At 60.0% G+C, this 42,478-nt stretch carries 35 protein-coding genes; 26 read left to right on the top strand and 9 right to left on the bottom strand.

Annotated features, from left to right (window positions below):
• The 4 genes from VL547_RS12125 to cysC form a co-directional block, all read left to right on the top strand.
• Positions 1-207, top strand: a 207-nt coding sequence (locus VL547_RS12125) for an energy transducer TonB (RefSeq protein ID WP_325578056.1), incomplete at its 5' end; no start/stop codon positions are given.
• Positions 208-293: 86 nt separating this feature from the next.
• The gene (locus VL547_RS12130; protein ID WP_325578058.1) at positions 294-1,283 is read left to right on the top strand and encodes a sensor histidine kinase; all 990 of its coding nucleotides are present in this window, start codon (positions 294-296) and stop codon (positions 1,281-1,283) included.
• Entirely contained in the window at positions 1,280-1,981 is a 702-nt protein-coding gene (locus VL547_RS12135) for a LytTR family DNA-binding domain-containing protein (protein WP_325578061.1), read from the top strand. The genes VL547_RS12130 and VL547_RS12135 overlap by 4 nt, the downstream gene beginning before the upstream one ends.
• A 2-nt stretch (positions 1,982-1,983) precedes the next feature.
• On the top strand, positions 1,984-2,508 hold the full coding sequence (gene cysC / locus VL547_RS12140) for an adenylyl-sulfate kinase (RefSeq protein WP_325578063.1): 525 nt from the start codon (positions 1,984-1,986) through the stop codon (positions 2,506-2,508).
• Between the two features lie 3 nt (positions 2,509-2,511).
• On the opposite strand, the gene VL547_RS12145 is transcribed toward cysC, so the two are convergent.
• Positions 2,512-2,799, bottom strand: a complete 288-nt coding sequence (locus VL547_RS12145) for a hypothetical protein (RefSeq protein WP_325578065.1) — start codon at positions 2,797-2,799, stop codon at positions 2,512-2,514.
• Between the two features lie 52 nt (positions 2,800-2,851).
• Here VL547_RS12145 and VL547_RS12150 point away from each other — a divergent pair, with 52 nt between their 5' ends.
• The 4 genes from VL547_RS12150 to VL547_RS12165 all read left to right on the top strand — a co-directional run bounded on the left by VL547_RS12150 (position 2,852) and on the right by VL547_RS12165 (position 6,941).
• Complete coding sequence (locus VL547_RS12150) at positions 2,852-3,328, top strand: GNAT family N-acetyltransferase (RefSeq protein ID WP_325578068.1); 477 nt, start codon at positions 2,852-2,854, stop codon at positions 3,326-3,328.
• 13 nt (positions 3,329-3,341) lie between these two features.
• A complete protein-coding gene (locus VL547_RS12155; protein ID WP_325578069.1) occupies positions 3,342-3,881 on the top strand; it encodes a carboxymuconolactone decarboxylase family protein in 540 nt (179 codons plus the stop codon).
• A 97-nt stretch (positions 3,882-3,978) separates the two neighbouring features.
• Positions 3,979-6,321, top strand: coding sequence for a S9 family peptidase (locus VL547_RS12160; RefSeq protein ID WP_325578071.1), 2,343 nt, complete (start codon positions 3,979-3,981; stop codon positions 6,319-6,321).
• A gap of 29 nt (positions 6,322-6,350) precedes the next feature.
• A complete protein-coding gene (locus VL547_RS12165) occupies positions 6,351-6,941 on the top strand; it encodes a hypothetical protein (RefSeq protein WP_325578073.1) in 591 nt (196 codons plus the stop codon).
• Here the strand turns inward: VL547_RS12165 and VL547_RS12170 are convergent.
• From VL547_RS12170 to VL547_RS12185, 4 genes are all read right to left on the bottom strand, one after another.
• A complete protein-coding gene (locus VL547_RS12170) occupies positions 6,931-8,079 on the bottom strand; it encodes an alpha-hydroxy acid oxidase (RefSeq protein WP_325578075.1) in 1,149 nt (382 codons plus the stop codon). The two genes, VL547_RS12165 and VL547_RS12170, sit on opposite strands and share 11 nt — an antisense overlap.
• Positions 8,080-8,209: 130 nt before the next feature.
• Positions 8,210-8,632 carry an OsmC family protein gene (locus tag VL547_RS12175; RefSeq protein WP_325578077.1) on the bottom strand — a complete coding sequence of 141 codons (423 nt, stop codon included), beginning with the start codon at positions 8,630-8,632 and terminating at the stop codon, positions 8,210-8,212.
• A gap of 66 nt (positions 8,633-8,698) precedes the next feature.
• Positions 8,699-10,741 (bottom strand): gamma-glutamyltransferase family protein, encoded by a 2,043-nt coding sequence (locus VL547_RS12180; protein WP_325578079.1) that lies wholly within the window; start codon positions 10,739-10,741, stop codon positions 8,699-8,701.
• 118 nt (positions 10,742-10,859) lie between these two features.
• Positions 10,860-13,001 (bottom strand): hypothetical protein, encoded by a 2,142-nt coding sequence (locus tag VL547_RS12185; protein ID WP_325578081.1) that lies wholly within the window; start codon positions 12,999-13,001, stop codon positions 10,860-10,862.
• A gap of 162 nt (positions 13,002-13,163) precedes the next feature.
• On the opposite strand from VL547_RS12185, the gene VL547_RS12190 reads away from it, so the two are divergent.
• From VL547_RS12190 to VL547_RS12220, 7 genes are all read left to right on the top strand, one after another.
• Positions 13,164-14,606: an inorganic phosphate transporter gene (locus VL547_RS12190; protein ID WP_325578083.1), complete on the top strand. Its 1,443-nt coding sequence runs from the start codon at positions 13,164-13,166 to the stop codon at positions 14,604-14,606.
• Positions 14,607-14,617: 11 nt separating this feature from the next.
• Positions 14,618-15,442 (top strand): universal stress protein, encoded by an 825-nt coding sequence (locus VL547_RS12195; RefSeq protein ID WP_325578084.1) that lies wholly within the window; start codon positions 14,618-14,620, stop codon positions 15,440-15,442.
• Positions 15,443-15,814: 372 nt separating this feature from the next.
• The gene (locus VL547_RS12200) at positions 15,815-18,946 is read left to right on the top strand and encodes a TonB-dependent receptor (protein WP_325578086.1); all 3,132 of its coding nucleotides are present in this window, start codon (positions 15,815-15,817) and stop codon (positions 18,944-18,946) included.
• A 10-nt stretch (positions 18,947-18,956) separates the two neighbouring features.
• The gene (locus tag VL547_RS12205) at positions 18,957-20,474 is read left to right on the top strand and encodes a RagB/SusD family nutrient uptake outer membrane protein (RefSeq protein WP_325578088.1); all 1,518 of its coding nucleotides are present in this window, start codon (positions 18,957-18,959) and stop codon (positions 20,472-20,474) included.
• Between the two features lies 1 nt (position 20,475).
• Positions 20,476-22,311 carry an arylsulfatase gene (locus tag VL547_RS12210; protein WP_325578090.1) on the top strand — a complete coding sequence of 612 codons (1,836 nt, stop codon included), beginning with the start codon at positions 20,476-20,478 and terminating at the stop codon, positions 22,309-22,311.
• A gap of 114 nt (positions 22,312-22,425) precedes the next feature.
• On the top strand, positions 22,426-23,427 hold the full coding sequence (locus VL547_RS12215; protein ID WP_325578092.1) for a sterol desaturase family protein: 1,002 nt from the start codon (positions 22,426-22,428) through the stop codon (positions 23,425-23,427).
• A 238-nt stretch (positions 23,428-23,665) separates the two neighbouring features.
• Complete coding sequence (locus VL547_RS12220) at positions 23,666-26,560, top strand: M43 family zinc metalloprotease (protein WP_325578095.1); 2,895 nt, start codon at positions 23,666-23,668, stop codon at positions 26,558-26,560.
• On the opposite strand, the gene VL547_RS12225 is transcribed toward VL547_RS12220, so the two are convergent.
• Positions 26,550-27,323: a hypothetical protein gene (locus tag VL547_RS12225; protein ID WP_325578098.1), complete on the bottom strand. Its 774-nt coding sequence runs from the start codon at positions 27,321-27,323 to the stop codon at positions 26,550-26,552. The genes VL547_RS12220 and VL547_RS12225 overlap by 11 nt on opposite strands.
• A gap of 37 nt (positions 27,324-27,360) precedes the next feature.
• Here VL547_RS12225 and pxpB point away from each other — a divergent pair, with 37 nt between their 5' ends.
• From pxpB to VL547_RS12245, 4 genes are read left to right on the top strand one after another with little or no spacing between them, the layout of a single operon-like run.
• Positions 27,361-28,065 (top strand): 5-oxoprolinase subunit PxpB, encoded by a 705-nt coding sequence (pxpB, locus tag VL547_RS12230; RefSeq protein ID WP_325578100.1) that lies wholly within the window; start codon positions 27,361-27,363, stop codon positions 28,063-28,065.
• The gene (locus VL547_RS12235) at positions 28,046-29,059 is read left to right on the top strand and encodes a biotin-dependent carboxyltransferase family protein (protein WP_325578102.1); all 1,014 of its coding nucleotides are present in this window, start codon (positions 28,046-28,048) and stop codon (positions 29,057-29,059) included. Before pxpB ends, VL547_RS12235 begins: the two co-directional genes overlap by 20 nt.
• A complete protein-coding gene (locus VL547_RS12240; RefSeq protein WP_325578104.1) occupies positions 29,034-29,777 on the top strand; it encodes a 5-oxoprolinase subunit PxpA in 744 nt (247 codons plus the stop codon). Before VL547_RS12235 ends, VL547_RS12240 begins: the two co-directional genes overlap by 26 nt.
• Positions 29,746-30,936 carry an NRAMP family divalent metal transporter gene (locus tag VL547_RS12245; protein ID WP_325578106.1) on the top strand — a complete coding sequence of 397 codons (1,191 nt, stop codon included), beginning with the start codon at positions 29,746-29,748 and terminating at the stop codon, positions 30,934-30,936. The genes VL547_RS12240 and VL547_RS12245 overlap by 32 nt, the downstream gene beginning before the upstream one ends.
• 169 nt (positions 30,937-31,105) lie before the next feature.
• Here the strand turns inward: VL547_RS12245 and VL547_RS12250 are convergent, their stop codons facing one another.
• The 3 genes from VL547_RS12250 to VL547_RS12260 form a co-directional block, all read right to left on the bottom strand.
• On the bottom strand, positions 31,106-31,987 hold the full coding sequence (locus VL547_RS12250; RefSeq protein WP_325578108.1) for a hypothetical protein: 882 nt from the start codon (positions 31,985-31,987) through the stop codon (positions 31,106-31,108).
• Between the two features lie 73 nt (positions 31,988-32,060).
• Entirely contained in the window at positions 32,061-32,396 is a 336-nt protein-coding gene (locus VL547_RS12255) for a hypothetical protein (RefSeq protein ID WP_325578110.1), read from the bottom strand.
• 137 nt (positions 32,397-32,533) lie between these two features.
• Positions 32,534-33,415, bottom strand: a complete 882-nt coding sequence (locus tag VL547_RS12260; RefSeq protein WP_325578112.1) for an AraC family transcriptional regulator — start codon at positions 33,413-33,415, stop codon at positions 32,534-32,536.
• 106 nt (positions 33,416-33,521) lie between these two features.
• Between VL547_RS12260 and VL547_RS12265 the strand changes: the two genes are divergently transcribed.
• The 7 genes from VL547_RS12265 to VL547_RS12295 all read left to right on the top strand — a co-directional run.
• Complete coding sequence (locus VL547_RS12265) at positions 33,522-35,009, top strand: alpha-amylase family glycosyl hydrolase (protein WP_325578114.1); 1,488 nt, start codon at positions 33,522-33,524, stop codon at positions 35,007-35,009.
• A 13-nt stretch (positions 35,010-35,022) separates the two neighbouring features.
• A complete protein-coding gene (locus VL547_RS12270) occupies positions 35,023-35,847 on the top strand; it encodes a phytanoyl-CoA dioxygenase family protein (RefSeq protein ID WP_325578116.1) in 825 nt (274 codons plus the stop codon).
• 6 nt (positions 35,848-35,853) lie between these two features.
• Entirely contained in the window at positions 35,854-36,690 is an 837-nt protein-coding gene (locus VL547_RS12275) for a sugar phosphate isomerase/epimerase (RefSeq protein ID WP_325578118.1), read from the top strand.
• Positions 36,672-38,624, top strand: a complete 1,953-nt coding sequence (locus VL547_RS12280) for a beta-L-arabinofuranosidase domain-containing protein (protein WP_325578120.1) — start codon at positions 36,672-36,674, stop codon at positions 38,622-38,624. Before VL547_RS12275 ends, VL547_RS12280 begins: the two co-directional genes overlap by 19 nt.
• Positions 38,625-38,634: 10 nt before the next feature.
• The gene (locus VL547_RS12285; RefSeq protein WP_325578122.1) at positions 38,635-39,972 is read left to right on the top strand and encodes an APC family permease; all 1,338 of its coding nucleotides are present in this window, start codon (positions 38,635-38,637) and stop codon (positions 39,970-39,972) included.
• Between the two features lie 3 nt (positions 39,973-39,975).
• Entirely contained in the window at positions 39,976-40,446 is a 471-nt protein-coding gene (locus VL547_RS12290; protein ID WP_325578124.1) for a heme-binding domain-containing protein, read from the top strand.
• Positions 40,443-42,478: DUF3857 domain-containing transglutaminase family protein (locus VL547_RS12295; RefSeq protein WP_325578126.1), on the top strand; the 2,036-nt coding region annotated here is incomplete at its 3' end. The genes VL547_RS12290 and VL547_RS12295, both read left to right, overlap by 4 nt.

Genomic DNA, 42,478 nt, shown 5'->3' on the forward strand with positions numbered 1-42,478 from the left:
GGTACCTGCACGGTGCAATTTATCGTCAGCAAGGATGGCGTGGTGAGCGACGTAGCCGCAATGACGATGCAGGGGACCAAGCTGGCGGAAATAGCCGTCAACGCCATAAGGAGAGGCCCCAAATGGATACCGGCCGAACAAAACGGCAGGAAAGTCAACGCTTTCAGAAGACAAAACATCCGTTTTATCCTGGCGGACCAGCCTTAAGACCGGTTTTTTACACCATCCAGGGGTTTTCCTTGATGAAGCGTTACCCCTATAGCCGCGGGGCGTGTTACCTTTGGAGGAAAAACGTGACCAGGCGGTTGGCGGTATATCATATCCTTTTCTGGGCGGCGATTTATGGTATCTGGGTAATGGTTTTCCGGAATTACTCTTTTACGCTGAGCCGGACCATGACGGTGCAGTTCTGTTATCTCGCCTTTATAACGGCGGACTATTACCTGGTGAACAACGTGCTCGTGCCCCGGTTGCTCCTGAAGCGCCGGTATGTATGGTTCGCCGCCGCGGTGATCGGGACGATCGTGGTATCCGCGGGCTTGCGTGCGCTGATCGCCCGGACGCTCTACCCGGGGAACCCGCACGTCTATATCGATTCCCTGCTGAACATTGCTTTGTGGGTATTGCTGCTGACGGGGGCCAAAATGCTCGTGGATCGCATACGTCATGAGCAACAGGTGGAACGGCTCGAAAAGGAACGGGCCCAGGGCGAGCTGGCCTATCTGAAGGCGCAGATCAACCCGCACGCCCTGTTCAATTCGCTCAATACCGTCTATGGACATATCGACAAAAGCAACGCAGTTGCCCGGGAGACGTTGTTGCAGTTTTCGGAGCTGCTACGGTATCAGCTCTACGATTGCGGAGCGGACAAGGTCAGCCTCGGTAAGGAAATAGCGTATATCAGAAACTACGTGGACTTCCAGCGGCTCCGCAAAAACGAAAGGCTGCGGGTGGACTTCGACGCCGCGGGCGCCAAGGGGGAATTGCTGATCGCGCCCCTGTTGCTGATCGTGCTCGTGGAAAACGCCTTTAAATTCGTGAGCAACTTTGCGGACAAGGAAAACCGGATCGGTATCCGCCTCCACACCAACGGCCGGTTCCTGTACTGCACCATCGTCAACACCAGGGAGCGGCTACAGGCGGTGGTCCCCCAGCGGTCGGGCGGCATCGGGATCGCCAACCTCCGGCGCCGGCTGGACCTGTTGTATGGACGGCGGTATGAATTCACCACCCGGGCGGACCAGGAGCTGTACGAGGCAAATCTAATCATCGAGCTATCATGAAATTGAAGTGTATCATCATCGACGATGAACCGGTCGCCCGGAAGGTCCTCAGGGAGTTCGCCGAGGACATCGACTTTCTGGAGCTGGCGGGCGAGGCGGAAAATCCCTTGTTGGCCATACCGCTGCTGAGCGCGGAAGACATCGACGTCATCTTCCTGGACATCGACATGCCCAAGATCAATGGGATCGACTTCGTGCGGGGGTTGACCGCGCCTCCCAGCATCATTATCACCACGGCTTATGCGGAGTACGCCGCCGAGGCCTATGGCCTGGATGTGCTCGACTATCTCGTTAAGCCGATCGCCTTCGACCGTTTTGTCAAGGCCTGTAACAAGGCGCTGGCGGTGCGGCGCTCCCCGGCCGCCACGCAGGATGACCATTTTTTCGTAAAATGCAATAACCAGATCGAAAAGGTGCTTTACAACGAGCTGGTATACGCGGAAGCCATGGCCAACTACGTGATGCTGTATACCCTATCGCGGAAGCTGATGGTGTATGTAACGATCAAGGGTCTGGAAGAACAGCTGCCGGCGGGTGATTTTATAAAGGTGCACAAGTCTTACCTCGTCAACATCCGAAAGATCAAAAGTATCGATGGGAACGTGCTGGACGTGGGGATCGCACGGGTAACCGTCAGCCAGAACCTGAGGGACAAGGTCATGCAGGAAGTGATCAAAGACAAGATGATCAAGCGATAATCATGGGAACGATCTTTTGGTTTACGGGTTTATCCGGCGCCGGCAAAACGACGCTCGCCAACGGGCTCCATCAGGCTTTGGTGGAGGGGAACCACCGGAGCGTCGTGCTCGACGGGGATGTGGTCCGCAAGGGTTTGAACCGCGACCTGGGGTTCACCCGGGAGGACCGGATGGAAAACAACCGCCGCATCGCCGAAGTGGCCAGGCTCCTCAGGGACAGTGGCCTGATCGTTTTGGTCTCGTGTATTTCACCCATGGTGGAAGACCGAAGGCGCAACCGGTCGATCTGCGGAGAGACGGCATTTTACGAGGTCTTTGTAGACTGCCCGCTGGCGGTCTGCGAAGAAAGGGACGTAAAGGGGTTGTACAAAAAGGCCCGTCTCGGGCTATTGCCCGAATTTACCGGCGTCAGTGCGCCGTATGAGCCGCCCGTTTCGCCCGATTTCGTTGTGAAGACGGGGGAATACGGCGTGTCCGCTTCCCTTGAGGCGTTGCTAAGGTTCGTGAGCGAGACGCTTACACGGTAAGCCTTATACGGTTGCCATCGCGGTGATGCCGCCCAGGAATCCCAGGAATGCGATGATCGACACGTTGAACATGATCGTCGCGCGGCGGATCATCCGGATGTCGCTGCGTTCGGTGGCCAGCGTGAGGGCGGACTTCAGGATGCTCGATCCGAGGCGCCAGCGGCTGTCGAGCAGCCCCTTTTGGAAAAGGCGCACCTGCACGTAACCCACATAGAGGTTACAGGCAATGACGATGATCCAGAAAGAAAGGAGGGTGAACCACATCAGGGTCGGATGCATGTAGAGATACATGGGATACGGATTTGAAATGAAGATAGGGTTTTTGAATTAAAAATGCACGCTTATGGGGATTTTTTTGGCTTCCGGCGACGAGATCGAATTGATTGTCAATCTTGTAAATACGGCGTACCGCGGAGAGGGCGCCGGCTGGACCAACGAGACGCACCTGCTCCAGGGGCCGCGGACGGACGCGGCCGAGGTTGGACGGCTGCTGAACGAAGGGATGATTTTGACATTCGTTGATGGCGGCCTGCTGGGCTGTGTATACTTGCAGCCACAGGCCGACGCCCTTTATATGGGATTGTTGAGCGTTCGGCCGGACCGACAGGGCGCGGGGATTGGCAAAAAGCTGATGGGCGCCGCCGTCGACTTCGCCCGGGAGCGTGGTTACGGGCGCATCCGGATCACGGTCCTGTCGCGGCGGCCGGAGCTGATCGCGTGGTATGAGCGGCATGGATATGTACGCACGGGGGAGGCGCTGCCTTTCCCCTGGGGGGACCGGTTGGAGCTGATCGTACTGGAACGTGCTATATTAGGGTAAAATCTCCTCTTCTATGTCCCTCTTTACAGTCCCCTCGTATGACGACGTTTCGCCTGAGGCAAAAGCGGTCTTCGACCAGCTGAACAAAATGCTGGGCAAGGTGCCGAACCTGTATGCGACCATAGGGTATTCGGGCAATGCACTGGCATCCTATATGGCGTATGTCCAGGCGCAGGCGAAGGGTACCTTTCATGCAAAGGAGCGCGAAGGCGTATTCCTGATCGTCTCCGAGCTCAACGGTTGCGAGTATTGTCTTGCGTCCCACACGCTGAGTGCCCTCAAGGCGCACTGGACGGAGGAAGAGACGTTGCTGCTCCGGGCGGGCAGATTACCCGATCCACGCTGGCAGGCGATCTATGCGGTGATCAGGTCGGTGATCGAGCAGCGCGGCGCCGTTTCGGAGGACATCCTGAAGGCGTTTTTTGCGGCAGGATACGACAAGACCGCGCTGATGGACCTGATGGTGTTGATCAACGTGATGAGCTTTACGAACTATGTGTTCCGCATGACGGAGATTCCTATTGACTTTCCGCCAGCAAAACCGCTGCCTTGATCGGGCTGGGCGGCATGGGATCGCTGATTGGCCGGCGGGCGACCGCTCGTGTAAATGCGGCCGGGCGGACTCCGGGTTTATAGTAAATTCAGCCCCTATGAGCAAAATCTACTGTATCATCCTTTTGTGCGGGTGGAGTGTGGCTGCCCGCGCCCAACAGGGCTTGACCGAGAGCGACTACGCCCGGGCGGAAAGCATGTTGACATATAATACAGAACCGCTGGTGGACCATGGTCAGGTGCGACCCAACTGGTTGCCCGACGGCCGGTTTTGGTTCCGGGACCTGACGGCCACGGGCAGCGGGTTTGTTTTGGTGGACCCGGTGAAGAAAACGCGCGGGGCGGCGTTCGATCACGTGAAACTCGCGGCGGCGCTTTCGTCTGCGACAGGGTCGGCTGTGGATGCATCGCAGTTACCGTTTACTACTTTTACCTATGATGGCGCCGCCATTGTCTTTCGGGCCGCCGGCAAGCGCTGGAAATACGACCCGGCATCGGGTCAATGTACCGAATCCGCCGGTCGTGACTCGGAACCGGAAGGCGGCTTTGCGGGCCGGCGCCGGGGCGGCGAATCCGTGAATTCACCCGATGGCAGCAAAACCGCTTTCATCCGGGATTATAACCTTTGGGTGCGCGACCTCAAGACCAACCAGGAGACACAGCTGACCACCGACGGCGTCAAGGATTTTGGCTATGCCACCAGCAACGCTGGTTGGCAGACCAGCGACGGGCCTGTCCTGCGCTGGTCGCCGGACTCCAAAAAGATCGCGACCTTCCAGCAGGACCAGCGCAACGCCAGCGACATGTACCTCGTGACCACCAACGTGGGCAAACCCACGCTCAAGGCGTGGAAATATGCCTTTCCCGGGGATAAGGACATCATCACCATCCAACGCGTGGTCATCGATGTGGATCAACCGAAGGTCATCCGGCTCCAGGTGGCTCCGGACCCGCATCGCGCTACGCTGAGCGACGACATCTCCAGCAGCGGGACGTTCGACGACGTCGATTGGAGCCCGGACGGTTCGCAGCTCGCTTTCGTTTCCACTTCCCGGGACCACAAGGATGAAAAGGTCCGGATCGCGGACGCGGCCACCGGCGCCGTGCGGGAGGTGTTCGAGGAGACAGTCCCCACGCAATTCGAATCCGGTCAGGGTACGATCAACTGGCGTTATCTGGCAAAGACCAACGAATTCATCTGGTATTCCGAAAGGGACAACTGGGGCCACCTTTATCTCTATGACGCGGCCACCGGCAAGGTCAAGAACCAGATCACCAAAGGCGACTGGGTCGTGACCAAATTGTTGAAGGTCGACGAGAAAAACCGGAAACTCTATTTTATCGTCGATGGCCGTCAACCCGAGAACCCTTATTTCAGCCAGTTCTACCGGATCGATTTCGATGGCAAGAACCTCACGCTCCTGACGCCGGAGCCGGGGAACCACATCGTCACCCTCTCGCCCGACGGGGAGACCTTCCTGGATACCTACTCCAAACCGGACGTTCCGGGTACGACGGTGTTGCGTTCGCTCGATGGCAAGCTGCTCGTCACCGTGGGCAAAGCTGATATTTCCCGGCTCGTCGCGACGGGCTGGAAACCCGTGACGCCGTTTAGCGTCAAAGCCCACGACGGGACCACCGACCTCTACGGGCTGCTGTTCACGCCCACGCACCTCGACCCCAACAAGAAATACCCCGTCATCGACTATATCTACCCGGGTCCCCAGGGCGGTAGCGTCGGCAGCTGGTCGTTTGCCGCCTCCCGCGGCGACAACCAGGCGCTGGCGGAATTGGGCTTTGTGGTGGTCGTCCTGGAAGGCACGAGTAACCCGCTCCGCTCCAAGAGCTTCCATGACATGAGCTATGGCAACATGGCCGAGAACACCATCCCCGATCAAATCGCGGGTATCCGACAGCTGTCCGCCCGTTTTGGATACATCGATACGGCCCGCGTCGGTATATGGGGACACTCCGGCGGCGGTTTTGCCACGGCTACGGCCATGTTCCGTTATCCCGACTTCTTCAAGGTGGGTATTTCGGAATCGGGTAACCACGACAACCGCAACTACGAGGACGACTGGGGCGAGCGTTATGACGGCCTCTTGGGTAATTCGGATTACAACGCCCAAGCCAACGAGAACTACGCGGCGAACCTGAAGGGTCACCTTATGCTTGCGCATGGATTGATGGACAATAACGTTCCGCCCCAGAATACCCTGCTGGTCGTCGAGGCCCTCGAGAAGGCGGGCAAGGATTATGACCTCGTGGTCTTTCCGAATAGTCCGCATGGCTACGGGCAATATTCACCTTACATGATGCGCCGCCGGTGGGATTACTTCGTCAAGTACCTGATGGGCGTGGCGCCGCCGCACGAGTATCAGCTGAAGGCGAAGACCGATCCGCGGAATCCGCCGGAGGGACGCGGGAGGGGTAGGGAGTGATTTCCCCTTCGCTGGTGGAAGCCCGGGATATGTTGCTTTCCGAGCTGAAGGAGCGGTACTATGGTACTTCCCGCGTGGACGTGGCGTCCACTTTTGCATTGCGAAGCCTGGCGCGCGTGCGCGCGGGGACGCCCTTCAAGGAATTCAAGCCGGGTCTTTTCACCAGCTACGCGCGCAGCTATATCGTGCCATTGGTGGTAGGGATCATCCTGGTGAGCCTTTTTACGTTGGGGCAAGTCGTATACTGGATGATCATCATCGGCGTGCTCATGATCGTGACCAGCCTCATCGCCGACAACCGGCGGGGGCACCGGCTGCACATCGACGACAAGGGTATTACGATCGAAGGGTCGACCTATTGGTGGAGCGACGTCGCCGAGACGGCCATCCTCACGGGGACGGTCCATGTCAATACCAGGGAGCAGCGGGACATCAGTTACCTGATCCTGGTTTTCCGGCAGGGAGGTTACCGGAAGTTCGACCTGGGGATGTACCACGCGTTTTGGGGGCTTAACGCCGAGCTGTCGCGGTATATCGAATACTTTAAGGCATCGGCAACGGGGCCGCCGGCGTCCAACGGGGCATCGGCGTTCGCCGGGCCGTCGGCGCCTAACGGATGAGGTGCTGCGGGAAGTCCGCGGTGCGGGCGCAGCAGATCTGTTCCATGACTTGTTGGAGTTGGGTTTTGAGAATGGCGATGGTGTGGTTGCCACCTTCGGCGCCGAGGGCGGCAACGCCGTACATGAACGAGCGGCCGAGAAAGGTAAAGGCGGCGCCGCTGGCCAGTGTGCGGGCGATGTCGGGGCCGGAGCGGAGGCCGCTGTCCATCATAATTTTTATCTTGTCGCCATATCGTTCGGCGATGGGGCCGAGGGCGTGGATCGAGGACTCGCCGGCGTCCAGCTGGCGACCGCCGTGGTTGGAGACGATGATCCCGTCGAGGCCAAGCCGGATGGCGGTCTCGGTGTCTTCCACGCTGGCGATACCTTTTACGACCAGCTTGCCCTTCCAGCGATCGCGGATGGGTTTTATTTTTTCAGGGTTGAGACGGCCGGAGAAGGTCCGGTTCATCCACAAACCCAGGTGTTTCATGTTGAGGCCTTTGGGCATGTAAGGCTTCATGGTTTCGAACGCCGGTTGTCCATGGAGCAGGGTCCGGAGCGCCCAATTGGGGTGACCCGCGATCTGGAGCATGTTACGGAAGGTCATGCGCGGCGGCATGGCCAGCCCGTTCCGGATGTCCCTGGGGCGATACCCGAAGGTGGGGACGTCGGAAAGGATGACCAGCACGGGATAACCCGAGGCCTCCGCCCGGTTGAGGATGTCGTCCCTCAGGGCGTTGTCGGCGGGGTGGTATAGCTGGAACCACGCTTTGCCCTCGGTGAGCTCGCCGATGCGTTCGATGCCGGACGTCGTGACGGTGCTCAGGATAAAGGGAATGTTGTGGCGGTGCGCCGCCCTGGCGAGGATTTCCGGGGCGTTTGGCCACATCAGACCCTGCAGACCCACCGGGGAAATACCAAAGGGCGCGTCATAGACGTGTCCGAACAACTCGGTCTTCATGTCGGAACCCGCGTGGGCATTCAGGTAGTAGGGCTTTAGCTCCACTTCCCGTATGTCGGACGTATTCCGGTGCAGGTTCACGTCTTCGTTACAACCGCCATCGAGGTATTCGAAGGCGAAGCGGGGGATGCGTTTCCTTGCTTTTTCCCGGAGGTCGTCGACCGAAGGATAGCTGTCGTTATAAGTCCATGGCATAGGTCGCAATATACGCGATATGCGTTTGCGAACACCCCTGGACTATACTGCGCGGGCTGGACGATCCAAAGGCGCGGCGGCGCGCCGCCCGAGACGCGTTGTTGAAGCGGGCGGCGGCGCGGTGCGGGCGCTATTGATAAACGACCGTTAGCGTGATCGGCGTGGCGGCAAGCGCCTTGGACAGCGGGCAATTGGCCTTGGCCAGCTCGGCGGCTTCCTTGAATTTTTCTTCGGTGACGCCGTCGATTGTCGACGCAGTCAGCTCCAGGGTGATCTGGCTGATCCTTTGTTCGGCGGGGTTAAGCTCGACGGTGGCCTTGGTGGTCAAGTCCCCGGGCGTGATGCCCTGCTGGGTCAGCACGGCGCTGACGGCCATGGTAAAGCAACCGGCGTGGGCGGCGCCCAGCAGTTCTTCAGGGTTGGTGCCGACGCCGTCGGCAAAACGCGTGTTAAATGAATATTGCGAATGGTTCAGGACGGTGCTTTGGGTGCTGATGTCGCCTTTGCCATTTTTGAGGTCGCCATTCCAGTGTGCGGTTGCAGTGCGTTTCATACTGTTGAGTTGTGTTTGCGCTAAGGTAAAGAACACGCCGATGTCACCGATGTTATTTTTGGGTTGTCACCACCCGATGCCATAGTCCTCCCCGTTATTGCTGCTGCCGCCCCAGAGGGTGCCGTGCCTGGCGTCGATAAAAATCGCATTGATGGGGCCGCTGGTGCGGTCGCCATAGGTGGGGACGTAACCCATGCGGCGGAGGTCGAGCCGCGTCCAGGCAGGGATGGAGTTACCCAGGAGGATGTGGCCCGGTCGAGGGCGGCGGTCTTCGATGTGCTCCCCGCCCAGGGACAGCCAGAGTTGGTCGGTATTGATGTTGGGGGCTTCGGTCGCCTCCTGGACGGTCATGTGGAATTCCACCATGTCGAGGAAGAACTGGAGCAGGTTCTGGTCCTGGGTGTCGCCGCCCTGTACGCTAAAACAGAGGAAGGGTTTGCCGTCCCGGAGCGCGAGGGTGGGCGTCAGGGTGACGCGCGGGCGCTTATGCGGGGCGACGACGTTGAAGGGGTCGATGATGGAGTCCAGGACGAAGCTCTGCATGCGCTGGCTCATGCCGACGCCGGTATGGCCCGCGATAACGGCCGGAGGCCAACCTCCGCTGGGGGTGACCGAGATGACCCAGCCATCCTTGTCGGCGGCTTCGATGCTGGTGGTGCCGCGCCAGAGGCGGTCGTGGTAAAGCGCCTCATCGAAGGGGGCGCCGGCAGGGGTTTGGTCGAAGGCGAGGTCGGGTGCCGCGGCAGATAGGGCCGAGGCGTTTCCCGGGGCAGCTGGTGTTGTGGCTGAGGCGGTGCCGCCGTTCATGGCGCCGCCGGTACTAGGCGTCGCGCCGCCGCGCGGGGTGGCGAAGCTCATGTGCGCCCGCTGGTCCAATAGGGTGGTGAAGGGATTGGTCTTGCCTTCGTAGGGATAAGGATCGCCGGGGGCGACGGCGGCGTTGTTGTGGTCGCTGTCGATGAGGGCGGCGCGGGCTTTGGCGTAGTCCTTGCTGAGGAGGCCGGCCATGGGTTGGTTGGTGGCGAAGGTGGGATCGCCATAATAAAAATCGCGGTCGGCAAAGGCCAGGTTCATAGCCTGGTAGACGGTATTGATATAGCGGGTGCTGTTGTAGCCCATGCTTTTGAGGTCGAAATTCTCGAGGATGTTCAGGGCCTGGAGCATCGAGGGGCCCTGGGTCCACTGCCGGAGCTTATAGACTTCGACGCCGCGGTAGTTGGTGTGCATGGGTTCTTCTTCGACCGGTTTCCATTGGGCGAGGTCCTCCATGGTGATCAACCCGCCCTGCTCCTGGCAACCGCGGACGAACTCCTGGGCGATGTCGCCTTTGTAAAAGCGGTCGAAGGCGGCATAGATCGCCTCTTTCCGTGTTTTGTGGTGACGCAGGGCGTCGTCTTCGGCTTCGACCATTTTGGTGAGGGTGGCCAGGAGATCCTTTTGGACAAAAACTTCGCCTGCTTCCGGGGCTTCCCTGGACTGGCCCAGGTGCGGCAGGAAAAGCGCTTTGCTGTAGGGCCATTGCTTGATGCGGCGTTTTTGCGACTCGAAGCTGCCCGCGGTCTCCGCCTCGATGGCGTAGCCTTTGGCCATTTCCATGGCGGGGGCGAGGACCTGTTTGAGGCTCATGGTGCCGTACTCGGCCAGCATATAACACAAACCGCCCGGGGTACCGGGTGTAACGGCGGCCAGCGGGCCGTATTCGGGCGGGAAGTCATACCCCTTGCTTTTGAAAAATGCCGGTGTGGCGCCCGTGGGCGCGTATCCCAGCGCCGCGATCGAGACGACCTTCCCGGTGTGCGGGTTATAGATCAGGGCCTGGGTCTCGCCACCCCAGCTCAGTACGTCCCACATCGTGCAAACGGCCGCGAGCATGGCGCAGGCCGCATCGATGGCGTTGCCACCCTGCTGAAAGATCTGCGCGCCGGCTTCCGCGGCCAGCGGCTTGCCGGTGACGGCCATCCAGTGGTTGCCGTGGAGCGGTGGCTTTTCGGTTTGTTGCGCCAGAACGGGCGCCGCGCTGGTGAGGAGGCACGCGGCGATGACGAGACGTGTGGCGACGACGAGACGCTTGGTGGTGGCGAGCGACGCGAGGTGGAAAAAGTATTTCATGGTGGAGCTTAAGACCCATAAGATAAACTAGATGCGTTGGCGGGCAAAGGAGAATGGGAAGGGCGGCGAAAAAAAAGGCCCGCTCATCGCGGGCCCGGCATAGGATGAAGGTGTAGGTTCAGGTGTTGGTGAGCGCAAATGCCGCGGCGGTGGAGCCGTAGTAAGGCGGGGCGAAGGTTTCCCACAGCGGGGAGCTACCGTTGGTGGCCAGGTGGTAGACGGTGAGGTTTTCGGCAAAGGCCGCGCGGGTGCAGGAGCCTAGCAGATCGCCCACGGTTTCGCCGGAGGATGTATAGGTGCCGGCGGAGAGGATGAACGGCGAGGGGCTTTGGAACACATAACCGTTTGCGTCCAGGATAACCCCAACGTTACCCTTGGACACGGAAAACCCGAAGGTGGCGAAACCAAAGGGTTCGGATGCCTGGAAGCTCAATATGACCTCCTGGGTCGTGTCGGTATACTGGAGGAAACCGCAGGGGTTGGGACCCGTGACGCCGGAGCCAGCCAGGGTGGCGGGGTTGAGCTGGATGGTGATGGGGGCGTTGTCGACGCGGACGAGCACGGAAAGGGCGAGCGCGTTACCGCTCGTGGAAGGGTCGGCTGTGAGGTAGGCCGCAGGGGCGTCCGTTGATCCGCCATAGCCGCCTGACACGTCGGTGTTGATCGAGACCTGGAAAGTATGATCGGGAACGGAAACGACCTCGAATAGTCCGGCGGAATCCATGTTGAGCAGCTCGAGCTCGAAGCGGGCGACATAGCCGTTAGGAATGCTGTTGCTGTCGAGGTAGGCGCTGACGAAGTTGAAGGATACCCATTCTGCCGTGGCCGGTACGCCGGGATAGCTGGTTACGTCGAAGTTGGGGATGGAGTAGGCGACGGTCCCGCCGGCGTCGGTTGCCTGGAGGTTAATCGCGCCGGTCTGCCAGGTGCCGTCGGACTTCTGCCAGAGATAGGGGCGGGCGATGGACGGGGTTAGATACTGAGGCGTCTGGCCGGTCAGCGGGTTGAGCCCGGAATCGTAAGCCAGGGTATATTTCCAGCGATAGTAGGCGGCAGGCGGCAGGATGCTGCCAAAGGCCAGGCCGAGGTCGAGGGTGGCGCCGAAGGGACAGAGCTGGTTGCCGTCGTAGAGGTTCGTGCAGCCCAGGGTGTTTCTCCCCAGCGACTTGGCGGTGTCGCTTTGCTGGATGTCCAGGGCGATGCCGTAGTTGCCGATGGCGGTGAACCATACGGTGCCGTCCGAGGCCTGACCTTCGCAGTTACAGGGTGGGAGCGACGGATTGGTCAGGTTGATATCGATGTCGGTGTTGCAGCTGTAGTCCCAGTGCGTGGCGCAAGGGAAGGGCGGCCGGTAGACCGTCGTCCAGACGCCGCCGATGAGCGCCTCGACCCATACATAGATATTCTCCACCGGTTGCGGGCCGAAGAATAAAAGACCGCCGTCGAAGTGACCGTTGCAGTCCGTGGTCGCGACGGTCCTTTCGGTGACGCGGTAAAACCACGACCAGAATACCGGCCACCAGCAAAAGTAAGGGAACAGGATGTCAGCGTGGTTGTAGACGATTTCATGGATGGTGTCGGGGGTGGCGGACAGGATGTCCTGTTGCACGTGCGAGGGCAGTGGCTTCAAACCGGTCGCCGCCTGTATGGGTTTTGACGCGGCGGATGCACGGTTTGTGGTGCGGGCCAGGGACCGCAGCTGGCGGTTGATTTTTTCGGGCGGGGGTATGGGTATCGAAGGGGTTAGGGCGACGACGTGGTCCTTTAACTGGTCCAGCAGGTTTTCCTGGATTACGGGGCGTAACCAGATCGGCCAGCGAAAGTACCAGTCGACCGTGCAGATGTGCACCTTTGCCTTGCAAACGGGGCCCGTCGTGGCCTTGCCGTCCAGGGTTACGGTGTTGGTGACGTTGCCCACCACGTCGCAGAAGTGAAAGGGAGGGATGATGATGATATCTCCCGGCAGGCGCCGGATGGCGATCTCGTGGTTGTCCGTGAAGTTCACGGATACCTGCTGGGCGCCTGCATCCGCCAGAGCATAGGCGTCGATGGCGGAGGCGGGGAAGTCCTTGGGAAAGGGCGGCCCTATAAAAAGCCTCGCGCCCTTTAGCGTGTCCTTCCCGGTTTGGAGGATGGCCCGTCCATCCGCAAAAGGAGCGGTTTCCAGGACGGCCCCGTCCTTGCCGACGACGAAGGCCGAAAGCGTTCCACCGGTCCCGGCGGGTAGCGTAACGGCGATGTTGCGTGCTGTGTGTGCCATAGATTAACATTTTTAGGAGTGCTAAAATAGGCGCGACGTTTAGCAAACAGGTAAGTATATTTACCGTTTTCCGGTGCACACTGTACGCATTAACAGGCCCGGCGGGAGGGGGACGCAGAATGTAGTCATTTGTAGTGCCCTCCCTAAAACCTTTTCCAACATATGTCATGTCTACTCAGCATGATCAATCTCCCATTTATAGGAGAGGTCGATCTACAAGGCTCCGTTTTGCTTATCTTCTTCTTATGCCTCCTGTGTGTAGTCGGGTTTGAATTTGTAAACGGATTTCACGATACGGCCAACGCCGTAGCGACGGTCATCTATACCAAGGCGTTGAAGCCCATGGTCGCCGTTCCCTGGTCGGGCTTCTGTAACTTCATGGGGGTATTTACCGGCGGCGTGGCCGTCGCGATGGGCATCCTCAAGCTGGTCCCCCTGAACGACCTGATGGCCCTGCCGGTGTCGGTCGGTGCCGCCATGGTACTGTCGGTGCTGCTGGCGTCCATTATCTGGAACCTGGGTACCTGGTACCTGGGGATTCCCTGCTCCTCCTCCCACACCCTGATCGGGGCGATGATCGGCGCCGGTCTTGGCTTTACCTTTTACTACCATGGCGCGGGGGTGAACTGGGGCAAGGCCGGTGAGATCGGTCTTTCGCTGATCTTGTCGCCGGCACTCGGTTTTGGCGTAGCCGTCGGACTGATGTTGTTCCTGAGACACGTGGTCAAGGCGAAGTCCTTGTTCCACATCCCGCAGGGCGAAAACGACCGGCCACCGATCCTGATCCGGCTCCTGCTGATCACGACGTGTACGCTCGTGAGCTTTTTCCACGGGAGCAATGACGGCCAGAAAGGGGTTGGGTTGCTGATGCTGATACTGATCGCGTTCCTGCCCGCGAAGTTCGCCCTCGATCCTTCGGTTCCCACCGACAAGGTAGCTTCCTTCCTGGCGCCGACCCAGCAGGTGATCCAGCGCGCCATTGCCGCCAACCCGGACGCCAAACCCACCCTGGATTCGCTGAGCAACAGCATCGCCGATGCCAGCGCGGGGGTATACGGCGCGGCAAAGTCCTATCCTCACGGATCGGTCGATCACAAGCTGGTGTACGAATACCGGAAGAAAATACAGGCGGCGGCCAAAGCCCTCAGCGCACTGGCTGCCAACGGCAAGGTCCAGATTCCGGACGCCGACAAGGCCACCCTGAAGAAGGCGTCTTCCTCCCTGGGTAAACTAACGGATTACGCCCCCATCTGGGTGATCGCCACGATCTCCATTTCACTGGGGATAGGGACCATGATCGGGTGGAAACGGATCGTGACGACGATCGGTGAGAAAATCGGGAAAGAACACCTCAACTACGCGCAGGGCGCCACGGCGGAAATCACCGCCGCCAGCATGATCGGTCTGGCCACCGCCTCCGGTCTGCCGGTGAGCACGACGCACGTATTGTCGAGCGGTATCGCCGGGGCCATGGTCGCTTCGGGGGGTACAAGCAACCTGAACAGCGGGACGCTCCGTAACATAGCCCTCGCCTGGGTGCTTACGTTACCGGTGTCGATCATACTTTCGCTGGGTCTGTTTTTCCTTTTCCATTTATTTGTTTAACTTCTTGAATCATGAACAAGCAAATCCTGATCGCCACCGATTTTTCCAACGGCGCGGCCAACGCCGTGGAATACGCCCTGCAACTGGCCAAAGTGCTTCACCAGGAAGTCTGCATCCCGCACGCCGTCGGCTCGTTGGAAGGGGTGAATAACAATACGTACAACGCTTTATACATAGAGGATTACCAGAACAGCAAACGCGAGGCCCTGGAAGCCTGGGCGGCTAAGTTCACCGAAAGGGACGCCTTTGCCGGCATACAGGTGACCACACGGGTGGACGTCGGGTCGGTCAGCGGATCGATCGTAAAATACGCCGCCGAGCACCCGGTAGCCATCATCGTCATGGGCGCTGCCGGTTCTACGGGTATCTCCGGTTTGTTTGGCAGCACCACCTCCTCGGTGGTGATCAAAACCACGACACCCGTTTTGATCGTCCCCCAGGAAAGCGCCTTCTCCACCAACCCCGTAATCACCCTGGCGTCGGACTACGACTCCAAATTGTCCCCGGATGATGTAGAGGCCCTCAACGAGCTGATAAAGGCGTTTGGCACGCAGAAACTGCAGGTGCTGAATGTCGTGGAGAAGTCCGACCCGGCCGTCTTGTCCGCTGGCGAAGCCGAGATCAGGAAAGTCGTCACCGGCGCCGAGCTGCAATTCAACTACCTGACGGATACCGATCCGTTGACCGGCATATTGAACTTCGTGGAAAGCAGCGAAACTGACATCCTGTGCGTCGTGCGCCACCACCAGAACATCATTTACCGCATCTTCACGCGCTCCACGGTGAACCGTGTGATGAGCCGCGCGATCAAGGCGGTGCTGGTCCTGCATGAGTAGGCCGCGCGGCGGACGTCGCTCAACGAGTCGCGAACGATCGTTCTTGACATAGACCCGGCTTCCCGCCGGGTTTTTTTGATATTTATATTCTACTAATTTGGTAGACTAATAAGTTTTGATTTACTTTGTGTATCGATAAATTACTGTTATGAGATTTCATTCCCTTCGCTGTTGTTGTCGCTGACGCCGACAACGTTCCCCCCCCAAACAAAAGACCGCGCAGAGCGGTTGCGCGTAAGGCGGCGACGCCGCGCGTGGTAAAAAAAAGCCCGGTAAGAGCGAATCCTACCGGGAAGGGACATCCATCAGCCCAGTAACGCCAATCACTTACTGATGTTTGTCCTGATACGCAAATGATAAACAATCATTCACATGCATTTTCAAAGGTATCAAAAACACCTGGTAAAAGTGCTGGGGGCGGCGCTATTTTGGAGCGCGGCCACGGCACCATACGCGGCTACGGCGCAGAAGGCGGCCACCGCGCAAAACAACAACGTCGTACTCGTCGGCCGGGTGATCGACGAACGGACAAAGGATCCGTTGCCCGGTGCGGTCGTGCACATCCTGGGGACGACACACCAGGTGGTGGCGGACAACAACGGAGAATTTACCTTCCTGACGGGACAGCGGGTCCCGGTGACCTACGAGGTCACGTTTACCGGGTACAAACGCAAGGAAATCCAGATCAACAGCTATGGTCACGTGGACGTCCAGCTGGAAGAAGCCAACAAGGCGTTGGGCGATCTGCTGATCGTGGGCTACGGCACACAACGCAAGAGCGACCTGACCGGTTCGGTGGCGACGGTTTCCAAAAACCTGCTTACGCAGCCCTCGGCTTCTTTTGACAACCTGCTCCAGGGGGGCGTTTCGGGGGTTTCGGTGACGCAGAGCTCGGCGCAGCCCGGAAGTACAGCTACCATCCGTGTGCGCGGCGGGAACTCGATCACTTTCGGGAACGCGCCGTTGTACGTGATCGATGGCTTTATCGTCTATAACAACAACGACTATGTGAATTCGGGGGCGACAAGCGGGGCGGCCGTGAACGCACTGTCCACCATCAACCCGAGCGACATCGAAACGATCGAGGTGCTCAAGGATGCCTCGGCGACGGCGATCTATGGGTCGCGCGGCGCCAACGGCGTGGTCATCATCACGACGCGTCGCGGCAAAAAGGGGACCAACGAGGTCAACTATAGCACCTACGTGGGGTACCAGTCGGTATCGAAAAAATTGTCGTTGATGGATGCGTCCCAATGGGCGGCACTGATCAACGACGTAAACGTGAGCGACGGCGTAGCCAAAACCTACACGGACGCGCAGATAGCCGACGCCGGCCGGGGTTTCGACTGGCAAAGCGCCGCGCTCCGGAAAGCCCTCGAACAAAACCACGAGGTGTCGGTGTCGGGCGGGGACGAAAAGTCACGCTACCTGATCTCCGGTAACTATTTCGGCCAGGACGGGGTGCTCGTAAATTCCGGGTTCAGGCGTTATGCCGGCAGGATCAACTACGAGCGCAACGTGTCCGACCGGTTGAAGATAACCGTCAACGCCTTCGGGAGCTCGTCCCGGGAAAACGAGGCGCAGGGTAGCGCGTATGGCAGCATCAATTTCAGCAATGCCTATTCGACGTTGCTGACGACCTCGCCCATCGTGCCTATATATAATCCCGACGGGTCCTATTACACCAGTAGCCCCTATCTGACTACGCCCACCAATCCGTTGCAGGACATCAAAGCCACCACCAACCAAAGCAATATCGTCCGTACCCTGGGAAACTTTTCCGCCGAGTACAAGCTGCTCAAGGATCTGACGCTGAAGGAAACGGTCGGCGCGGACCTGCTGTACACCAAGCAGAATTATTATGCGCCCAGCTATACCTCGTCCGGCTATGCGTCCGGTGGGACCGCATCGATCGGCTCGGTGACATCTACCACCTGGGTGAACGAGAACACCCTCACCTACGACCACTCATTCAACGACGCGCATTTCCTGACGGCGCTGGCGGGTTATACGACCCAGTCGGAAAAGGACGAGGAAGCAGTGACCAACGCGCAGAAATTCCCCAACGACCTCACGGGGTATAACAACCTGGGTTACGCGGGAACCCCCGTACTGGGGACCTCCGGGGCGCACACGTCCGTATTGAACTCCTGGCTCGGCCGGGTCAACTATTCCTACCGGCACGTCTATAACGTCACGGTCTCGGGCAGGGCGGACGGCGCCTCGGTGCTGGGAGCCAACCACAAATGGGGATTCTTTCCGTCCCTCGGGTTATCGTGGAATGCGGGAGACGAGCGTTTTTGGAGCCCGCTCAAAAATACCGTGAGCAGCCTGAAGGTCCGGCTGACCGGCGGCCAGACGGGGAACTCGGCGGTGCCGCCGTATTCTTCGCTGCCAGCGCTGGGCGCGAGCAACTACTACTTCAACAGCACCCTCGTCACCGGCACCGCGCCGATGCAGCTGGCCAACCCCAACCTGAAATGGGAAACCACTACGCAGTATGACGTGGGGGTGGATATAGGTTTTTTCAACAGCCGCGTGAACCTGGTGGCGGACGTCTATACCAAAAAAACCACCGACCTGTTGTTGAACGTGCCGTTGCCCTTGTATACCGGTTACGCCAGCGAGCTTGAGAACGTAGGTAGCGTAAGGAATACCGGCGTGGAGCTCTCCCTGCGTACCGACAACATCAGGGGCCGGGCTTTCTCCTGGACGTCCAACCTCACCTTTGCGGCCAACCGGAACAAGATCCTGAGCCTTGGCCAGGGCACGGCGAGCTACTTCCCGTTGGCGCCCACGGGCCAGGTATCCCCGGTGATCGTAGCGGTAGGACTGCCCGTGGGCGCCTTCTGGGGCTACAAGACGCGCGGTTTATTGACGTCAGCCGACCTGTCGAAGGGGACGCCGACGCTGGCCGGCGTACCGCAGCAGCAGGGCGACACCAAATACGTCGACTGGAACGGGGATGGAAAGATAACGACCGCGGACAAGCACTATCTCGGCAGCGCGCTGCCAAAGGCTACCTACGGCTTTTCCAATACGGTTACGTATAAGGGCTTCGACCTGTCGTTCCTTTTCCAGGGATCGTACGGCAGCAAAATATTCAATTTGTTGCAGCAAACCCTGGAGCGGCCTACGTTGTCCCAAAATGTATCGGCGACCCTGCTGAACCGCTGGAGCTCCACCAATCCCAACGGGACGGTAGCCAGGGCCACGGATTCTCCGGTCCCCCAGGTGACCGACCGGTATATCGAAAACGGTTCCTACGTGAAGTTGAAGAACCTATCCCTGGGATACACATTCGCTTCCGGGTTGGTGTCGCGTCTGCACGCCAAAAACCTGCGATTGTACGTATCCGCCCAAAACCTTTTTACGGTTACGAAGTACAGCGGGTATGATCCGGAGGCGAACTTTTACGACGGGGACAATACCAAGGCAGGGGTGGATTATGGGATCTATCCGCCGGTGAGGACCTTCCTGGCCGGTTTGAACGTCACTTTTTAAGCAAAGAGCAATGAGAAAAAAATATTTTACAGGTATCGCGACCCGCTGGGCGATGATGATGGCGGTGGCGGCCGGCCTGCTGGCCCTCGCCTGCAACAAGCTCACCGAAAGCCCGGGCTCGGTCGTGGTGAGCAGCCAGTTCTACAAGACATCCGCGGATGCCGTAGCCGCCGTTACCGCGGCCTACAGCAGCCTGAACAGCGATCCGGCGGGGGACTTCCCGATCTATGGACGGAACCTCAACCTGTTGGTGGAAAACGCCAGCGACAACCAGGTCTACAGTCCGTCCAACACCAACCCGGACGTGCGCGCCCTGGGCACGGTCACCTATGTCTCGTCCAACGACCGGCTCCATAAGCTCTGGCAGCAACACTACTTTGGCATCAGCCGGGCCAATGTCGCCATCGACAATATTCCGCTGATCCCGGCGGCGCAGTTTGCGGACACCACGCTGCAGACCCGCCTGGTACGGGAGGCGAAGTTTATCAGGGCGCTGTTGTACTTCAACCTCGTCCGGTTGTTCGGGGCGGTGCCCCTGGTGCTCCACGATCCAACCACCGTGGACGTGAACGCGCTCAAGATCGGACGCACTTCCGCGGACGGCGTCTATGCGCAGATCATCAGCGATCTCGGGGACGCAACCCGCTTACCCGCGACCTACAGCGGGGCGAATATCGGCCGGGTAACCAGCGGGGCGGCCCACACGCTGCTGGCCAAGGTGTATGTGGCCCGGAGGGATTGGACAGACGCCCAGGCCGAACTACAGACGGTCATCTCCAGCGGAGCATATGGGCTTTTCCCTCATTTCCGGGACGTGTTCCAACGACCGACCAAGAATGGCATCGAGCATATCTTTTCGGTACAGTTCGAAAGCAACCTCGGGGCGGTGAACAGCACCCAGTTCCTGAGCGAAAGCTTTAGCTCCTTCAACCCTTCGGTCTGGCCGATCGACGTGCCGGCGGACAGCAGCGTTTCCCAATTGTTTTCAGGGACGGACACCCGCGGGGCGGTCACGTTCTACAACACCCAGTACAACGCCGCCACCGGTCAGACGGTGGTCTACAAGAACGCCTACACGCCCTACCTCAACAAGTTCGTGGACTATTCGCTGTCGCCCCTGAGCAACCAGTCCAAGAGCGGGGTGAACTACCCGGTACTCCGGTACGCGGAGGTCTTGTTATTGGAGTCGGAAGTGCTCAACGAGCTCAACGGTCCCTCGGCGCCGGCCTATATCGCCATCAACCAGGTGCGGGAGCGGGCAGGTATCGGCGACCTTCCGGTCGGTTTGTCCCAGGGCGATTTCCGGGACTCGGTCTTTCTGGAAAGACGCCGCGAATTCATCCAGGAGGGACAGCGCTGGTTCGACCTGGTGCACCAGGGCGGCACCGCGCTATACGACGCGCTGAACGCCATCGCGGCCAAGCGTGTGGCAAACGGCGGCGGGGCGGCTTTGAAAGACACCTTGTTCCCTATTCCCCTTACGGAAATACAACTCAATTCTCAACTGACCCAAAACCCAGGATGGTAATATGACACAAAGCAATTTTAGCCGCACGTGGAAGTTGGTGGCGACGTTCGCCATAATCATGCTGATGCCCGCATTGGCGTTTGCACAGAAAGTCGGCCGGACCCTGGCCGAATCGACGGAATACTGGCAGCAGCCGGTCAAGGCGCCAGCGGGCGCGCCCAATGTGGTCTGGATACTCCTCGACGACGTGGGGTTCGGCGCTACCAGCGCCTATGGCGGGGTCATCCGCACACCCACGTTCGATTCGCTGGCCGCGGGCGGGTTGCGGTATACCAACTTCCACACCTGCGGTATCTGCGCGCCCACGCGTTCCGCCCTGCTCACGGGCCGGAACCATCACTTCGTCCATGAGGGCGGCTTTTCCCACATCAGCCTGTCGGCGGGTTTTCCCGGGTACGACGGCCGGATACCCTCCCGGGACGGGACGATCGCGGAGATCCTCCGGGACAACGGTTACAACACTTTCGCCGTCGGCAAGTACGGGCTCACCCCGGACGAGGACGCCAGCGACGCCGGTCCGTTCGACCGGTGGCCCAGCGGCAAGGGTTTTGAGCGGTTCTTTGGTTTCCTGGGCTCTCAAACCGATCAATACCACCCGGATCTCGTCGAGGACAACACACACGTGACGCCGGACGGCCGGAACCTGAACGAGCAGATAACGGACAAGGCCATCGCCTATATTGCGGCGCAGCACAAGGCGGCGCCTACCAAGCCGTTTTTCCTGTACTATGCGCCGGCCGCGACCCACGCGCCGCACCAGGTATCCCACGAGTGGAGCGATGCGTACAAGGGCCATTTCGACGAAGGCTGGGACGTCTTCCGGGAAAGGGTCTTCGAACGCCAGAAAAAACTCGGTATCATTCCGGCCGACGCCACGCTTCCCGCCCGCAACCCCAACATCAGGGCCTGGAACAGCCTGGCTCCGGCCCAGAAAAAGGTATACGCCCGGTTTATGGAAGTGTATGCGGGGTACCTGACGTATGCGGACCACCAGGTGGGCCGGCTCGTCGATTACCTTCGCGCCAGCGGGTTGCTGGACAATACGCTCATCTTCGTAATCATCGGGGACAACGGCGCGAGCAAGGAAGGAAGCCTGGCGGGAACCATCAACGGACGGCTGTTTACGCGCAACCTGTCCGAAGAGGAAGCGGTGCGCCGCAACCTGGACAGCATCGGCGAGATCGGTACGCCCGCGGGACACGAGACCAATTATCCGCTGGGCTGGGCCCAGGCGTGCAATACACCCTTCAAGTACTGGAAGCAGGATGCCAACGCGGAGGGCGGGACGCGCAACCCGCTGATCGTTTACTATCCGAAAGGGATCAAGGACGCGGGCAGTATCCGCACGCAATACGGGCACGTGAACGACCTCCTGCCGACGACGCTGGAATTCCTCGGCATACGGGCCCCGTCGACGATACGCGGCGTCGCCCAGGATACCCTGCAGGGGACGTCCCTGGTCTATTCCTTTACCGACAGGACGGTTCCGTCACGACACCGTGAACAATACTATTACATCTTCGGCGCCCGGTCGGTCTACAAGGACGGCTGGAAGGCGGAGACCTACCACCATCCCGACATCTTCGACCTGACACGGCCCGGCGGGGCGGACACAACCGTCGTCCGCGACTGGGACAAGGACGTATGGGAGCTCTATAACCTCGACGAGGACTTCAACGAGCAGGTGAACGTCGCGGACAAATATCCTGAAAAGCTCGCGGAGCTGAAGGCCCAATTCGAGACCGACGCCGATCGGTACCATATTTATCCTTTTATCGACTGGGAAGACGTCTTCAAAAGACGGTTCCACAAAACACCGGTCTATGATCATCCATGATTCCGTGCTGCTCGTCAAGAAGATCGCGGTGGGCATCCTTGTCGCCGTGATCCCCTTCCTGCTTTTTTTCGGAGGGCTTTGGCTGATTCGTCACTTGCTATAAACACCTGATATATGAAACGTATTTTCCGGGACGCCCTCCTCAGTGGCGTCCTCTACCTGGCGCCGCTGGCGCTGATGTTCCTGACCTTCAGGTTGACCGGGCAGCGGCCCTGGCTGCACCCGCACGACTATGCGCTATCCTTCCAGGCGCCCGCGTTTGTCGAAGCGGTCTTTAAAAACCTGGCCACCTGGGGGCTGCCCGCGATCATGGTCGTGCTGGGCATTTTCGAATTTGCCTTTGGGCTCTACGAGCGCAAATGGACGCGGAACGAGCGGTTCCTGGATATCGTGTGCTTTGTCGCGCCCAAGGTGGTGATACGGCCGTTGCTCACGCTGACGACTTTGTGGTTGTTGCCCCTTGTGTTGCCCGGATTGAAAGGCGTCTTTGCCTGGGTCCCCTTTTGGTGGGGCTTCCTGATCATCGCCGTCGCCGACGACCTGACGCAATATTGGTACCACCGCCTGCACCACCAGGTGCCTTTTCTGTGGCGGTTTCACCGGACGCACCACTCGGCGCCCTATATGGGAATGGCCATGGCCAGCCGGCAAAACGTGATCTACACGATCTTTTTTTCCCAGACCTACCTGACGGCGGCGCTGGTTTACCTGGGTCTGGGGTACCCCGCTTTGTTCGTCGGCGGGATAAAATCGCTGATCACCCTATCGGCGCATTCCAGCCTGCCGTGGGACAAGCCGTTCTACCGCTACAAGGCGCTCCGCCCGGTCGCCTGGGTGCTCGAGCGGCTGATATCCACCCCGGCGACGCACCAGGCGCACCACGCGGATACCACCGGGGACGGGGTCGGCCACTACAAGGGGAACTTCGGGAATATGTTTTTTATCTGGGACGTCATTTTCGGGACGGGGATCATCACCCGGCGGTATCCGCAGAGTTTTGGCATCAAGCACTACCAGGAGGAGGAGTGGTATGTGCAGTTCCTGTGGCCGTTGTTCAAGTCCAAAAAGGCGGGGAGCGAGCTGGCGGCGGGGGGACCGGAAGTGGGCGGCGAATAGGGGATGCGGTTGTAATAGTGCTACTTTCCGGGGTCAAAGGGCTTGTTATGGTATATTTTTTGATTATATTTGGGATACCTGTTACCCAATGAAATCCAATATACTCCGTATAATCCTGCCTTGCTGTCTCCTCATTTTTGGCCAGGCCCGGGGGCAAACGTGGCCATACCCGGCGCAAGCGGCATATCCGGCGCAAGCGGCCTCGAGCCCGGGAAAGGCACCATCCTATATGCATCCCGTGGATGCTTCCTATTTCGCGCAGGCGTGCGGTACGGAACAAAGGAGGCGCAGTGCGCTGCTGGACGCGGCGTACCGCGACCGGGAGGAGCAGGTAAACGCCAGGATACTGCAGGCGACGCACCTCGAAAGTAACGAGATACCCACCGTTTATACGCTCCCCGTGGTGTTCCACATCGTTGGAACCAGCCCGGCTTCGATGACCGACGCACAAGTACAGGCGGCGGTCGTGGACCTCAACAACGCCTTTGCGCATAAGGGTCCGTATGCTTCCGGGCCGGGCGCCAACACCAATATCCAGTTTTGCCTGGCGCAAAAGGATCCCCTGGGTGGAAATACGACAGGGATCACCCGTACGACTTCCTACCTTGGTACGAACCTGGAGGCGGACATGGAAGACGACCGGTTGAAAAGCCTGGTGGACTGGGACCCTACGCGCTATGTCAATATATGGGTCGTGTCCTCGATCAAAAAGGAAGACATGGCGTTGTTCCAGTGTGGGAACTGGACCCGGCTGAACGAAGGCGGTTACGCTACGATGCCCACCGAGAGCGGGGGGCAGCTAGACGGGATCGTTGTTACCGGTTTCGGTATCCTGCTGGCCCACGAAATGGGGCACTATCTCGGGCTCTACCACACCTTCCAGGGGATGGACTGTAAGAACGACAACTGCGCCACCGACGGGGATATGGTGTGCGACACGCCGCCCCAAAGGGACATATTCAGCTCGCCCGCCTGTAACCGGCCGGCCAATTCGTGCAGCACCGATACGCTGTCGGGTTTTACCACCGACGTGCCGGACCTCATATCCAATTTCATGAGCTACGGGAACGCTTCCTGTATCAACGAATTCACCGAAGGACAGGCGACGCGTATGCGGGCGACGATCGCCTCGGTCCGGAATTCACTGTTGCAAAACGAGTGCACCGCGCCTTGCGGCGAGGGCAGCCTGGCGTCCTTTACCCGCGATCAGTCGTATCCTACGACCGGGATGACGGTGAACTTCACCAATACGTCCACGGGCGCCGTCAGCTTCGAATGGTCGGTGAACGGAGCGGTGGTGTCCACCAGCGCCAGCTTCAGCTACACCTTTGCCATGTCGGGCACATATGCGGTACGGCTGAAGGCGTATAATGCCGACGCCACCTGCTACGCGGACTACGTGGACGACGTGGTCGTTTCCTGTGGCGTCATGGCGCGGTACTATGCCGACAAGCAGACGATCGCCTCCAAGAGCCCGATTTACCTCGACAGTATACAATTCACGAACCAGTCGGTGGGCGCGACCTCATACCAGTGGCTGCTCAATGATACGGTCGTGTCGACCTCGGCCAACCTGACCTATGTCTTTAACAACCCGGGCAATTTCGCCATGCGGTTGGTGGCGACCAACGGCGCCTGTACGGATACCACGGAAGCCTTTTCGATCCCGGTCATGGACCCCACGCCGGATGCGGTGCTGACCCTGACCGGGGTGGAGTGCTACCACCAGGACAGCCTGAAGGTTTCGGTAGTGGTCTGTGACGAAGGGTATGCTTCCCTTCCCAAGGGATTGCCCATCACGTTTTACAACGGCGATCCCACACTCGTGGCCACGAAGGTGCTGGGGCAGACGTTCCGGGTGAAGGACACGCTCCTCGGGAAGTGCTGCAACCAGGCTTATACCGTGGTCGTGCCGGCTGGACAGACCGGGCTTAACCAGCTGTATGCGGTGGTGAACGACAGCAGCAAGTCGGTGCCGCTGGCGCTGCCCAATACGCCCATCCTGGAGTCGGACTATACCAACAACACGACCAGCGAATCGGGTTTCCAGTTCGCCCTGTACGTAAACCCCGCGGACACCGAAGTCATGCGTAAGCAATCCTACTTATTAAAAACGACGGGCAACGACCAGGAATTCTATTCGGTGACGTGGTTCCCCGGGCCGGGTTATACCCTGAGTTGTCAGACATGCCGGAGCCCGTCGGTACAGGTATTCAACAAAGGCATGGTCCACCTTCAGGCCACCACCCAGGGCGGTTGTACGGTCCTGGACAGCGTGCCGGTGGCCATCCTACCGCCTGACTTCACGATACGGGTGGACGGAGTGGATTGCTATGGCAAGGACAGCGTGAAGGTGTCCTTTACGGTCTGTATGAACAACGGCTACGACAGCGTATGGGCGGGCATCCCGGTGGCATTTGGGGGTACGACGTATCCCTCCTTCGTGACGCCCCGGCCTGCGCCGTCCGCATGCGCGTCATATACCCAGGTTATTTCGTTTGCCTCCACGGACAGCCTGAGGGCCGCCGTCAACGCCACGGACAGCATCCCCGAAACCGATTATACCAACAACGGAAACGCTTTTGCGTTTACGCCGTTTAGCGTCTCCATCGTGCCGGCGGACACCGCCGTTCCTTCCGGCTCGCTGTTGCAGCTGACCGCGCTCACCAGCGGGGGCGCGCCCTCGGCGGTCGTCTGGACGCCGGCGGGGAACCTCTCCTGTTCGGATTGCCTGGAGCCCGTGCTGACGCCCCCCTATACCCAGCAATACGAGGTAGTGGCGCGGAACCAGTACAATTGCATCGATACGGCGTACGCCCTCATCAAGACCTATACGGGCGGGGAAGTGAACATCCCCGGCGCCTTTACCCCTAACGGAGACGGAAAGAACGACGTCTTTTTTATCATGGGGGGAAAGGACGTACAAAGTGTCAAGCACCTGACCATTTTCAGCCGTTACGGCTCTACGGTCTTCGAGTCCTCGGACGCGCTCCCCAACGAGCCCTCTTTGGGCTGGGACGGAACGATCCACGGGACGGCCGCAGAACCGGGCGCCTATATCTACATGGCGTTGGTGACGTTTACGGGCGGGCGCGAGCAGCTCTATAAGGGAACGCTGGTGCTCATTCGCTAAGGTCATATTTCTTTCGCAGGAATCCGATGTCCCGACGGAGGAGGACGCGGCACTGGGCCATCCCCTCGAGCCGCATGCCCGCGAGGTTGCGGAAGATGCCGATCCTGCCCGCGAAGCGCTTCAGGGCCAGCGGGTCGTAGGACAGCAGGGGCGGGTTATAGCTGATGCGCCGGAAGCCCAGGTCGTGCAGGTCCATTTGTCCATCCGGCATGGTATTGGCTTTCCGGTATTCCCCGTAATCGAAAAAGGCGAGCCCTTCGTCGACCGCCTTGGTCTGTGCTTCCAGGAAGAAGGCCATGCGGTCGTTGAAGAACTGGATCTGGTCGTCCAGACCCGCCAGGGAATCGGCCACGTCAGCGGGCACGAGCCGGAGATTGCCGGAGCTTTTGAGTTGCACCAGCGTTTTGTCGTAGAGCTTGAGGTCATACCAGTTGCGGCAATAGCGGTGATACGCGAAGTACATCCGGGCCGTTTCCATTTTTGCCCTGGGGAGATAGCACTCGGTCACCAGGGTGTCCAGGCCCAGGTAGGCCGCGCTGAGCGTGTCTTCATACAGCGACAGCTTGGCGGTGTCGGCGACGAGGTCGGCGACGAGAGACGCCATGTACTCCCTTTCCTTATGGTGGTCGGTGATGGACTCCCGTATGCTCTCGGCCACAAAACCGAGCGTGACCGCCAGAAAGATCATCACGAATTCCAGGAGGTATTCGCTGAACGGTTTCTTCTCACCCTTTGGCATGTGGGGATGGTAGTGCACTTCCATGGTATTGCAATCTAGCAATTATTGGATATATTTAAGAATGAGCTACACCATCTACCCCGTCGGGGAAAGGGCGCTGGCCGTACAATGGGGTGAATCTGCCGACGAACAGACCAACGAGGTGATCCAGGGTATCGCGGAGCTGGTGAGGGAAGCGAATATCCCGGGGGTGACGGACCTGATCCCGGCATACCAGACGCTGACGCTGGTGTACGACCCCGTGCAGGTGCGCAAATCGACGGGCGCTCCTTCCGCCTATGACTGGGTCCATGGGGAAATCCGGTTGTTGCTGGAGGACCTGCGCGACATACCCGCGCCGTCTTCGCGCTCCATAGAGATACCGGTGTGCTATGATCCGTCGTTCGGCCCCGACCAGGCGCTGATTTGCAGGGACCGCGCGGTCTCGACGGATACGCTGGTCAGCCTGCACTCCCGGCTGGAATACAAGGTGTATATGATCGGGTTCCTCCCGGGATTTGCCTATATGGGTATGGTGGACGAGCGTATCACTTCACCCAGGAAACGGGAGCCGGTCATGCATATACCCGCCGGAAGCGTGGGCATCGCGGGTATACAAACCGGTATTTACCCCGTGTCTTCACCCGGGGGGTGGAACATCATCGGCCGCACGCCGGTCGCTCTTTTCGATCCCGCCGCCGCGGACCCGGTTTTGCTCCGGGCCGGGGACCGGGTGCGGTTCGTACCCATAACGCTGGAAGCTTACCATGGGTATACAAGTCATTAAGCAGGGCATCGCCGACAGCCTGCAGGACCTCGGGCGACGGGGGTATCAACACCTGGGGATCAACCCCGGGGGCGTCATGGACGAGGTGGCCTGCCGGGTCGCGAACATGCTCGTGGGGAACGAGCCGGCCGAGGCCGTCCTGGAGCTGCATTTTCCCGCGGGATCTTTCCTGTTCCAGGAAGAAGCGCTGATCGCGCTGGCAGGAGCGGATTTCGGGGCGACGATCAACCGGACGCCCATACCCCTCCACACGCCGGTGGTGATCGGCAGGAACAGCGTCCTGGAATTCAAACGCCCCACCCGGGGCGCGCACTGCTACCTGGCTGTCCGCGATGGTTTCCGGGCGCCCCGCTGGCTGAACAGCTATAGCACCAATCTCCGCGCCCGGGTGGGTGGGTACAACGGGCGCATCCTGGAAAAGCAGGATGAGATCCCCTTTTACACCGCGGGTATTTCGCCCTCCATCACCGGCAACCGGGATATGGTCGTTTTGCCCTGGCAGGCGGACGTGCAGGCGCTCTATGACGGCGGTGACCGCATCCGCCTGGTGGAGGGCCACGAGTGGGACTGGCTCAACGAGCCATCGCGCCAGCTGCTGACTTGTCTGCCGTTTACCATCAGCGCCCAAAGCGACCGGATGGGTTACCGCCTGAAGGGGCCATCGCTCAAGGCCGTTTCCAACCGGCAGATGATTTCCACCGGCGTGACGCGGGGCACCATACAGCTCCTGCCCTCGGGGGATCTCATCGTGCTGATGGCCGACCACCAGTCGACCGGCGGTTATCCCCGCCTGGCGCACGTGGCGGGCGTGGACGTCCCGCGGCTGGCGCAGTACCGCTTTAACGAACAGGTGGGCTTCGAGATCATAAGCGTGGCCCAGGCGGAAGACCTCCTGGTGAGCCGCGATCAATCCCTTCAGCAATTACAAGGCGCGTGCGCGCTGAGACTGAACAAATACCTACAGGAGTATGGCATACATCGATCTGAACTGTGACATGGGGGAAGGCGTGGGCGACGACTCCGCGCTGATGCCGTGTATCAGCAGCGCCAACATCGCCTGCGGCTATCATGCGGGGGACGAGGCGCTGATGGAGGAGACGGCGCGGCTGGCCCTCCGGCACGGGGTAGCGATCGGGGCGCACCCCAGCTATTTCGACCTGGAGGACTTCGGGCGAACGGAGATGGCGGTTCCCGAGGAGTTGCTCTACGATTGGATACTGGATCAGATCCAGCTGTTACAAGCCGTGTGCGCCCGCGCCGGCGCGGTGGTACGGCACGTCAAGCCGCACGGCGCACTGTATAATATGGCGGCGCGGGACGGCTCATTGGCCGCGGTTGTGGCGGGCGCGGTGCGGGCGGCCGACCCGGCGCTGGTGTTGTACGGCCTTAGCGGGAGCCTGTTGATCTCCGCCGCACAACGGGTGGGTTTACGAACGGCTAGCGAAGTGTTTGCAGACAGGACCTATCAGGACGACGGCAGCCTCACGCCGCGGCGACAGCCCGGGGCGCTGATCACGGACGTCGGCCGGTCGGTGGACCAGGTTTTGCACATAATCCGCCGCGGAACCGTCGCCAGCGTCTCGGGCGTCGAGGTGCCCCTCGTGGCAGAAACGGTTTGCCTTCATGGAGACGGCGCCACAGCGGTGGCGCTGGCCCGGCAACTAAAAGACACACTCTTGCATGAAAAGATCGACATCCGGGCCCCGGTTTAGCTTTGGCGCCGTTGCCGGGGCGGCGTTCCTGATGGCCAATTCGTCGATAGGGCCCGGGTTCCTGACCCAGACGACGGTATTTACGACACAGCTGCTGACGAGCTTCGGGTTTGTCATCCTGTTGTCGGTGCTCCTGGACATAGGCGCGCAGCTCAACACCTGGCGTATCCTGACGGTGAGCGGGATGCGCGCGCAGGACCTGGCCAACGCGCTGACGCCCGGTCTTGGGTACGTGTTGTGCGTGCTGGTGGTCATGGGCGGGTTTGCCTTCAATATTGGAAATGTGGCGGGGTGCGGGTTGGGTATGAACGTGCTTTTCGGGCTGTCGTTCCGCGCGGGGGCCGTGTTGACCGCCGTGCTGGCGCTGGCGTTGTTTTGGATGCAGGAAATCGGTTCCATGCTGGACCGGCTGACGCCGGTGCTGGGCGTGCTCAAGATTGGGCTCACGCTCTTCGTTGCGTACATCGTCCACCCGCCGCTGGCCGCGGCCTTATATCACACGGTGGCACCCGCCACCGTTTCCGCGACCGCGGTGGTCACCATCGTTGGGGGCACCGTGGGCGGCTATATTACGTTTTCGGGGGCACACCGGCTGCTGGACGCCGGCATCACCGGCCGGGACAACCAGGACCGGGTCAACCGGAGCGCTGTCAGCGGCATCGTGATCTCCACCGTGATGCGCTACGTCCTTTTCCTGGCAGTCGTGGGCGCCGTGCTCAAGGGCGTCGTGCCGGACAAGGACAACCCCGCCGCCAGCGTCTTCGCCTTTGGCGCAGGGACGCTGGGGCTACGGATATTCGGCGTCGTGCTGTGGAGCGCCGCGCTGTCCTCGGTGATGGGCGCTTCATACACAGCCGTTTCGTTCTTCAAGACGTTCCACCCAGCCCTGGCGCGATACGAGCGGTTATGGATATCGCTGTTCATCGTGCTGGCTACCGCCGTTTTTGTCGCGGTTGGCAGACCCAGGCAATTGCTTTTGCTGGCGGGTTGGGTAAACGGGTTGATCCTGCCGTTCGGGCTGGCGGTGCTCCTGGTGGCGGCTACGCGCCCGCGCCTGATGGGGGGATACCGTCACCCGCGCTGGATGCTGGCCGCGGGTTGGCTGGTGGTAGCCGCTGTGGGCGGGATGAGCCTGGCATCCCTTTTTGGCGCCCTATAGAATCCCCAACAGGACCGCCAGCGCCATGAGGAAGCAAAGGATGGCGCCGGCAAGAAGCAAGGTTTGTGTCGTTTTGGGATGATGCCACGGCATAGACAAATATGAAGAGGCTGGCGTTCTGCCGCCAGCCTCTTCGACGAATGACGCGTAAAAATCGCTCAAGGATGAGCTAAGGATGGGCGTCCAGCCAGTCCCGGGCATTTTTCGCCTTGGGGTCCAGCTCCAGGGCGCGGCGGTAGGCCCGGCGGGCGCCTACGGGGTCCGCGCACCCGTCGCAGATTTTACCCATGAAGGAGTAGGCCAGGGCACTGTTGGGATAGGCCAGGGTGTTCAACCGGGCGACCAGCAAGGCCCGGCCGGTGTCTCCCTGTAGCAACAGGATATAGCTGAGGATATACAGCTCGGATTCCGCTTTGGTCTTGGCGCGAAGGCTGTCGACGATCCCGGGCCATTCCATGGGAGACTGGCGGGTGATCGTGCTGAGCCAATAGGCGCCCTTGTATTGGGGCTCATAGGATTCGCCTTTTGCGATGGCCACCAGGTCTTTTTCCAGGCTTACGACCGGCGATTCCACGATACGGCCCTGTTCCCTGCCCTGGTCGAGGACCAGCAGGTCGGGGACGTGGATGATGTCCAGGCCCGCTTCTTCATGGCCGGGGCTTCGTTTGTACATCTTGTCGCGGTAGTCGACCATGACGAGCTTTATGTGGTCCGCGGGAACGCCGCAGGCGTCCAGAATCTTGAACATCCGGGGCACTTCCCGGCGGCTGTCGCCGCACCAGGTGCCCATGAATATCTCAAAGGTGCGGTTTTTTAGCTCGGGGGTCAGCTGCGCGATGGTCGCGGTGTCCGGGGTATACGCGGCGTAGCCCGAGTCGAACCAGCGGGCGAAGGGTTGTTGACCGAGGTCGGTGCGGGGATGCTGGCCGAGCAGGATCGGCTGGCCTTTGTCGGTGGTTGTTGCCTGCATGGCGGTTGTCTGCATGGATCGGGTAGGGGCGCAAGAGACCAGCAGCAGCAATAGGCCGCTGAAAACATATATACGGTTCATATTATTTTGTTAAAGAGTAAAACCATTACAGGCCCCGTTGCCGGGGCCGCTGATGATGGGCGCTGTATGGAGGTTATGCCGCTGGCGGGCGGAAGATGTCCGCTATAAAGGCGGAGGTATAGGGCCGGCAGCCATGCGCAAAGCGGCGCGGCGAGGTGGCCGGCCGGCCGTCGATCTGCCAGGGCGACGCGGGAAGATAATATTCTTCGAAAACGATATCCATTCCCCTGGGCGGGGTCATCTCACGGGCGTCGTCTCCCTTGAGCGCCTGCGGCGCCTGTTGTTCGCAATCGCAGGGCGCATTGGGGTCCACGAGGCCGCTGATCGCGCACCGGACATACGCCACCAGGCGCCCGTACTGTGACAGGAGCATGGTGCAGAGGAGCAGTATCGCGCCGGCTTTTTTCACATTAGTAAATTACGCAAATTTTGTTAAAACAAGGAATGTCGCTAAACGACAAGGGAACCGCGGGCTCTAATAGATAAATATCTATTTTATGAAGCACGTTAAACTCGCCATCGCGGCCATAATCCTGGCCGCCGCCTTCAGCTCCTGCCTGGTCGTACGGGAACCTTACCACCATCACTATGGTTACTATCACTAAGCCCTTTCCTGAACTCCCTCGGGCGTAGGCCCTTTTTGCGGAGGAAAACCCGGTTAAAATAGGTAAGGCTGTCGAATCCCGACCGGTAAGCTATTTCCGAAATGGGATCGTCGGATTCCGCGAGCAGGTGACAAGCGTGACCCACGCGGATGTCGACCAGGTAGTCCGAAAAGGTTTTCCCCGTCGTCCGTTTAAAGAATTTACAAAAGGCGCTTTCAGACAGGTTGACCAGCGCGGCGATCTCCTGCAATGGGAGGTCTTCGGCGGAGTGCTTCTGTATGTGCTGGCAGACCTTATTGATCCTTCCCTCGGCTTTGCGGCCGCGGACGGGCTGGAAATAGGGTGAGGCCAGCGGCTGGGCGGCGCTGACGGCCATGACCTGCAGGACCTCCAGCAGGCCGGTGATGCGGCCCGCATTTTTGCGGGCCGGAAGCCGTTGTACCGCGTCCAGCAGCGCGGGTTTGGCGGGAAACCGGAGGCCTTGTCCGGAGCGGGCCAGCATCTTGCGGATGCGCTCGCATTCGGGGTATTGGACCAGGGGGGCGACAAAAGCCTCGGAGAACTGCACGACCACGGCGGCGGACGCCGTGTCGCTGACCCAGGTGTGCGGGAGGTGGGGTCCTAGCAGGACCAGGTCGCCGGGGAAAAAGTTCTCATAGCTGTCCCCGATCATACGTTTGCCCGACCCTTCCAGGATGAGGGTGAGCTCGTATTCGGGGTGGTAGTGCCACTGAAAGGGAAAGGCGGGCACGCCATACCGGTAAGCCATGTAGGAGTTGCTTCCCCGCTTGCTGTCGATGTCCTCGAACGATGCCCGCATCATACTGTATGTATCCTTTGCAGGGATAAAGCTACGTTTTTTTGTCAATATAGTGCTGGTTTATGGCTATATAGTGGGGGAAAGTCTGCGCCGCAGTATCTAGGTTTGTATGGTGAGACGAACGATTTGCACGATGGCCATGATCTGCTTTCTTTGGGGAGGCGCACGGGCGCAGGAAGTGATCTATCATGTTTTTGAACGGAGCTTTTATGATGCCAACGGGGACGGGCATGGGGATCTCCAGGGGCTAAAGGCGCAGCTGGGTTATCTCCAGCGGTTCGGGGTCACGTCGATCCTGCTGACGCCCCTCTACGCTTCGGCGTTTTACCACAATTATTTTGCGGACAGCTGGGAAGCCATCGACCCGGGATACGGGACCATGCGGGATTACCTCGACCTGGTGGAAGAGATACACCGCCGGGGTATGAAGATATACCTCGACATGGAAACCCAATACATAACGGACCGCCATCCCTGGTGGGGGTCGGCGCACGTGCTCCCCGGCCCGATCATTTGGGGTATCACGGAATTGAAGGGTTACGACGGTGCCACGCGCAGGGTGGCCACGGTGAACCTGCGCGACACGGCGGTCCTGGCCTATAATGAACGGCTTTTCGGTTTTTTTGCGGACCCCAACGGGGACGGTCGTTTCGACGACGGGGTCGATGGCTTCCGGCTCGACCATACCATGGACGACCTGGATGGGAACCCCCGGCTGACGGGGTTGTTCACGCACTTCTGGGCGCCCCTGCTGGCGCATCTCCGGCAAGTTAACGACCAGCTCACCTTTGTGGCGGAGCAGGCCGACTGGAGCTCTTTTGGTTTCGACTATTTTACGGTGGCGACGCTCGACAGGGTGTTTGCTTTTCGCCTGGCGCTGGCGATCGCCTCTTTTGACAAGAAGCAGCTCACCGCGGCGGCCGACACCACCCTGGGTATGCTCCCCGATGGCAAACAACAGGTGGTCTTTCTCGAAAACCACGACATAGACCGGTTTGCGTCCAGGGTGGGAGGAGATCCCCGGAAGGAAAGGGTGGGCGCGGTGTTCAACCTCATGCTGGGTGGCGTCCCGTCGATCTACTACGGACAGGAGCTCGGGATGAAAGGATCGGGCGGGTTCAACAAATTCGGCAACACGGACGCCAACGACATACCCAGGCGGGAAGCCTACGAATGGTATGCGGCCGATACGGGCCGGGGCATGGCCCTCTGGTACAAAGGGACGGGTCCCTGGTGGGACAGCACCAACGTGAAACCCTTTGACGGCATTTCGCTGGAAGAAGAAATGGGCAGCCCGGCATCCCTCTGGGGCTGGTACCGGGACCTGCTGGTGATACGGAAGGCCAATCCGGCACTTTACAAGGGCGCGTATGTAAAGGCGGCGAATTCGAATCCCCAGGTGTTCTCATGGATGCGGTACACGACGTCACCGGTGCCTCAGCGGATGCTGCTGGTGGTGAATCTATCGGCGGAAAATCAGGCAGCGCGGCTCGATTCGCCCCTGGCGGGAGCCCGGCGCATCTTCGGGAGCGCGGTACTGCAGGGGGACACTGTTTTACTGCAACCCTATGCGATGGGAATATTTTTTGTTCACTAATAAATGTTGGATTATGATGACAGCGACCGACATCCTGAAAGAGTTGGATGAGCCTTATGCGCTCACCGGGGAACAAGTGGCCTTTTTCAGGAAAAACGGATTTATCAAGCTGAAGCACGTGTTGTCTCCGGACGTGATAGGGTATATGGATGACACGATCACCCGGGAAGTGCACCGCCTGAATACGCAACACCTGCCGCTGGAAGAACGGGATACGTATGGGAAAGCCTTTTTACAGATCATGAACATCTGGCTGCAATCGGGGCCAGTCCGGGAGATCGTATTCAGCGAACGGCTCGCAAAGCTGGCGTCTGACCTCCTGGAGGTGAACGGGGTGCGGCTCTACCACGACCAGGCGTTGTACAAGGAGGCCGGAGGCGGACAGACGCCCTGGCACGCCGACCAATACTATTGGCCCTTGTCGACGGACCGGACGGTAACGATATGGATACCGCTCCAGGAAACGCCGTTGCCCATGGGGCCGTTGGAGTTCAGCGCGGGAAGCTTTGCGTTAAATACCGGCAGGGACCTCGAAATTTCGGATGAAAGCCAGGACAAGCTGGAACAGGCGTTGCGATCGGGCGGTTATCGTCACGTGATCGAGCCCTTCGAGCTGGGCGAGGTGAGTTTTCATATCGGCTGGCTCTATCACCGCGCGGGCGCCAACAAAACCGATGAGATGCGCAAGGTCATGACCATGATCTATATGGACAAGGACATGACCTTGAAGACGCCCGAGAACGACCACCAGGTGAATGACTGGAACAGCTGGTGTCCGGGCGCCCGGGTGGGGGAGGTTATCCGGACGCCCCGGAACCCGTTGTTATTTGACAAATAATCGATCGTGCAGGTTCAACTGGTCTGTCCCTACTGGGGCTTGGAAGGCATGGACGCCTCCGCGTTTATCGACAGGGTCCGCGAAGCGGGGTACGACGGGATCGAAATCAACGTCCCGGAGGACGCCGGTTTCCGCAGGGACCTGGGGTTCGAGCTGGACCTCCTCAGGGAGGAGGGCTCACCATTCGTATTCATAGCGCAACAGGTGCTCCCACCTTTGCGGGAAACACCCGCGGAATACATCCGGCGGATGCAGGCGCGGCTCTACGAGCTGGCCTCGCTCCAGCCCGCATTCATCAACTCCCACACGGGGAAGGACCACTTTTCCTTCGACGACAACTGTAAGGCAATCGAGGCATGTATACATATCAGCGCAGAGACGGGCATCCCTATCCTGCACGAAACGCACAGGGGGCGGTTCACCTTTCATGCCGCCTCCCTGTTGCCTTATCTCGAGGTTTTTCCCGACCTTGAGCTCGCCGCCGATCTTTCCCACTGGTGCGTGGTGTCGGAAAGCCTGCTGGAGGATCAAGCGTCTATCCTGGAACGGGTCATGCCCCGGGTAGCGCACATACACGCCAGGGTCGGACACGCCAAGGGGCCACAGGTGAGCGATCCCCGAAGCCCGGAATGGGGGGCCCACCTGGAACGCTTCCTGGGTTGGTGGGGCGCGATCCTGTTGCACCGGCGGTCATCGGGTTGCACGGCGACTACGATCTGCCCCGAGTTCGGCCCGGCGCCGTACATGCCGGCGTTGCCTTTTACCCGGCAGCCGATCGGGAATCAATGGGAGATAAATGTGGCGATGAAAACGATGTTGGAAACATGGTTCAGAGAAAAATAATTGTTCTTACGCTTTGCGTGCTTTGTGTGCTTTGCGCCGTTCGCGCCGTCGCTCAGGATTCGGCTTTTACTTTCGTGTCGCGGCAGGCGGCTGCACTGGCGCCATTGCCGTTCGGCGCGGTCCAGCCCCGCGGCTGGCTGCTCACGCAGATCAAGGACAACCTGAATGGCTTTACGGGTCACCTGGACAGCCTCGTGCCTTCGCTGATCCTGCAGGACGATATTTTTGGCAGCGAGCGTTTGACAAAGGACGTGCGCCACAAGGACGTCGGCGCATTGGCCGGAGGAGACCCGGCCGCCGAGGTGCAATACCTCTGGTGGAACAGTGAGACGCAGGGCAACTGGCGGGACGGGTTCATACGGTCGGCCGTCCTCTCGGGGGATACGGTCTGGATCGGGCGGTCGCGGGAGTACGTGGCGCGTATTCTTTCTACCCAGGATCGCGACGGTTATATCGGGGTATATGACCGCGACCTGCGCTACAATTTTACCGGAGAGAATGGCGAGCTTTGGGCCAAGACGACCGCCCTGCGCGGCTTGCTCGCCTGGTATGAGTATACGCGGGATGCGACGGTGCTGGCGTCGGTCGAGCGCGCGGTGGCGGATGTGATGGGGCACTATCCCCTTTACGCCTCGCGGCCGTTCTATTCGAAGACACCCTACGTCGGGGGGCTTTCGCATGGGCTGATGTTCACCGACGTACTGGAGGAGCTATACCGGCTTACGGGGCGTACGGCATACCTGGACTACGCGGTTTTCCTGTACGACGATTTTTCGAAGGAGAAGCTCAACGAAGACGCGCAATACGCGAAGCTGATTGATACCGCATACCGGTTGCAGGGGCATGGCGTACATACATATGAACACATCCGGGCGGTGGCCGCGGCGGCGTACGCGTCCGGGAATCCTGCTCTCTCGGGCGCGCTAACGGCGTTCGTGGACAAGGTCCGCCGCGAGATAACGCCCTCCGGCGCGCCGGCCGGCGACGAGTGGATCGGGCGTCGCGCGGCGGATGCCACGACGACGGGATACGAATATTGCTCGCTCCAGGAGCTACTCGACAGTTACGCGGATTTGCTGAGCAAAACGGGCGCCGCTTCATTTGGCGACGGCGTCGAACGGCTTTTCTTCAACGCCGCGCAGGGCGCCCGGGACCCGCATGCTTCCTGTATCGCCTACCTCAAGACGGACAATTCTTATAGTATGACGGGCGGCCGCAATGGCGATACCGCCGATCACCGGCAGACGCGCTACAAGTACTCGCCGGTACACCAGGACGTAGCCGTGTGCTGCGTGCCCAACGCGGGGAGGATCGCGCCCTATTATATCTCGCACATGTGGATGACCGGACCGCTGGGACCGGTGGCTACCTTATTGGGTCCGTGTGTGGCGCATACGTCTTATTCGGATATCCCCGTGACCATCGAAGAACGGACGGACTATCCTTACGGATATTCCTTTACGTTCGTCGTGCGGGCGTCACATCCCGTCGCCTTTACGCTGTCCATTCGGAAGCCGTCGTGGGCGACGCATGTGACGGGTCCGTTTACCGAGCGCGATGGGTACCTGGCGCTTCGTCGGGTCTGGGGCCGCGAGACGGTGGTGCGTCTAGCCTTTTCGGCGCCCGCCGTATCCGTCCAGCACGACGTCGCCGGCGCGGTTTATTTTACGCACGGGCCGCTGGTGCTGGCGCACCCGATCGCGTCCACGCCGGTGATCACGCGCCGGTATCCGCTGACGGGGTTCTTTGACTATCAGTATGCGCCGGACAGCCTCGTTCGGTACCTGTATACGGGCGGGACGCCGGCTACGGGCCCCCACGGGTATTCGGTGCCAATGACGTCCCCTTCCGGGTCGACCGTGTCGTTAGCGCTGGAGCCGATGGGTGGGACGGTGTTGCGGGAGGTGACGTTTCCCTGGCGGGAAATTCCCTAAATTCGGGCCCTTGACACGCCCGGCGAATTCCTCTACACAACTGCTACGCCCACTGGCCCTGGTGGCCGTGATCTTTTTTACCGTCTCCGGCGGACCCTATGGCATGGAGCCGCTGCTCGGGCTTGGGGGCAGGGATGGGGCCCTTTTGATCCTGCTGGCGACGCCCCTGTTGTGGGACGTCCCGACGATGCTCGCGGTGCTGGAGCTGAATGCGATGATGCCGGTGGGCGGGGGTTACTACCAGTGGGTAAAACGGGGTCTGGGTTTGCGCTGGGGGTTCTATGAAGGCTGGTGGACCTGGTTGTATACGTTCGTGGACCTGGCGATATACCCGGTTTTGTTCGTGGAATATGCGAGCTGGTTCTGGCCGGCCATGGCTGCCTGGAAGTTACCGGTGTGTCTGGGATTGATCTGGGCGTGCGCGGGGTTGAACGTCCTGGGCGTCGTACCGGTGGGCCGCGCCAGCCTCGTGCTGGGGACGGCGGTGCTCCTGCCCTTTGTCGTGTTATTCGTGCTCGGGGTATACCACCTCGGACCGGCGGCGTATGGCGTGACCCATCTTTCGCTGAAGGGCGCGGGCTTTTCAGCGGTGGCGATGGGGTGTTATACGGTGATGTGGAACATGCTGGGTTGGGACAATACGTCGACCTATGCGGACCAGGTGGAACGACCCGCGCGCTCTTATGTCATTTCGATCGCCATTGCCTTCGTGCTGATCGTTATCGTATATGTATTGACCTTGCTGACGGCCCGCGGGTCGGGTATCGACGCCGGGGTGTTGAGCGATAGCGGTTTCCCGGCGCTGGGTGCCCTGGTCGGCGGCCGCTGGCTGGGGGTGGCGCTGGCTGCGGGCGGGATGGCTTCTTCGCTGGGGCTGTTTGCGGCGGTGTTGTTGTCGGTGGCGCAGGTGCCCAAGGCCATGGCGGACGACCGGTTGCTGCCCGGCTGGCTGAGCGCGCGGCACCGGCGGTACGGTACGCCCCACCGGTCGATCGTGATGTGCGCGGCCGTGGTGAGCGTCATGGTGCTTTGGAAGTTCCTGGACCTCGTGGTGATCGACATCACGCTCTACGGCGCCGCCCTTTTCCTCGAATTCATTACGCTGGTGGCGCTCCGGATCAAATCCCCCAATGCGACCCGCCCGTTCCGGATACCGTTGGGTGTAACGGGTCTTTGCCTGTTGTTCGTCTTACCCGTGGGTATCTACATTTTTGCCTTGACCGGGGCGCTGATGGATGCCACACGGGCTTGGAAACCAGCGCTGTTCGCGCTGGCGTTGTTGTGCACCGGGGAGCTGGCCTGGCAAGGCGTCCGCTGGTGGCGGTCGCGGAAAATGGACTATATTTAGCCCATGCGCAAGAAGATCCTTATCGTGCTGATGGCCTTTGTCGTGTTGATCCAGCTGATCCGGCCGACCCCCAACACCTCTTCCGCTCCCGACCCGAACGCGCTTACGCTGCACTATCCCGTGCCGGATTCGGTGGCCCATATCCTGAGCGTTGCCTGTAACGATTGTCACTCCAACCACTCCCGTTATCCCTGGTTCGACAAGATCGCCCCGGTGTCCTGGCTGGTGGCCTACCACATAAAGGGCGGCAAGAAACACCTCAACTTCGACGAGTTTTACGCCTACCCCGTCAAGCGCCAGGTCAAACGGCTCCGGGATATAGCCGAGACCGTGGATGAAAACGCCATGCCCATTTCCACGTATACCTGGGCGCACAAGGACGCCATCCTGACGGCGGCGCAGAAAAAACTGCTGATCGATTGGGCTGATAGCCTGCGCAAACAGATCTCGGATACTACGCACGCGGTTTTATGAAATGGATAATCACGATCGGTTTGCTGGCGGCCGCGGGTGTGCGGGCGCAAACGGTGCGCGTTGACGCCGTCCCCGCCTGGGTGAAGGAAATCCCCGTGCGTATCGACGAGACCCTGGCGCGCCGCGATATGGAGGATGGATACGTGCACTTCCTGGCCGACAGACAATTCAACGTCGCCACCGCCACCACATACCACCGGAACGTATTGTACCTGGAAACGGAAGCTGGAGTTCAAAATGCATCCCAGGTATCGGTGGGGTACGATCCCTCGTATGAACAGGTGATCTTCCACTACATCCATATTATCCGCGGCGGCAGGGTGCTGGACGCGTTGCGGCCCGACCGCTTCAAGATACTCCACCAGGAAAAGGACATCTACAAAAGCATCTACAACGGCGGTTTGACGGCGGTGCTTTTCCTGGAAGATATCCGCAAGGGCGACCGGTTGGACTATGCCTATTCGGTCCAGGGGAATAACCCGGTTTTCGAGGACAAGTTCTCCGAAACCCTGGACGCCGGCTACAGCGTGCCCGTCACGCACCTGACCTATCGGGTGCTTTGCCCGCTGGACAGGCCCCTCCGGTTCCGGAAGTCGGAGCCGGACCTCCCCGATCCGGTTCAAACCGAAGAAGGGACGGACAGGGTATACGCCTGGAACCTGGACAACGTCCCGGCCTACGACGATGACGACGACGCGCCGTCCTGGTACGATCCCTATCCATCGATACAGGTCAGTGAATTCAAAGGCTGGAAAGAGGTCAACGACTGGGCGCTATCGCTGTTCGACACGCACGCGCCGTTGTCGGCAGGACTGGCGGCCAAGATCAGATCGATACGGGAGACCACCCGGTCGAAAGAGGCGGCGTTGCTGGCGGCGCTGCGTTTTGTACAGGACGACATCCGGTACCTGGGGATCGAGATAGGGCCTAATACGCACCAGCCGCACGATCCGGGTCAGGTCTTCGGACAGCGCTTCGGGGACTGCAAGGACAAGACCTTGTTATTGTGTACGATGCTGGGTGAGCTGGGCATCGCGGCCAATCCTGTGCTGATCAACACGGACGACAAGGCGCGGCTGCTTGACGAGCTGCCGTCCACGGACGATTTCGATCACGCTACGGTCCGGGTCTACCTAAACGGACGATACTACTGGCTCGACCCGACGATCTCCTTTCAACGGGGCCGGTTGGACGATATTTCTTACCCGGATTACCAGTGCGGCCTGGTCCTGACCGACACGACCACGGGGCTGACGAGGATCCCGCTCCAGGACAACGGTCGCGTGGACAGCCGGGAGCTCTTTTCGGTGGACAGCCTGACGGGCTCGACCAGGCTGGACATCGTCACCCGGTACACGGGCTCCTTTGCGGACCAGGCCAGGGACGACTTCAACAACAGCAGCCGCGGTGAAATCCAGAAGTCCTACCTCGATTTTTATACCGACGCCTACGATGGCATAAAGGTGAGGGATAGCCTGCGCGTCGAAGAGGCCGATTCGGACGGCGCTTTCATCACCCGCGAATTCTATACGGTTCCGAAACTCTGGTACCGGGAAGACGGGGGGCTGAAGGCCTCCTTCGACGCCGCGCTGATCCGGAGCATCCTGCCCAAGCTCAAGGACAAAATACGGACGTCGCCCTTTGCTCTTTCCTACCCGGACCGGTATACGGAGACCCTGGACATCCAGATGCCCGAGGACCTGGGGCTGACACCCGGCGACAAGGAGATCGAGGATCCCGGTTTCGTTTTCCGTACCTCTGTCCGGAGCGTCGGCCGCACGGTCCGGCTGAGCTATTCGTATGAAGCCCGTAAGGACTTCGTCGAGGCAAACGAAACCAGGAGTGCGTACCGGCGCCTCGATAAGGTCAGAGACGAGTTGGGATATGTACTCTCGGCAGAGGGGCAGGGCGGCTGGAGCGGTAACGAGGATGCGCCATCCGGCCATGGACCGGTTTACTGGGTGGTGATTGGCTTGTTGCTGGGTATTGCGGGGAGCAGTATTTTCTTTATGGCGCTCGGCGGTCGCAGGCG

Origin of the sequence: Dinghuibacter sp. (assembly GCF_035492835.1) — a bacterium.
GTDB lineage: Bacteria > Bacteroidota > Bacteroidia > Chitinophagales > Chitinophagaceae > Dinghuibacter.

Bases quoted from the DNA above. Each gene is read 5' to 3' on its own strand.
- VL547_RS12135 (WP_325578061.1), top strand. From the start codon at position 1,280: ATGAAATTGAAGTGTATCATCATCGACGATGAACCGGTCGCCCGGAAG.
- cysC (WP_325578063.1), top strand. From the start codon at position 1,984: ATGGGAACGATCTTTTGGTTTACGGGTTTATCCGGCGCCGGCAAAACG.
- VL547_RS12145 (WP_325578065.1), bottom strand. From the start codon at position 2,799: ATGTATCTCTACATGCATCCGACCCTGATGTGGTTCACCCTCCTTTCT.
- VL547_RS12150 (WP_325578068.1), top strand. From the start codon at position 2,852: ATGGGGATTTTTTTGGCTTCCGGCGACGAGATCGAATTGATTGTCAAT.
- VL547_RS12155 (WP_325578069.1), top strand. From the start codon at position 3,342: ATGTCCCTCTTTACAGTCCCCTCGTATGACGACGTTTCGCCTGAGGCA.
- VL547_RS12160 (WP_325578071.1), top strand. From the start codon at position 3,979: ATGAGCAAAATCTACTGTATCATCCTTTTGTGCGGGTGGAGTGTGGCT.
- VL547_RS12165 (WP_325578073.1), top strand. From the start codon at position 6,351: ATGTTGCTTTCCGAGCTGAAGGAGCGGTACTATGGTACTTCCCGCGTG.
- VL547_RS12170 (WP_325578075.1), bottom strand. From the start codon at position 8,079: ATGCCATGGACTTATAACGACAGCTATCCTTCGGTCGACGACCTCCGG.
- VL547_RS12175 (WP_325578077.1), bottom strand. From the start codon at position 8,632: ATGAAACGCACTGCAACCGCACACTGGAATGGCGACCTCAAAAATGGC.
- VL547_RS12180 (WP_325578079.1), bottom strand. From the start codon at position 10,741: ATGAAATACTTTTTCCACCTCGCGTCGCTCGCCACCACCAAGCGTCTC.
- VL547_RS12185 (WP_325578081.1), bottom strand. From the start codon at position 13,001: ATGGCACACACAGCACGCAACATCGCCGTTACGCTACCCGCCGGGACC.
- VL547_RS12190 (WP_325578083.1), top strand. From the start codon at position 13,164: ATGTCATGTCTACTCAGCATGATCAATCTCCCATTTATAGGAGAGGTC.
- VL547_RS12195 (WP_325578084.1), top strand. From the start codon at position 14,618: ATGAACAAGCAAATCCTGATCGCCACCGATTTTTCCAACGGCGCGGCC.
- VL547_RS12200 (WP_325578086.1), top strand. From the start codon at position 15,815: ATGCATTTTCAAAGGTATCAAAAACACCTGGTAAAAGTGCTGGGGGCG.
- VL547_RS12205 (WP_325578088.1), top strand. From the start codon at position 18,957: ATGAGAAAAAAATATTTTACAGGTATCGCGACCCGCTGGGCGATGATG.
- VL547_RS12210 (WP_325578090.1), top strand. From the start codon at position 20,476: ATGACACAAAGCAATTTTAGCCGCACGTGGAAGTTGGTGGCGACGTTC.
- VL547_RS12215 (WP_325578092.1), top strand. From the start codon at position 22,426: ATGAAACGTATTTTCCGGGACGCCCTCCTCAGTGGCGTCCTCTACCTG.
- VL547_RS12225 (WP_325578098.1), bottom strand. From the start codon at position 27,323: ATGGAAGTGCACTACCATCCCCACATGCCAAAGGGTGAGAAGAAACCG.
- pxpB (WP_325578100.1), top strand. From the start codon at position 27,361: ATGAGCTACACCATCTACCCCGTCGGGGAAAGGGCGCTGGCCGTACAA.
- VL547_RS12235 (WP_325578102.1), top strand. From the start codon at position 28,046: ATGGGTATACAAGTCATTAAGCAGGGCATCGCCGACAGCCTGCAGGAC.
- VL547_RS12240 (WP_325578104.1), top strand. From the start codon at position 29,034: ATGGCATACATCGATCTGAACTGTGACATGGGGGAAGGCGTGGGCGAC.
- VL547_RS12245 (WP_325578106.1), top strand. From the start codon at position 29,746: ATGAAAAGATCGACATCCGGGCCCCGGTTTAGCTTTGGCGCCGTTGCC.
- VL547_RS12250 (WP_325578108.1), bottom strand. From the start codon at position 31,987: ATGAACCGTATATATGTTTTCAGCGGCCTATTGCTGCTGCTGGTCTCT.
- VL547_RS12260 (WP_325578112.1), bottom strand. From the start codon at position 33,415: ATGATGCGGGCATCGTTCGAGGACATCGACAGCAAGCGGGGAAGCAAC.
- VL547_RS12265 (WP_325578114.1), top strand. From the start codon at position 33,522: ATGGTGAGACGAACGATTTGCACGATGGCCATGATCTGCTTTCTTTGG.
- VL547_RS12270 (WP_325578116.1), top strand. From the start codon at position 35,023: ATGATGACAGCGACCGACATCCTGAAAGAGTTGGATGAGCCTTATGCG.
- VL547_RS12280 (WP_325578120.1), top strand. From the start codon at position 36,672: ATGGTTCAGAGAAAAATAATTGTTCTTACGCTTTGCGTGCTTTGTGTG.
- VL547_RS12290 (WP_325578124.1), top strand. From the start codon at position 39,976: ATGCGCAAGAAGATCCTTATCGTGCTGATGGCCTTTGTCGTGTTGATC.